This is a genomic window from Ruegeria sp. AO1 (assembly GCF_056535985.1).
This window is the reverse complement of sequence record NZ_JBQFJC010000001.1, coordinates 794328-849272: the sequence shown is the minus strand read 5'-3', so window position 1 is coordinate 849272 and position 54945 is coordinate 794328. Positions and strand designations below refer to the sequence as shown.

Annotated in this window: 58 protein-coding genes (1 of these 58 cut by a window edge); 26 read left to right on the top strand and 32 right to left on the bottom strand. The window is 58.8% G+C overall.

Annotation, left to right across the window (positions count from 1 at the left end):
- Positions 1-188: 188 nt before the first annotated feature.
- From ACR3FB_RS04100 to ACR3FB_RS04085, 4 genes are read left to right on the top strand one after another with little or no spacing between them, the layout of a single operon-like run.
- Positions 189-848, top strand: a complete 660-nt coding sequence (locus ACR3FB_RS04100) for an ATP-binding cassette domain-containing protein (protein ID WP_170460627.1) — start codon at positions 189-191, stop codon at positions 846-848.
- The gene (locus tag ACR3FB_RS04095) at positions 826-2394 is read left to right on the top strand and encodes a KpsE/RkpR family capsule polysaccharide export protein (RefSeq protein WP_480564362.1); all 1569 of its coding nucleotides are present in this window, start codon (positions 826-828) and stop codon (positions 2392-2394) included. The genes ACR3FB_RS04100 and ACR3FB_RS04095 overlap by 23 nt, the downstream gene beginning before the upstream one ends.
- Before the next feature lie 5 nt (positions 2395-2399).
- On the top strand, positions 2400-3233 hold the full coding sequence (gene kdsA / locus ACR3FB_RS04090; protein ID WP_480564359.1) for a 3-deoxy-8-phosphooctulonate synthase: 834 nt from the start codon (positions 2400-2402) through the stop codon (positions 3231-3233).
- A gap of 15 nt (positions 3234-3248) precedes the next feature.
- A complete protein-coding gene (locus ACR3FB_RS04085) occupies positions 3249-4745 on the top strand; it encodes a phosphomannomutase/phosphoglucomutase (protein WP_480564356.1) in 1497 nt (498 codons plus the stop codon).
- A 28-nt stretch (positions 4746-4773) separates the two neighbouring features.
- Here ACR3FB_RS04085 and ACR3FB_RS04080 read toward each other — a convergent pair whose 3' ends face one another.
- A complete protein-coding gene (locus tag ACR3FB_RS04080) occupies positions 4774-6720 on the bottom strand; it encodes an AsmA family protein (RefSeq protein ID WP_480564353.1) in 1947 nt (648 codons plus the stop codon).
- A gap of 97 nt (positions 6721-6817) precedes the next feature.
- On the opposite strand from ACR3FB_RS04080, the gene rimO reads away from it, so the two are divergent.
- Together rimO and ACR3FB_RS04070 are read left to right on the top strand one after the other, a co-directional pair.
- Complete coding sequence (gene rimO / locus ACR3FB_RS04075) at positions 6818-8206, top strand: 30S ribosomal protein S12 methylthiotransferase RimO (RefSeq protein ID WP_480564350.1); 1389 nt, start codon at positions 6818-6820, stop codon at positions 8204-8206.
- A 48-nt stretch (positions 8207-8254) separates the two neighbouring features.
- Positions 8255-8647, top strand: a complete 393-nt coding sequence (locus ACR3FB_RS04070; RefSeq protein ID WP_480564349.1) for a hypothetical protein — start codon at positions 8255-8257, stop codon at positions 8645-8647.
- Positions 8648-8683: 36 nt separating this feature from the next.
- Here ACR3FB_RS04070 and ACR3FB_RS04065 read toward each other — a convergent pair whose 3' ends face one another.
- Positions 8684-9040, bottom strand: coding sequence for a diacylglycerol kinase (locus tag ACR3FB_RS04065; RefSeq protein ID WP_480564346.1), 357 nt, complete (start codon positions 9038-9040; stop codon positions 8684-8686).
- A 139-nt stretch (positions 9041-9179) separates the two neighbouring features.
- Entirely contained in the window at positions 9180-9365 is a 186-nt protein-coding gene (locus ACR3FB_RS04060) for a hypothetical protein (protein WP_425085163.1), read from the bottom strand.
- Positions 9366-9594: 229 nt separating this feature from the next.
- Here ACR3FB_RS04060 and ACR3FB_RS04055 point away from each other — a divergent pair, with 229 nt between their 5' ends.
- Positions 9595-9837: a CDGSH iron-sulfur domain-containing protein gene (locus ACR3FB_RS04055; RefSeq protein ID WP_480564343.1), complete on the top strand. Its 243-nt coding sequence runs from the start codon at positions 9595-9597 to the stop codon at positions 9835-9837.
- 23 nt (positions 9838-9860) lie between these two features.
- Here the strand turns inward: ACR3FB_RS04055 and ACR3FB_RS04050 are convergent, their stop codons facing one another.
- The 4 genes from ACR3FB_RS04050 to ACR3FB_RS04035 all read right to left on the bottom strand — a co-directional run bounded on the left by ACR3FB_RS04050 (position 9861) and on the right by ACR3FB_RS04035 (position 11531).
- Positions 9861-10130, bottom strand: coding sequence for a DUF6455 family protein (locus ACR3FB_RS04050; RefSeq protein ID WP_170468240.1), 270 nt, complete (start codon positions 10128-10130; stop codon positions 9861-9863).
- 14 nt (positions 10131-10144) lie between these two features.
- Positions 10145-10396 carry a DUF6455 family protein gene (locus ACR3FB_RS04045; RefSeq protein WP_480564340.1) on the bottom strand — a complete coding sequence of 84 codons (252 nt, stop codon included), beginning with the start codon at positions 10394-10396 and terminating at the stop codon, positions 10145-10147.
- 68 nt (positions 10397-10464) lie between these two features.
- On the bottom strand, positions 10465-10833 hold the full coding sequence (locus ACR3FB_RS04040; protein WP_170480391.1) for a YigZ family protein: 369 nt from the start codon (positions 10831-10833) through the stop codon (positions 10465-10467).
- Entirely contained in the window at positions 10830-11531 is a 702-nt protein-coding gene (locus ACR3FB_RS04035) for a M48 family metallopeptidase (RefSeq protein WP_480564339.1), read from the bottom strand. The genes ACR3FB_RS04040 and ACR3FB_RS04035 overlap by 4 nt, the downstream gene beginning before the upstream one ends.
- Before the next feature lie 120 nt (positions 11532-11651).
- Between ACR3FB_RS04035 and ACR3FB_RS04030 the strand changes: the two genes are divergently transcribed.
- From ACR3FB_RS04030 to ACR3FB_RS04020, 3 genes are all read left to right on the top strand, one after another.
- Positions 11652-11891: a hypothetical protein gene (locus tag ACR3FB_RS04030; protein ID WP_170460576.1), complete on the top strand. Its 240-nt coding sequence runs from the start codon at positions 11652-11654 to the stop codon at positions 11889-11891.
- Positions 11892-12078: 187 nt separating this feature from the next.
- Positions 12079-12657, top strand: a complete 579-nt coding sequence (locus ACR3FB_RS04025) for a nitroreductase family protein (protein WP_480564336.1) — start codon at positions 12079-12081, stop codon at positions 12655-12657.
- Positions 12654-13346 carry an EI24 domain-containing protein gene (locus tag ACR3FB_RS04020; protein WP_480564333.1) on the top strand — a complete coding sequence of 231 codons (693 nt, stop codon included), beginning with the start codon at positions 12654-12656 and terminating at the stop codon, positions 13344-13346. Before ACR3FB_RS04025 ends, ACR3FB_RS04020 begins: the two co-directional genes overlap by 4 nt.
- A gap of 2 nt (positions 13347-13348) precedes the next feature.
- Here ACR3FB_RS04020 and ACR3FB_RS04015 read toward each other — a convergent pair whose 3' ends face one another.
- Positions 13349-13621, bottom strand: a complete 273-nt coding sequence (locus ACR3FB_RS04015) for a DUF1467 family protein (protein ID WP_170374730.1) — start codon at positions 13619-13621, stop codon at positions 13349-13351.
- A gap of 21 nt (positions 13622-13642) precedes the next feature.
- Positions 13643-14047 carry a methylmalonyl-CoA epimerase gene (gene mce, locus ACR3FB_RS04010; protein WP_170555832.1) on the bottom strand — a complete coding sequence of 135 codons (405 nt, stop codon included), beginning with the start codon at positions 14045-14047 and terminating at the stop codon, positions 13643-13645.
- Between the two features lie 135 nt (positions 14048-14182).
- On the opposite strand from mce, the gene ACR3FB_RS04005 reads away from it, so the two are divergent.
- A complete protein-coding gene (locus tag ACR3FB_RS04005) occupies positions 14183-14899 on the top strand; it encodes a response regulator (RefSeq protein WP_480564330.1) in 717 nt (238 codons plus the stop codon).
- 426 nt (positions 14900-15325) lie between these two features.
- Here the strand turns inward: ACR3FB_RS04005 and aspS are convergent, their stop codons facing one another.
- The 4 genes from aspS to ACR3FB_RS03985 form a co-directional block, all read right to left on the bottom strand.
- Entirely contained in the window at positions 15326-17101 is a 1776-nt protein-coding gene (gene aspS / locus ACR3FB_RS04000) for an aspartate--tRNA ligase (protein WP_480564327.1), read from the bottom strand.
- Between the two features lie 77 nt (positions 17102-17178).
- The gene (locus ACR3FB_RS03995) at positions 17179-17850 is read right to left on the bottom strand and encodes a CPBP family intramembrane glutamic endopeptidase (RefSeq protein ID WP_480564323.1); all 672 of its coding nucleotides are present in this window, start codon (positions 17848-17850) and stop codon (positions 17179-17181) included.
- Positions 17847-18491: an aminotransferase class IV family protein gene (locus ACR3FB_RS03990; RefSeq protein WP_425085155.1), complete on the bottom strand. Its 645-nt coding sequence runs from the start codon at positions 18489-18491 to the stop codon at positions 17847-17849. Before ACR3FB_RS03990 ends, ACR3FB_RS03995 begins: the two co-directional genes overlap by 4 nt.
- The gene (locus ACR3FB_RS03985; protein ID WP_425085154.1) at positions 18446-19573 is read right to left on the bottom strand and encodes an aminodeoxychorismate synthase component I; all 1128 of its coding nucleotides are present in this window, start codon (positions 19571-19573) and stop codon (positions 18446-18448) included. The genes ACR3FB_RS03990 and ACR3FB_RS03985 overlap by 46 nt, the downstream gene beginning before the upstream one ends.
- Positions 19574-19750: 177 nt before the next feature.
- Here ACR3FB_RS03985 and carB point away from each other — a divergent pair, with 177 nt between their 5' ends.
- Positions 19751-23095, top strand: coding sequence for a carbamoyl-phosphate synthase large subunit (carB, locus tag ACR3FB_RS03980; protein WP_480564320.1), 3345 nt, complete (start codon positions 19751-19753; stop codon positions 23093-23095).
- A 55-nt stretch (positions 23096-23150) separates the two neighbouring features.
- Here carB and ACR3FB_RS03975 read toward each other — a convergent pair whose 3' ends face one another.
- The 3 genes from ACR3FB_RS03975 to ACR3FB_RS03965 are packed head-to-tail and all read right to left on the bottom strand — an operon-like array spanning position 23151 to position 27705.
- The gene (locus ACR3FB_RS03975; RefSeq protein WP_480564317.1) at positions 23151-26192 is read right to left on the bottom strand and encodes an efflux RND transporter permease subunit; all 3042 of its coding nucleotides are present in this window, start codon (positions 26190-26192) and stop codon (positions 23151-23153) included.
- Positions 26193-26203: 11 nt separating this feature from the next.
- Positions 26204-27241, bottom strand: coding sequence for an efflux RND transporter periplasmic adaptor subunit (locus ACR3FB_RS03970; protein WP_480564314.1), 1038 nt, complete (start codon positions 27239-27241; stop codon positions 26204-26206).
- Complete coding sequence (locus tag ACR3FB_RS03965) at positions 27238-27705, bottom strand: MarR family winged helix-turn-helix transcriptional regulator (protein ID WP_480564311.1); 468 nt, start codon at positions 27703-27705, stop codon at positions 27238-27240. Before ACR3FB_RS03965 ends, ACR3FB_RS03970 begins: the two co-directional genes overlap by 4 nt.
- A gap of 168 nt (positions 27706-27873) precedes the next feature.
- Between ACR3FB_RS03965 and ACR3FB_RS03960 the strand changes: the two genes are divergently transcribed.
- The gene (locus ACR3FB_RS03960) at positions 27874-28998 is read left to right on the top strand and encodes a beta-ketoacyl-ACP synthase III (protein ID WP_425085149.1); all 1125 of its coding nucleotides are present in this window, start codon (positions 27874-27876) and stop codon (positions 28996-28998) included.
- Positions 28999-29013: 15 nt separating this feature from the next.
- On the opposite strand, the gene ACR3FB_RS03955 is transcribed toward ACR3FB_RS03960, so the two are convergent.
- The gene (locus ACR3FB_RS03955; protein ID WP_480564308.1) at positions 29014-30798 is read right to left on the bottom strand and encodes a hypothetical protein; all 1785 of its coding nucleotides are present in this window, start codon (positions 30796-30798) and stop codon (positions 29014-29016) included.
- 72 nt (positions 30799-30870) lie between these two features.
- Entirely contained in the window at positions 30871-31332 is a 462-nt protein-coding gene (locus tag ACR3FB_RS03950) for a hypothetical protein (protein ID WP_170374695.1), read from the bottom strand.
- 358 nt (positions 31333-31690) lie between these two features.
- Here ACR3FB_RS03950 and ACR3FB_RS03945 point away from each other — a divergent pair, with 358 nt between their 5' ends.
- Entirely contained in the window at positions 31691-32269 is a 579-nt protein-coding gene (locus tag ACR3FB_RS03945) for a thymidine kinase (protein ID WP_425085147.1), read from the top strand.
- Here ACR3FB_RS03945 and ACR3FB_RS03940 read toward each other — a convergent pair.
- From ACR3FB_RS03940 to ACR3FB_RS03920, 5 genes are all read right to left on the bottom strand, one after another.
- Positions 32266-33216: a 2-hydroxyacid dehydrogenase gene (locus ACR3FB_RS03940; protein ID WP_425085146.1), complete on the bottom strand. Its 951-nt coding sequence runs from the start codon at positions 33214-33216 to the stop codon at positions 32266-32268. The genes ACR3FB_RS03945 and ACR3FB_RS03940 overlap by 4 nt on opposite strands.
- Positions 33216-33554 (bottom strand): tRNA-binding protein, encoded by a 339-nt coding sequence (locus tag ACR3FB_RS03935; RefSeq protein ID WP_170492266.1) that lies wholly within the window; start codon positions 33552-33554, stop codon positions 33216-33218. Before ACR3FB_RS03935 ends, ACR3FB_RS03940 begins: the two co-directional genes overlap by 1 nt.
- Positions 33547-34362, bottom strand: a complete 816-nt coding sequence (gene proC, locus ACR3FB_RS03930) for a pyrroline-5-carboxylate reductase (protein WP_480564305.1) — start codon at positions 34360-34362, stop codon at positions 33547-33549. Before proC ends, ACR3FB_RS03935 begins: the two co-directional genes overlap by 8 nt.
- A gap of 38 nt (positions 34363-34400) precedes the next feature.
- Positions 34401-34901, bottom strand: a complete 501-nt coding sequence (locus ACR3FB_RS03925; RefSeq protein ID WP_170468281.1) for a type III secretion system chaperone family protein — start codon at positions 34899-34901, stop codon at positions 34401-34403.
- A 310-nt stretch (positions 34902-35211) separates the two neighbouring features.
- Positions 35212-35460 carry an accessory factor UbiK family protein gene (locus ACR3FB_RS03920; protein ID WP_050604795.1) on the bottom strand — a complete coding sequence of 83 codons (249 nt, stop codon included), beginning with the start codon at positions 35458-35460 and terminating at the stop codon, positions 35212-35214.
- 97 nt (positions 35461-35557) lie between these two features.
- Between ACR3FB_RS03920 and lgt the strand changes: the two genes are divergently transcribed.
- The 5 genes from lgt (at position 35558) to ACR3FB_RS03895 (ending at position 39774) form a co-directional block, all read left to right on the top strand.
- A complete protein-coding gene (lgt, locus tag ACR3FB_RS03915; protein ID WP_480564302.1) occupies positions 35558-36445 on the top strand; it encodes a prolipoprotein diacylglyceryl transferase in 888 nt (295 codons plus the stop codon).
- Positions 36442-37509 (top strand): class I SAM-dependent methyltransferase, encoded by a 1068-nt coding sequence (locus ACR3FB_RS03910; RefSeq protein ID WP_480564298.1) that lies wholly within the window; start codon positions 36442-36444, stop codon positions 37507-37509. The genes lgt and ACR3FB_RS03910 overlap by 4 nt, the downstream gene beginning before the upstream one ends.
- The gene (gene pgeF / locus ACR3FB_RS03905; protein ID WP_480564295.1) at positions 37506-38264 is read left to right on the top strand and encodes a peptidoglycan editing factor PgeF; all 759 of its coding nucleotides are present in this window, start codon (positions 37506-37508) and stop codon (positions 38262-38264) included. Before ACR3FB_RS03910 ends, pgeF begins: the two co-directional genes overlap by 4 nt.
- A 273-nt stretch (positions 38265-38537) precedes the next feature.
- Positions 38538-38666, top strand: coding sequence for a hypothetical protein (locus tag ACR3FB_RS03900; protein WP_480564292.1), 129 nt, complete (start codon positions 38538-38540; stop codon positions 38664-38666).
- 325 nt (positions 38667-38991) lie between these two features.
- On the top strand, positions 38992-39774 hold the full coding sequence (locus tag ACR3FB_RS03895) for a Hint domain-containing protein (protein ID WP_480564289.1): 783 nt from the start codon (positions 38992-38994) through the stop codon (positions 39772-39774).
- Between the two features lie 117 nt (positions 39775-39891).
- Here ACR3FB_RS03895 and ACR3FB_RS03890 read toward each other — a convergent pair whose 3' ends face one another.
- Complete coding sequence (locus ACR3FB_RS03890; RefSeq protein WP_480564286.1) at positions 39892-40392, bottom strand: Lrp/AsnC family transcriptional regulator; 501 nt, start codon at positions 40390-40392, stop codon at positions 39892-39894.
- Between the two features lie 225 nt (positions 40393-40617).
- On the opposite strand from ACR3FB_RS03890, the gene trxB reads away from it, so the two are divergent.
- From trxB to ACR3FB_RS03870, 4 genes are all read left to right on the top strand, one after another.
- A complete protein-coding gene (trxB, locus tag ACR3FB_RS03885) occupies positions 40618-41559 on the top strand; it encodes a thioredoxin-disulfide reductase (protein WP_170460512.1) in 942 nt (313 codons plus the stop codon).
- A gap of 77 nt (positions 41560-41636) precedes the next feature.
- Positions 41637-43307: an adenylate/guanylate cyclase domain-containing protein gene (locus tag ACR3FB_RS03880; RefSeq protein WP_480564283.1), complete on the top strand. Its 1671-nt coding sequence runs from the start codon at positions 41637-41639 to the stop codon at positions 43305-43307.
- Positions 43308-43533: 226 nt separating this feature from the next.
- Positions 43534-45252, top strand: coding sequence for a bifunctional sulfate adenylyltransferase/adenylylsulfate kinase (locus ACR3FB_RS03875; RefSeq protein WP_480537737.1), 1719 nt, complete (start codon positions 43534-43536; stop codon positions 45250-45252).
- 183 nt (positions 45253-45435) lie between these two features.
- Complete coding sequence (locus tag ACR3FB_RS03870; protein WP_480564280.1) at positions 45436-46275, top strand: hypothetical protein; 840 nt, start codon at positions 45436-45438, stop codon at positions 46273-46275.
- Here ACR3FB_RS03870 and ACR3FB_RS03865 read toward each other — a convergent pair.
- The 4 genes from ACR3FB_RS03865 to ACR3FB_RS03850 form a co-directional block, all read right to left on the bottom strand.
- The gene (locus ACR3FB_RS03865; protein WP_480564277.1) at positions 46272-47144 is read right to left on the bottom strand and encodes a hypothetical protein; all 873 of its coding nucleotides are present in this window, start codon (positions 47142-47144) and stop codon (positions 46272-46274) included. The genes ACR3FB_RS03870 and ACR3FB_RS03865 overlap by 4 nt on opposite strands.
- Complete coding sequence (locus ACR3FB_RS03860; RefSeq protein WP_480564274.1) at positions 47141-48028, bottom strand: PhzF family phenazine biosynthesis protein; 888 nt, start codon at positions 48026-48028, stop codon at positions 47141-47143. The genes ACR3FB_RS03865 and ACR3FB_RS03860 overlap by 4 nt, the downstream gene beginning before the upstream one ends.
- Before the next feature lie 109 nt (positions 48029-48137).
- On the bottom strand, positions 48138-48362 hold the full coding sequence (locus ACR3FB_RS03855; RefSeq protein WP_170374662.1) for a DUF1150 family protein: 225 nt from the start codon (positions 48360-48362) through the stop codon (positions 48138-48140).
- A gap of 5 nt (positions 48363-48367) precedes the next feature.
- Positions 48368-48781, bottom strand: coding sequence for an Hsp20 family protein (locus ACR3FB_RS03850; RefSeq protein ID WP_170374660.1), 414 nt, complete (start codon positions 48779-48781; stop codon positions 48368-48370).
- A gap of 163 nt (positions 48782-48944) precedes the next feature.
- Between ACR3FB_RS03850 and ACR3FB_RS03845 the strand changes: the two genes are divergently transcribed.
- The 3 genes from ACR3FB_RS03845 (at position 48945) to ACR3FB_RS03835 (ending at position 50783) form a co-directional block, all read left to right on the top strand.
- On the top strand, positions 48945-49169 hold the full coding sequence (locus ACR3FB_RS03845; protein WP_037308505.1) for a YdcH family protein: 225 nt from the start codon (positions 48945-48947) through the stop codon (positions 49167-49169).
- Positions 49170-49234: 65 nt separating this feature from the next.
- Positions 49235-49723 carry a 5-(carboxyamino)imidazole ribonucleotide mutase gene (gene purE, locus ACR3FB_RS03840; RefSeq protein WP_170662228.1) on the top strand — a complete coding sequence of 163 codons (489 nt, stop codon included), beginning with the start codon at positions 49235-49237 and terminating at the stop codon, positions 49721-49723.
- On the top strand, positions 49716-50783 hold the full coding sequence (locus ACR3FB_RS03835; RefSeq protein ID WP_480564270.1) for a 5-(carboxyamino)imidazole ribonucleotide synthase: 1068 nt from the start codon (positions 49716-49718) through the stop codon (positions 50781-50783). Before purE ends, ACR3FB_RS03835 begins: the two co-directional genes overlap by 8 nt.
- A 66-nt stretch (positions 50784-50849) precedes the next feature.
- Here ACR3FB_RS03835 and ACR3FB_RS03830 read toward each other — a convergent pair whose 3' ends face one another.
- The 4 genes from ACR3FB_RS03830 to groL form a co-directional block, all read right to left on the bottom strand.
- Positions 50850-52001: an alpha-D-ribose 1-methylphosphonate 5-triphosphate diphosphatase gene (locus tag ACR3FB_RS03830; protein WP_480564267.1), complete on the bottom strand. Its 1152-nt coding sequence runs from the start codon at positions 51999-52001 to the stop codon at positions 50850-50852.
- Positions 51998-52771, bottom strand: coding sequence for an alpha/beta fold hydrolase (locus ACR3FB_RS03825; RefSeq protein WP_480564264.1), 774 nt, complete (start codon positions 52769-52771; stop codon positions 51998-52000). The genes ACR3FB_RS03830 and ACR3FB_RS03825 overlap by 4 nt, the downstream gene beginning before the upstream one ends.
- A 44-nt stretch (positions 52772-52815) precedes the next feature.
- Entirely contained in the window at positions 52816-53652 is an 837-nt protein-coding gene (locus tag ACR3FB_RS03820) for a DMT family transporter (RefSeq protein ID WP_480564262.1), read from the bottom strand.
- 178 nt (positions 53653-53830) lie between these two features.
- Positions 53831-54945: the 3' portion of a chaperonin GroEL gene (gene groL, locus ACR3FB_RS03815; protein ID WP_170374649.1), read on the bottom strand. The gene runs 529 nt beyond the window's last position; 1115 of the gene's 1644 nt are visible here — the last part of the coding sequence; the start codon falls outside the window, past its right edge; its stop codon occupies positions 53831-53833.

Sequence of the window (54945 nt, the reverse complement as noted above, 5' to 3'; positions counted from 1 at the left end):
CTCGAACCTGCCGCCAAAACACCTTTTCGTGTTGGTATTTGCCACGATGTGAGCTGCACTTTGTGAAGGTGCATTGAACATTTGTTTCATAATTCGACATAATGTAGCCAACATGAAACGTTAAGCTTCGCATCCAAACGCCCATTGAAAAGAGCGATCAAACCAAAGGATTGAGCAGCAGGCCAAGCATGCTTGAGTTCGAGAATGTCAGTAAATCCTTCTGGACGGGGACGCGCCGCAAGGTGATCCTCGACCGGGCTTCGTTCCGAGTCGAACTCGGGACGTCGCTGGGTGTGCTTGCGCCGAACGGGACGGGAAAAACCACTCTGATCAATATGATGGCGGGTTTGGAAAAGCCCGATGAAGGGGTCATCCGGCGTGAGTGCAAGGTGTCTTTCCCGATGGGGTTTACTGGCGGTGTGTCGTCGAAGATGTCCGCGTTGGAGAACGCGCGCTATATCGCCAAAATCTACGGTATGGACCCCGACTATGTCGAAGCCTACTGTAGCTGGCTGTGCGGTCTCGGCGAGTATTTCAACCAGCCTTTGGCCACCTATTCGTCGGGCATGAAGGCCAGATTCACCTTTGCGCTGATGCTGGCACTGGACTTCGACATGTATCTGATTGATGAGGGCATGCCCGCGTCCACGGATGTGGAATTCAACCATAAGGCCGGCGCGATCCTGCAGGAGAGGCTGCGCACGACAACGCTGGTCATCGTATCGCACAGCCCCGCAACGCTGGAAAAATTCGTGAAACAGGCGGCCGTTTTGGTCGACGGCCAGCTGCGCATGTTTGAAACCTTGGAAGAGGCAAAGCAGTTATATGACTACGAAACCCAAGGTTAGAAAATACAACTGGCGTCACAGGGCGCAATCAGGCACCTCGCCCAAGGCCCGCTCGGACGCCATGGCGCGCATCCGCAGCGCAACGCAGGCCTCGTCAGGCGAAACGCAGCCCGGGACCGAGCTGGACGATATCAAGCGCGAGGGCCTGACCGGTCGGCAATTGCGTATCGCCCGGCGTCTGGCCAGCAAACACGGACTGGCCGCGACCTCGGACTATGACGCGGTACGCATGCTACGCAAGAAGGGCATTGATCCATTCCGGCGCAGCAATCTGCTGGAGCTTGCCTCGGCCAACGCTTCGGCGAAAACGGATGGTGACGAAACCGCACCCGTCCAGTTGCCACAACCGGTGAGCGAGGCCCCTCAGACCCTGCCGGGACCTGAGATGAGCCCGGCCGAGCGGCGCGATCGCGAAATCGGTCAGATCCAGAAGGACATTGCCCGCCGCCGAAAGAAAAAGCTGGCGGCGTTGTTCGCGCGGCTTGCGGTGTTCGTGTTTCTGCCAACCTTTGTGGTGGGGTACTATTTCTACCGGGTTGCAACGCCGATGTACGCTAGCGATTCAGCCTTTTCGATCCTACAGGCTGATGGCGGCGGCGGAACGATTGGCGGCCTGTTGAGTGGAACCCAATATGCAACCGCGCAGGATTCGGTTTCCACCCAAGAGTTTCTCGAATCCAAGGACGCACTAGAGCGTCTGGAACGGGACATGGGCTTTTCCCAGATCTTCAAGCAGGAATGGATCGACCCGATCCAGAGGCTGCCCCTGGACGCCAGTCTGGAAGACACCCACAAGCTGTATAAACGTATGGTGACCATCGGGTATGACCCAAGCGACGGGATTGTCCGTATGGAAGTCGCTGCCCCCGAACCTGAAATCGCTGTCGAACTGTCTCAGCGCCTGATCTCTTACGCGGAAGAGCGGATCAACAGCCTGTCCGGTCTCAAGCGCGAAGATCAGATGCGCGATGCGCGGGAAGGCTTCGAGGCGGCGCAGTCAGAGCGGCGCAAGGCGCAGGAAGCATTGATCGAGTTGCAGCTGCAGGGTGCCTTGCTGGACCCTGAAAACGTCATCGCCGGTCTTCGCGGTCGGATCAATGAGATCGAGGTCGCCATTCAGGATAAAGAGCTGGAACTAGCAGCCCTGCAAGACAACCGTCGCCCAAACCAGGCCAAGGTCGATGGCGTCAGCGCGGATATCGCCCGACTGGAGGTTGTCTTGGCCGAGTTGAACGCCGAGATGCTGGACGCGTCCGCAGGCGAAAACTCGCTGGCGAGGTTGAGCGTCCGAATCCAGATGGCGCAGGCTGATCTGGCAGCGCGTGACATGATGCTACAAACAGCAATGCAACAAATGGAAACCACGCGTTCCGAGGCGAACCGCAAAGTGCGGTACCTGACGGTTTCGGTGAACCCGGTAGAGGCGCAGGATCCGACCTATCCCCGAAAGTTCGAAAATACGATTTTGGCTTTCCTGTTGTTTGCTGGTATCTACCTGATGATCTCGCTTACCGCGTCGGTCCTTCGTGAACAGGTATCCTCGTAAGACGTATGAAACATGTAAAAATCTCCGACCTTACGGTCGGCAACGACCTTCCTCTGACCATCATTGCCGGCCCCTGCCAGCTAGAGACGGCAGACCATGCCCAGATGATTGCAGGCGCCATGAAAGAAGCCTGCGACGCGGCTGGCGCGCAGTATGTATTCAAGGCGTCTTATGACAAGGCGAACCGAACCTCTTTGTCCGGCAAGCGCGGCATGGGCATTGATGCAGGGTTAAAGGTTCTGGGCGACATCCGCCGCACCATGGGCATTCCGGTGCTGACCGATGTCCACACCGAAGCCCAATGCGCTATCGCGGCCGAGGTCGTTGATATTCTGCAGATCCCAGCTTTTCTGTGCCGCCAGACCGATATGCTTTTGGCGGCGGGCGCAACTGGGAAGGCCGTGAACGTTAAAAAAGGCCAATTCCTCGCCCCTTGGGAAATGGGCAACATCGTCGACAAGATCGAAAGCACCGGGAACCAGAATATCCTGCTGACGGAACGTGGAACCTCGTTCGGGTACAATACTCTGGTGGCCGATATGCGAGGCCTTCCGCAAATGGCGAAGACGGGCTATCCGGTCGTGATGGACGCGACGCATTCGGTGCAACAGCCGGGCGGCAAGGGTGGCTCCTCGGGTGGGCAGCGCGAATTTGCGCCGGTGATGGCGCGCGCTGCCGTATCGCTGGGGATCGGAGCGGTGTTCATCGAAACCCATCAGGACCCCGACACAGCACCGTCTGATGGCCCCAACATGATCCCGCTGGATCAGATGCCCCATCTTGTTGACACATTGATGCGCTTTGATGCGCTGGCTAAAGCGAACCCGATTCAGATTTAACGATTGAGACCTGTAATGACCAAACCCATTCCCGAGGTGACCCCAAACACCTGGAGCTTTCTGCGCGACCCGATGATCAAACCCACCGGGTTCCGCGAATATGATGCACGCTGGAAGTACCCTGATGAGATCAACCTGCCGGGCATGACCGCCCTTGGTCTTGGGATCGGTACTCAGATGCACAAACGCGGCATCGCGCCGGTCATTGCGGTTGGCAATGACTACCGCGACTATTCTCTGGCCATCAAAAACGCGTTGATCCTCGGCCTGATGCAGGCGGGTATTCAGGTGAAGGACATCGGCCCTGCCCTCAGCCCAATGGCCTATTTCGCGCAATTCCATCTGGATGTTCCGGCGGTGGCGATGGTCACCGCCAGCCATAACCCAAACGGCTGGACCGGGGTCAAAATGGGTTTCGACCGACCGCTGACCCACGGCCCGGATGAGATGTCCGAACTGCGCGACATTGTGCTGAATGGCGAGACAGTGGCGCGTGAGGGCGGCTCGTATGAATTCGTCGATGGCGTTAAAGAGGCCTATATCGACGATCTGGTCGGTGATTTCAAAATGTCCCGCCCGCTCAAGGTGGTCTGCGCCACGGGCAACGGCACCGCCTCAGCCTTTGCACCCGAGATTTTTGAGCGGATCGGTGTTGAGGTTGTGCCCAGCCACAACGAACTCGACTACACGTTCCCGAACTACAACCCGAACCCCGAAGCCATGGAAATGTTGCACGACATGGCGGATGCGGTGAAATCCAGCGGTGCCGATCTGGCCTTGGGATTTGACGGCGACGGCGACCGCTGCGGTGTGGTCGATGATGAGGGCGAAGAGATCTTTGCCGACAAGGTCGGTGTCATCATGGCACGCGATCTGGCCAAGCTGCACCCCGGCGCGACATTCGTGGCCGACGTGAAATCCACTGGCCTGTTCGCCAGCGATCCAGAACTGCAGGCCCTCGGCGTTAAGGCGGACTATTGGAAAACCGGCCACAGCCATATGAAACGCCGGGTCAAAGAGATCGGAGCCCTCGCAGGGTTTGAGAAATCCGGCCACTACTTCCTCGCCGAGCCTGTTGGGCGCGGATATGACTGCGGGATGCGCGTTGCGGTGGAAATCTGCAAATTGATGGACCGCAACCCGGATCAGAGCATGTCCGATTTGCGCAAGGCCCTGCCCAAGACGTGGTCCACCCCGACCATGTCGCCCTACGCGGCGGATACCGAGAAATACGATATACTGCAGCGTCTTGTGGACAAGCTGGTTGCCAAGGCCGACGCCGGCGATAGCTTCGCGGGTCGCGCCATCAAAGAGGTCGTCACCGTCAACGGTGCGCGTGTCATTCTGGACAATGGCAGCTGGGGTCTGGTGCGGGCCTCGTCGAACACCCCCAATCTGGTGGTTGTCTGCGAAAGTAGCGAAAGCGAAGCCGAGATGCGGGCGATTTTTGCCGACATCGATGCTGTCATCCGGACCGAGCCCGGCGTCGGCGACTACGACCAAACGATCTAAAAGAAAGGGGCGCCGATACGCGCCCCGATCAATCCCCTCCGAACAGCTTGAGCAAGCCTTTCTTGGCTTCCTCTTCTAGCTTGTCCTTCAGCACGTCTTCGATTTGATCAGTGTCTGTGATGGTCGAGTCCAGCTCTGACCCGACCTTTTCCAGAACCTTGGTTTTGGCGTCGTTTTCCAGATCTTTCAGCTTTCCTTCCGCCGCTGCCTCAATGACCTTCGTCAGGTCCGGGCGGATCGAAGGGTCGATCCATGGGCCGACGATACGCACAGGCACGGCGATCCCTTCGCCTGAATTGGCGCGCAGGGCGACCGGCGTAAAAAGATAGTCGATATCGCGCGGACCGATCCCGACGCGCCCCGCGCCATCCGCCCTGAAATTATCCAGTGACATGAGCAGGTCGTTGTTCGTCAGATTGCCGCCATCCATCGTGAAACTGGCTGTCAGGCTGTTGAACACTGTGGTCCCTCCGGACCCTTCGCCGCGACCCATCAGCCGGTTCAGGTCGAAGCCGGAGATCACGCCTTTGCCAACCGCAATATCGCCCTTCCCGGACAGCGACCGCATGATCGCGTCCTCGGTCTGCCCCACGCCCAGAAACTCCAGCGAGGCCGAGGCCGTACCTGTCAGCCGTTCTATGCCTCCGAGCGTTGACAGAGCCTGCTGCACGTCGATCCCTTCAGCTTTGAAATTTCCACCGACGGACAGGCCGTTGCGATTATTGGCCACCACCTGTCCGTTCAATTGCCCGGCAAACAGAGTCGCGGGTTGCATTTTCAGAACCGCACGCGATCGGTCGAGGTTCAGCGTCAGGTCGCTTTGTCCAAGCGTCATATCCGGCACGGCGATGGAGGACGCGGTGAGTCGAATCGAACCGTTTGCCAAGCCCAGCGCCGATGCGTCGATGGGCGTCGTCGACCACCCGTCACCGGCAGACGCCCCAGCGCCCCCGGAGCCTGTTTCGACGGTGTCTGCGAAGGTTAAAAAATCCAGATCCCCGGCCCGCAACCGGGCTGTGATCTGTGGAGGGTCGGAAATCACGATATCGGCCTCGCCATCGAACCGGTTGTGATCCAACACGGCGGTCATGTTTCGCAAAGAGATGCGACCGTCTCGAGTGTAGGTCATCTGCCCCGACACATCTGCCACGCGCCCAAGACCATTGGGCACCGCCACGCCCGCCTGCCCGAACGCGGCCAGCATGGCGTCGGTATTGCTGGTCTTGACTTCGGTCTTGCCGTCCATCTCTCCTTCGATGGTGGCGCGCCCGTTGAACGCGATACGCCCGCCTGGTGCTGTCATCGAAAGCTCCAGCGGTGCCGCGGCGCCCGAGGCAAAGGCTGGAAGATCAGGTAGTTTTAGATTCACCTGAACAGTGCCACCGGGCACGGCCATATTGGCCTCCATGATCATCGGCGCCGAGACATCCGGCCATTGCGCCGAGAGGTTGACGTCCCGGAAATTCCACTTGGTCGCTCCGTTTTCGATAAAGATCAGGCGCGCGTTGCTGAGCTCCAGCCGGTCCAACGTGATCGGTTGTGTTGCCTGAGGCGCAGGTGCGGTTCCACCCCCAGTACTCGGTGTAGAGGCAGGTACCGCCAATTCCCAATTGCCCCGGCCGTTGGCGTATTCCAGTCGCAGAATCGGGCTGTCAGCAAAGACCCGTTTGATCCGGATCTCGCCCCCCCACAGCGCCGCCGCATCCACACCGAAAGACAGGCTTTCAGCGCTCAGCATCGGCTCAGACCCCGCCCAATCGGCATTGCCGAAAGTGACCGGCCCGGTTTCGAGTCCCAGAACCGGCCAGAAGGAGATCGAGACATCGCCCGAGAAGGTCAGGTCACGCCCCGTTTCCGCCTTGACTTGTTCGGCCAGAAGCGCCCCCAGCTTGTCGCCGGGCATCAACAAAAGCGCGCCCACAACAAGGCCCACAACGGCCACCAAGATGAACAGGATACGTATCAGCCATTTCATCGAACTGCTCTCCGCCTTTTTTGGCTTGTGTTTTAGGTATCATTCAAACCCACGGCCGCATTTGCAAGGGGAACCAATCCAAACTATATGCGGCCGCATGAGTAGCAATCCGCCAAATCTCCGCCCCGACCTTGCCCCGTCTGCCCGGATCACCGACACGCCGCGTTCAGGCCAGCCGACCATTGGTATGGTCTCATTGGGCTGCCCCAAAGCGTTGGTAGACAGCGAGCGCATCCTGACCCGGCTGCGCGCCGAAGGGTACGGCATTTCGCCTGATTATTCCGGGGCCGATGCCGTGATTGTGAACACTTGCGGGTTTCTGGACAGCGCCAAGGCCGAATCTCTGGACGCCATTGGCGAGGCTCTGGTCGAAAACGGCAAGGTCATCGTGACCGGCTGTCTGGGGGCCGAGCCGGACTATATCCGGGAACACCACCCGCGCATCATGGCGGTCACCGGCCCGCATCAATACGAGCAGGTTCTAGACGCAGTTCATGTGGCAGTGCCGCCTGATCCGGACCCATTCGTTGACCTGTTGCCTGCTAGCTCTGTGCAGCTGACTCCGCGGCACTACAGCTATCTCAAGATCTCTGAGGGCTGTAACCACAAGTGCAAGTTCTGCATCATCCCCGACATGCGCGGCAAGCTCGTCAGCCGTCCGGCCCATGCGGTGCTGCGCGAGGCCGAGAAGCTGGTCGACAACGGCGTGCGTGAGTTATTGGTGATCAGTCAGGATACCTCGGCCTATGGGTTGGACCGGAAATACGACGTGAACCCGTGGAAACATCGCGAGGTGCGCAGCCACATTACCGATCTGGCGCGCGAATTGGGACAGCTCGATGCCTGGGTCAGGCTGCACTATGTCTACCCCTACCCGCATGTGCGTGAGTTGATCCCGCTGATGGCAGATGCGGGCTGCAACGTGCTGCCCTATCTGGATATCCCATTTCAGCATGCGCACCCGGATGTCTTGAAGCGCATGGCGCGTCCGGCGGCGGCCGCCAAAACACTCGATGAGATCAAGGCCTGGCGCGAGATCTGCCCGGACATCACTCTGCGCTCGACCTTCATTGTTGGCTATCCGGGCGAGACCGAGGCGGAATTCCAGACCCTGCTGGACTGGATGGACGAGGCGCAATTGGATCGTGTTGGCTGTTTTCAGTACGAAAACGTCGATGGTGCGCGCTCGAACGATCTGCCCGATCATGTGTCCCCCGAGGTCAAGCAGGACCGATGGGACCGTTTCATGGAGAAAGCGCAGGCTATCTCTGAGGCCAAACTGGAAGCCAAGGTCGGTCAAACCCTTCAGGTCATCGTGGATGAGATCGATAACGAGGCCGCGACCTGCCGAACCAAGGCCGACGCGCCCGAGATTGACGGCAACCTGTTCATTGATGAGGGTTTCGAAACCCTCAAACCTGGAGACCTCGTGACGGTCGAGGTCGATGAAGCGGGTGAGTATGACTTGTGGGGCAAACGGGTTTGAACACCCTTAACCCTATGATCTGAAATCTACAAATCAGTTGAGGCAAGCGTGAGCCGGGTTTATTGGCGCTTGCCCGACAAAGCCGCGATGCTGAACTCGACACTGGTTGGAGGGTTTCATGTTTCGGTTTCCGACAATTTCATCGCATTAAAAATGATGGCGGTGGCAGCCATGATGCTGGCGCGTCCCGTGGCGGCGCAGCACGTGCATGGCGGCGCGGTCAAGATCTTGTCAGTCGGTGACAACAAGCTGGTGATACACACGCGCAGCAAACACTTTGTTCACCATCATCACTCGGCTCCGGTCCTCGAACACAAGGTCAAACCGGCCAAGCGTGTCCTGCATCCGCGTCGTAAACTGGTACTCAAGCATCACAGGGCGCGGCATCTGAAACACAGATCATTTGGTCTGCGCCACAGGATACATCGCAAGTTTCGCTGAGCGCTCCACGGCGTTTCAAGCGTAGCTTAAGGCGGTCTAGATCAGGCCGATCAGCGCTACGGCCCAGGCAATCCCAGCGGCAATCGCTGTCAATGCAACAGCTGCGCTCGCAGCATCTTTGGCCTGTCCCGCCAGCGGGTGATGGTCGGTCGACGTATAGTCAACCGCGCGTTCGATGGCCGTATTGAATAGCTCGGCCACAAGCACCAGAACACCCATAACAAGTATCAACCCACGCTCGGCCCCGCTGATCGGCAGCCACACAGCAAGCACCGCCGAGATCAGGTTGGCATAGCCCCAAACGCGAAAGGAGTACTCCTCCCGCCAGGTGGCGACCAATCCTTGCCAGCTCCATTTGGTGCGGTCCTTTAGGCGGGAAAAGAAATTGAGCATGGGTCCTCGGGCGATTGCTTTCGTGCCGTTCTGAAGGGTTGGCAAGCGCAGTGCAATGGGCAAGAAAAAACCGCCCCAAGGGCGGTATCCACTCCGTTGGATGTGCAGACGGCCCGCATCGGGGCCGCCTGCAAAACCTTTATTGTATCGGGTCACAGACAGTCTGGCCTGCTTCGGTTGTTGCCAGCTGATACCCGCCCGGGCAGCTTGGTGTGCCAGCTTTATCATAGCTCGGCTGAACGTATACTGGGGTCGGTTCTTCCTGCTGCGCACAAGCAGTCAGGATCAGAGCAAACGCACCAACGGCGGCAAACTTCAGTTTCATGTCCATCATTCCTTTATTACTTTGCTGATATTGCCCAATTTTCGGGGCCACGACCAGAATACGGGCTGACAAGCAATCTGGCAACAGAATCAATCACAAAACCGTGAAACGCAGCGATTCCATGCCAGCATGACCGGCAATTTGCGACTTACTCGCCAAGACAGGCTACCTTTTTCGAAACATAACCCTAGACTTTTTTCAGACATCAGCCAAAGGACGGAGTAGCCAAATGCCTCAATCGCCGACCATCGCCCAAGACTCCCCCATTCCTGTCGAGGTCGAAGAAGGGAAAAGCTATTTCTGGTGCTCCTGCGGCCAGTCTAAGCGGCAACCTTTCTGCGATGGCTCCCACAAAGGCAGCACGTTCGAGCCAGTCAAATACACCGCTGAGGCCAGCAAAAAGGTTTTCTTCTGTGGGTGTAAACATACGTCCAAGCAACCCCTGTGCGACGGGTCGCATTCCAAGCTCTGAAAGGCATTTCAGGTCCTGAGACTTCAGGCCTGTTCTGTTTGCGCGGCCTTGAGCGCGGCAAATTTCGCCCGATTCGGACAGGTCTGCGGTGCGTCTGTGCCCGCGGCCTGCCGATCCATCCATTCGGGGCAATCCTGCGCGGATGAGCACCCCCGGCAGAACTGGATCATCTCGGCCCATTCCTCTTGGCTGAGCTTGCCGGACCGATGCGCATGAACAAGGTCTGCGCCGGTTGTCTGCCCCATGCGCAGGACCAGACGGAAATGGGTCATGATGTTTCCCAGATGCGGCATCCTACCAACCCGCGCTAGGGCATCAGCTTATGCAGCAAGTCTTTGTTGCGGCAGTATTCAGGGGTCCGGCTTAGAGACGACGCTTGAGCCAGCAGCGTTTGGCAATTGTCGGGATTAGGGCAATCTGTGCAGCGCAGTACTGCGTCTGAAAGCTGGTCCATAGACACATCGCCCCGGATCGTGGCTTCCTCCAGATCGACATCCAGCATGTTTGCCATGTCGTCCACCAAACCGGCATGCAATCGCAGTGATTTCAGGCTGGGCATGTTGCGTCCTTTCCCTGTCGCGCTGTCAAACAGGGTAGCAAGCATGGGCCAAAGGACTTTGATTCAGGTCAAGTTGGGGCGCTGATCCGGTCCAGATAGGCGCGCGTGGCGTCCTGAACGCGACGAAAGCGGTCTCCGCCCAATTTCTTGCCGCCATACCAGCGGGTGACGATGATCACGTGATTGCGCAGTCCCTCACGCTCCAACATGCGTAAGATCACCATGCCAGCGCCGCTTTCGCCATCATCGGCCTTTAGCCCGCCAGTCGGCAAAACCGCCGCCCATGTATTGTGCGTGGCCTTGGCGTAGCTTTTGTCCGAACGCAGCGCGTCCAGCACCGCGTCAATCTCGGCCCGCGATTCGACATGAGCGCCCGAGACCGCGTATTTCGAGCCCCGGTCCGTCAGGACGACCCCCATCCGCAACACATCCGTCATTGGGTCAATCCAAGCTGCCGGGCCGTTTCCTGAACGATCTGCACACGCTGCGCGTTGGGCGGATGCGTGCTGAGGAACTTGTCAGCAGGATCCGGAATGCGGTCGAAGTACTTGGCACCGACCAAGGGGTTATATCCGGCATTATAGGTAATGATTGTACCCAGTTGATCGGCCTCAAGCTCAAAGGTCTGGACATAGGCCTGCACACCCACTTTAGCGCCCAGTTTCTGCGCCTCTTCAATCTCGGCGTCGCTGCCGCCGCGCAACCGCGCCAAGTCTCCGAATTTCGCGGCACTGGCGCTGGCGTTTTCGCTTTGACGGGCGATATGACTCAGAACGTGATGCGCCGCCTCATGGCCCATGACAAAGGCCAGCTCATCCGCGTTCTGGGCAGACTGAATCATCGAGCGGGTAAAAATGATCACCGGCTGCTTTTTATCGTCCAGTGTCTGAAACGCATTGGCCGGGGCCTTGGGATTCAAGTCCACCAGAATTCGGAAGTCGCAGTTCTGCCCCTTTGAGGTACGCAGACATTGCGCGCGTGCTTCGTCACCGATTGCCTGGCTCACCTCGCGGAAGGTCTCAACCGTCACGGGCGCGTCCGAGGCCTCCCACTCGGCGACAGACTGCTCACGCAGGGTTTCTGCGCTGCATGCCGCCAGAAACAGTGCAATCACCAGAAGAATGAGTCGACGCATCACGTTTCCTTCAAGCGGTCAGGCCTTAAGGGGAACATAGCGCGCGTATGACGGCACGACCATACCCGGATCGCGCCCAAACGACTTGCATTGCGAGGCGGTCGCGCGCACTCTTAGGTCATGTTTTCGATTGAGCATGAATTCGACTCGACGGTGATCACTCTGGTGGATGAGGGCGACAAGCCTTTGAACGAGGACGTTGTCATCAACAGCTTCGCGGAATGTGTAACGTTGGAGCAATTCGATCCCCGTACCGGAGAGGTCCAGAAAATAACACTGTCGCCTGAACAGGTACGTGATCTGGCAGCCGCGCTGGATCTGCCCGAAGGCGTCTATCAAATTCGCGAAACGCAGGATTAAGGCTCCTAGAGCACGCGCATGGACGGCGACACGCCGATGCCTTAGATATCCCAAATGTAGCCATTCAAACCCCTTTTCCGTTGGCCCCACCGTCCGGCCGGAAAAGACCCAGCGAACTTGTCCTGCCCCTTGAAACCCAAGCCGTGGCAACCAAAATACAAACCGCCGATGTAAAGGAAGTTAACATATGTCCCTGAAAAACCCCGCCGCGCTGGAATTTCTGCAGGTGCGCCGCTCTCGCCCTGCAAAATCGCTGATCGCGCCGGCTCCGACGCAGGATGAGCTGTTGCCGCTGCTGACCGCAGCCGCGCGCAGCCCTGATCATGGCAAGCTTGAGCCTTGGCGGTTCATTGTGCTGGAAAAAGGCGCCATGGCGCGTCTGGCCAGCCTGACCGAGGAATGCGGCACCGCTTTGGGCAAAAGCCCCGAAGACATCGCAAAAGCGCGCAGCCAGTTCGACTTGGGACATCTGGCCGTAGCCGTGATCGAGGTTCAGAAACCGTCCGAGAAAATCCCAGCCATCGAACAGACCTATTCGGCAGGCGCGGTCTGTCTGGCGCTGTTGAACGCGGCATTGGCCGCCGGATGGGGCGCCAACTGGCTGTCCGGCTGGCAGACCCACGACCGAGCCTTCTGCCAAAAGGCATTTAGGCTGGCTGACAATGAAAGCGTCGCAGGCCTGATTCACATCGCCACCGAGGGCAGCGCCCCGCCCGAGCGCCCCCGGCCCGATGTTGCCGCCCTGACGGAATGGGTCGCGGAATGATCATCCTCAACGCGTTTTTCGCAGCGCTGGGTCAGATCGGAGACCCAAAATTCCGCTCTGTCCTGTTTCGGGGCATCGGGCTGACAATCCTGTTGCTGATCCTCGCCTGCGCAGGCGCGATCTGGTTCATCAATTCGCTATCCGGCAGCGAGATTTCACTGCCATTTGTTGGCACGGTTTCCTGGTTGAACGACGTGCTGAATTACTCGGGCATTTTTCTGGTGCTGGTGTTGCCGGTGTTCCTGATGGTGCCGGTCGCCTCGGCCATCACCTCAATTTTTCTCGAGGACGTGGCGCAGGCCGTTGAGGACAAGCACTATCCAACCCTGCCCAAGGCTCCAAGGATACCGGTCTCCGAGGCCATCATGGATGGGTTGGGCTTTTTAGGCGTGCTGATCCTAGCCAATATTCTGGCACTGATCCTCTACGCGATCTTCCCACCCTTCGCGCCCTTCATTTTCTGGGCGATGAACGGATTTCTGCTGGGTCGAGAGTACTTTACGCTGGCCGCCATGCGCCGCTTGGGCCGTGACGGGGCACGCAAGCTACGCGCCAAACACGTCACCACAATCTGGGCTGCAGGAACGCTGATGGCGATCCCGCTTTCCGTTCCTTTGGTGAACCTGGTGATCCCGATCCTCGGGGCGGCCACGTTCACCCATATCTACCACAAGCTTTCGAACACCTGAGGTCAGCGCGGCTCCAGCTGGTTCAACCAGTCGAAGTCGCGCACCGAAATCGCGCCAGACAGGATGATCCCGGCTATGATCGCCCACAGAACGATCGAAATGCCGGTGGTGATCCACATCTTCTTTTTCATGTGATGCTCTTCCGGCGCACCCGCATGGGTGCCCGGAACGATATCCCCCAGATCGCCCTGCGTCTTGATACGGATAGGCAGAACGATCAGCAGCGTCATGAACCAGATGACGGCAAACAGAACCAAAGCGGCAGTGATAGTCATGTCAGGCCCTCCGGGCTGGCGTTACACCTGTTCCAACTCGACAAGGCAACCGTTGAAATCTTTGGGGTGAAGGAACAGCACCGGTTTGCCATGGGCACCGATCTTGGGCTCGCCGGAGCCTAGCACACGCGCGCCGGTTTCCTTCAGGTGGTCACGCGCGGCGATGATATCGTCGACCTCATAGCAGACATGATGGATACCTCCGGCGGGGTTCTTTTCCAGAAACCCGTTGATCGGGCTGTCCTCGCCCAAGGGGTACAAAAGTTCAATCTTCGTATTGGGCAGTTCGATGAAGACAACCGTCACACCATGATCGGGTTCATCCTGAGGCGCACCCACCTTGGCCCCCAGCGCATTGCGGTATTGATCCGATGCGGCCTCAAGGTCCGGAACGGCGATGGCAACGTGGTTCAGGCGTCCAATCATGATAGTCTCCTCTGTCCTGCGTTGCTTGGGTTATGGGGGCTGCCCAGCCAAAGAACAAGTGCGCCAAATTGCCCGTTAACCCTGTGTTAGCCAGAAGTTCCTAGCGTTAGGCATCTGCTGGATAGGAGAGCTGCCATGGACGATTCGGGACCATTGACCACCATTGCCACACCCACCGCGACCCGACCGTTGCGGGGACAGACCATTCTGGTTGTCGAAGACAGCCGATATTCCTGCGACGTGATCCGCCTGATGTGCCTGCATAGCGGCGCGCGGATCCGGCGTGCAGATTGCCTGAAATCGGCCCGACGCCACCTGCAGATCTATCGCCCCTCGATCATCGTCGTGGATATGGGGCTGCCAGATGGCTCGGGCGCTGATCTGATCGCCGAACTGGCGCAGGCGACCCCCCGGATCGGCGTGATCCTTGGCATGTCCGGCGATGACTGCACCCGCGAAGAGGCGATGCAGGCCGGTGCGGATGGATTTTTGGACAAACCAATCAAATCCATGGCCTTCTTTCAAAAAACCATTCTCGAACTCCTGCCCGAAGACCGCCGCCCCAGCGAGCTGCACGCTGTCCGGGATGAGCAGATCCATCCCGACCCGCTCGCCTATCAGGACGACATGGCCCATATCGCCGATGTGCTGGCCGGTCCGAATGATCACCGCACGCTTGACTATGCAGCCCAGTTTCTCGGCAGCGTCGCGCGTGAGGCCAATGATCTGGTACTAATCAAGGCGGCAAAGGACCTTGCCGCATCCCGATCCGAAGGCACGCCGATCACCGCCCGCGCTGCGCAAGTTGCCGGGATCGTTCAAGACAGATTGCAGCAGAAAGAGGCTATCTGAATTGATCACCGCCTATTTCATCACCGCATTTTTGTTGTGTTTGTGGATGTACCGACAGGCTCGCAGCTCGGCTCGGGCCATCCGGGCGAAACGGGTCGGGGTGGCCAATCGTCTGGACTAAAGCGTTTCGGGTTTCACCTGAATCATCAAGTGACACCAATGTCCCGAGAACGCTGAAAGCCTGGCAGGGTATTCGTGTCACAGGTTTAACCCGAAGCGATCTAGGTTAGGTTTGCTTGAAGCAATGAGCGGCACCACCGTCCCGAGAACGTCACAGGCATATCCAGGGATTGAGGTGGCGAGACAGAACGGAAATACACACGCATTCTCGCCTCCAGTGATCGACCCGATCAGGTGATACGCAGTAATTGCTTGGTTTCACCCCCTCAAAAGCAAACCGCCCGCTTGAAGCGGGCGGTAGTTTCTTTATTCCTGCGGGATGATACGAAGCCCCAGCTCCATCAATTGATCCGAGCTTGGATCGGACGGCGCATCCATCATCAAGTCTTCGGCGCGTTGGTTCATCGGGAACATCATGACCTCGCGAATGTTGGCTTCGTCCGCCAGCAGCATCACGATCCGGTCGATACCCGCAGCACAACCACCGTGTGGCGGCGCGCCGTAGTGGAACGCGTTGAACAGGGCGCCAAAGCGGGATTTCACCTCGTCCTCACCATAGCCTGCCAGTTCAAAGGCTTTCAGCATGATTTCCGGCTTGTGGTTCCGGATCGCGCCCGAGACCAGCTCATACCCGTTACAGGCCAGATCGTACTGATAGCCGCGCACGTCCAGAGGATTGCCGTTCAGCGCTTCCATACCGCCCTGCGGCATCGAGAACGGGTTGTGTTCAAAGTCGATCGCGCCGGTTTCTTCGTCTTGCTCGTAGATCGGGAAATCCACGATCCAGGCAAAGGCGAAACGATCTTTCTCGGTGAGACCAAGCTCATCGCCGATCACATCGCGCGCCTTGCCGGCGACCTTTTCAAAGGCTTTCGGCTTGCCGCCCAGGAAGAACGCTGCATCACCGACGCCCAGACCCAGCTGCTGACGGATCGCCTCGGTCCGCTCGGGACCGATGTTCTTGGCCAGCGGGCCAGCGGCCTCCATCCCTTCACCCTGATCGCGCCAGAAGATGTAACCCATCCCCGGCAGTCCCTCTTTCTGCGCAAAGGCGTTCATACGGTCACAGAACTTGCGGCTACCGCCAGTCGGCGCTGGGATGGCGCGAATTTCGGTGCCTTCTTGCTCCAATAGCTTTGCGAAAATCGCGAAGCCAGAACCGCGGAAGTGGTCGGAGACCACTTGCATTTTGATAGGGTTCCGCAGGTCGGGCTTGTCGGAGCCGTACCACAGGGCCGCATCCTTGTAGGAAATCTGAGGCCATTCCTGATCGACCTTGCGGCCGCCACCGAACTCTTCGAACACGCCGGTCAAAACGGGTTGGATCGTGTCGAACACATCCTGCTGTTCGACAAACGACATCTCAAGATCGAGCTGATAGAAATCGGTGGGCGAACGATCCGCGCGCGGGTCTTCGTCCCGAAAGCACGGTGCGATCTGGAAATACTTGTCGAAGCCCGACACCATGATCAGCTGTTTGAACTGCTGAGGCGCCTGCGGCAGCGCATAGAACTTCCCCGGATGCAGACGCGAGGGCACCAGAAAGTCACGCGCGCCCTCAGGCGACGAGGCGGTGATGATCGGTGTCTGATATTCACGGAAGCCTTGATCCCACATGCGGCGGCGCATCGAGGCCACAACGTCCGAGCGCAGGGTCATGTTCTGCTGCATCGCCTCGCGGCGCAGGTCCAGATAGCGATAGCGCAGGCGGGTTTCCTCGGGGTATTCCTGATCGCCGAACACCATCAAGGGCAGTTCTTCAGCGGCACCCAGAACCTCCAGCTCACGCACGTAGACTTCGATCTCGCCGGTAGGCAGTTTCGGGTTCACCAGATCGGCGTCACGCGCTTTGACAGAACCGTCGACGCGGATACACCATTCCGAGCGTACTTTCTCAAGCTCGGCAAAAGCCGCGCTGTCACCGTCGCACAGAACTTGTGTCACACCGAAATGGTCGCGCAGGTCGATGAACAGCACGCCGCCATGATCTCGGACCCGATGCACCCAACCGGACAGGCGGACGGTTTCACCGACATTGGCGGCGGTCAGAGCGGCGCAGGTGTGGCTGCGATAGGCGTGCATGGAATATCCCTTCGGGCGCAGAATTCGTCGCGCCGATACACCCTGTCAGGCTTGGAAAGTCAAGGCGGGTCGCGCCGTCAAAACGGCCTTTGAACGTTGCCGGAATAGAAATACACGCCCAGACCCACGGCAAAGATGATATTCCCCGCAATCGCGTGCAGCAGCACCGCGTAGAAGAAGGACCCTCGTTTGCGATAGGCCCAGCTAAACAGCAGGCCGCCAACAAATGTCATGACGGCGACGATCCAGCTCCAGTACATCAGATGGGCGAAGGAAAAGATGGTCGCGTTCAGGAGGTCGGCCTTGCGGCCTTCAGGCAGGATCCCATGGTAGCGGCGGTAAAACAGCGGGCGGAACAGCAGCTCTTGCGGTAGCGCAGACAGGAGCGGATAGCCAACCCAAATGAACACCAGCATTTCGGGCCGGTGTTTCAGCAGGAAAAAGGCGGCATCCGGGCGGGTCAGGTAGATAAGAGCAATGCAGAACAGTGCGGTAACTGTCGTGAACGCGACCAGTTCACGGACCGACCAGTTTGCCCAATTGTAGCGAAGTTCGGCCCATTGGAAGCCCGGTGTGGCATGCAACAGGACAATGCCCAGTCCAGTGAATGCAAACAAAGCCGGGAACATCCAGTTGGGCGGGAACAGGACTGCAATCAGCAGAGGGACCGCAACGAAGAACGCACCGAACTCAAGCCGCAGACGCCCCATCGCCACCGGTCGGTGATCCAACGCGCTGTCGTTGCTCATAGTGCCACCAGCTTTGCGGGGATTAGGCCGCGCAGAGAGTTGCCCATATAAATCGCCTTGGCGGAACTCAGATCATTCATGGTTAGAACGGCCTCGGCCCAACCCTCCTCCAAAAGCTGTTCGCGTAGAATGCCCGGCAAAAGACCGCAGGACACAGGAGGCGTAAGCCTGCGCCCGTCCGGCATTTCAATGAACAGATTGGTGATGGTTCCTTCGCACAGCTCTTCCCGCTCGTTGAAGAACAGCAGCTCGTCAATGCCATCCGGCAGGGAGGCTCGGGCAGTATCATAAACCACGCGGCGCGTGGTTTTGTGCTGCAACCATATGTCGTCCGAGTTCAGCCGGGTCTGAGAAATCCCCAACCGCCAGATCTCAGGATTGCCAGCTAACGCGGCCGTGGTCAGGTCAAAGCCTCCATGGACATCCATGGTCAACCGACACCGCAAGGGGGCATCGCTGGTAACGCCGGACAATATCACAAGCGCCGCATTGCGGTCGAAGGACAGCGCCAAGTCCTTTGCCGTGCGCGCCATGCGGTCAAGGTGCCGATCACGCCGCACGAAGCCCTGATCGGGTTGAAAGCCAAGGGTTTCGATCAGGCGGAAATCAGGCTCAACTGGTGGGCGAAGCGGGCTTTCCATAGGGCTTCCTCGTATTCAGATGGGGCTGTGCTGTCCCAAACCACGCCGCCGCCGACATTCAGGGTGGCGTTTCCATCGTCCATCATCAGTGTGCGGATGGCGACGTTGAATTCCGACCGGCCATCCGGCGCGGCCCAGCCGATGGTTCCGCAATAAATATCACGCGCCCAGGGCTCCAGCTCGGACAGGATCTCCATCGCACGGATCTTGGGCGCGCCGGTGATGGAACCACAGGGGAACAGTGCCGTCATGATGTCGGACAACCCGGCCCCGACCTGCAGCTGCGCCCGCACCAGCGATACCATCTGATGCACCGTGGCATAGGTTTCGACCTTGAAGAGCTCCGGCACGTGAACCGAACCGGGCAGCGCCACGCGGCTGATATCATTGCGCAGCAGGTCAACGATCATCAGGTTCTCGGCCCGGTTCTTCTCATCTGACGACAGGAAATTACGGCGGCGGGCGTCCTCGGCCATGTCCTCGCTGCGCGGCTGGGTGCCCTTCATGGGGCGCGTTTCGATCCGACCGGTTTCATCCGTGCGGAAGAAAAGCTCGGGCGAGCGACTAAGAAGGTCGGGCAGCCCGTCCTGTTGAACCAGCGCTCCGTGGCCGACCGGTTGGCCGGATGTAAGCGCCGCGTATAGCGCCGCGCTGTCTCCATCAACCGTCAGATCAATCGGGAAGGTCAGGTTCGCCTGATATATATCCCCAGCCCCGATAGCATAATGCACTGCCTGAAAGGCCTGACTGTACCGGCTCTCATCCCAACGCGGCTGAAACGCAGATACGCCGCCATGGGCTTTGGGCAATGTGCTTTGGTCCGGCTCGTCGTAAACCCCGAAACACAACAGCGGCAGCTTCCGGTCTTTCGGCAACAAACCATGCAGCCGAGGCTCCAGCACATAGCCCAGCTCATAACTCGCATACCCAGCCAGCCACCCGCCCGCCGCGCGCGCGTCATCGAGGGCCGCCAACGCGTGTGGCACCTCCTCCGCGGCATCCGCCCGGATGATGTGGGATGGCCGGTCGAACCGGGTTCCCGGACCGGCAGGTCCCTGATCAAAACGAATACGCAAGTGCATCCTCATAAGCCGTGATGCGCGATATAGAGAATACTCTGCCAAGGGAAAGGGGGGAAAGCGGCAATTTCACCTCTGTTCCCGATACCTCTTGCACCTTTTCGCGCGGTCCCTATAACGCAGGACAATTTGGGCGCTGGGGCGGTGCCCTGACTCGCTGACAATCGAAGGAACAAGGCCATGCCGAGAAGAACCGACATCCAGTCGATCATGATCATTGGGGCGGGTCCCATTGTTATCGGACAAGCCTGCGAGTTTGACTATTCCGGTGCTCAGGCATGTAAGGCGCTGCGCGAGGAAGGGTACCGGGTCATTCTGGTGAACTCGAACCCGGCGACGATCATGACCGATCCGGGTCTGGCCGACGCGACGTATATTGAGCCGATCACTCCCGAAGTGGTCGCCAAGATCATCGAGAAAGAGCGCCCCGATGCCCTGCTGCCGACCATGGGCGGTCAGACCGGCCTGAATACCTCGCTCGCGCTGGAAGAGATGGGTGTGCTGGACAAGTTCGGCGTCGAGATGATCGGCGCCAAGCGCGACGCCATCGAAATGGCCGAAGACCGCGCCCTGTTCCGCGAGGCGATGGACCGGCTGGGCCTTGAGAACCCCAAGGCGACCATCGTGACCGCCCCCAAGCGCGAAGACGGCTCCACCGATCTGGATGCTGGCGTGCAGATGGCATTGGATGAGCTGGAAGAGATCGGTTTGCCTGCCATTATCCGCCCTGCTTTTACCCTGGGCGGCACAGGCGGCGGTGTGGCCTATAACCGCGAGGACTACATCCATTTCTGCCGCTCGGGCATGGATGCCTCGCCGGTCAATCAGATTCTCGTCGACGAAAGCCTGTTGGGTTGGAAAGAATACGAGATGGAGGTGGTGCGCGACACTGCCGACAACGCGATCATTGTATGTTCCATCGAAAACGTCGATCCGATGGGCGTGCATACGGGTGACTCAATCACCGTGGCCCCGGCCCTGACGCTGACCGACAAAGAATATCAAATCATGCGCAATGGCTCGATCGCTGTTCTGCGCGAGATTGGCGTCGAGACAGGTGGTTCGAACGTGCAATGGGCGATCAACCCAGAAGATGGCCGCATGGTCGTAATCGAGATGAACCCGCGCGTATCGCGGTCCTCGGCGCTTGCGTCCAAGGCGACCGGTTTCCCGATTGCTAAGATCGCCGCGAAGCTGGCCGTCGGCTATACGCTGGACGAGTTGGACAATGACATCACCAAGGTCACACCCGCCTCGTTCGAGCCAACCATCGACTATGTCGTCACCAAGATCCCTAAATTCGCGTTTGAGAAGTTCCCGGGCTCCGAGCCCTACCTGACCACCGCGATGAAGTCGGTGGGCGAGGCGATGTCCATCGGCCGCACCATCCACGAATCGATGCAAAAGGCTCTGGCTTCGATGGAATCAGGCCTCACCGGGTTTGATGAAATCGAAATTCCCGGCCTGAATATTGGCGTATGGGACGAAGCCGAAGACAAGGCCGCCGTGATCAAGGCAATCAGCCAGCAAACCCCCGACCGTCTGCGCACCATCGCGCAAGCGATGCGCCACGGCTTGAGTGACGACGAAATTTTCGGTGTCACCAAATTCGACCCGTGGTTCCTGGCCCGAATCCGCGAGATTATCGAGGCCGAACGTCAGGTCCGCAAGGACGGCCTGCCGGTCACCGAGGACGGCATCCGAAAACTGAAAATGCTGGGCTTCACCGACGCACGTCTGGGCAACCTGACTGGCCGTGACGAAGACAACGTCCGCCGCGCCCGCCGCAATCTGGGCGTAAAGGCCGTGTTCAAACGCATTGACACCTGCGCCGCCGAATTCGAAGCGCAGACACCTTATATGTACTCGACCTACGAAGCTCCGATGATGGGTGAAGTCGAGTGTGAGGCGCGCCCGAGTGATCGCAAAAAGGTCGTCATCCTCGGCGGTGGCCCGAACCGCATCGGTCAGGGCATCGAGTTCGACTATTGCTGCTGTCACGCGTGCTTCGCGCTAACCGACGCGGGGTATGAGACCATCATGGTCAACTGCAACCCCGAGACGGTCTCGACGGACTATGACACCTCGGATCGTCTGTATTTTGAGCCGCTGACTTTTGAGCACGTCATGGAAATCCTGACGAAAGAGCAGGAAAACGGCAGGCTGCACGGCGTCATCGTCCAGTTCGGCGGCCAGACTCCATTGAAACTGGCCAACGCGCTTGAGTCCGAAGGCATTCCGATCCTCGGCACCACGCCCGACGCGATTGACTTGGCCGAAGACCGGGAACGCTTCCAGGCGCTGGTCAACGAGTTGGGCCTGAAACAGCCCAAGAACGGCATCGCTTCGACCGATGAACAAGCGTTTGAGATCGCCGAAGAGATCGGCTTCCCGCTGGTGATCCGCCCTTCTTACGTTCTGGGTGGCCGCGCGATGGAGATCGTGCGCGATATGGATCAGCTGCGGCGCTACATCAACGAGGCTGTTGTGGTCTCGGGCGACAGCCCGGTTCTGCTGGACAGCTATCTGGCGGGTGCGGTGGAGCTGGACGTGGACGCTTTGTGCGATGGCACCGACGTTCACGTTGCGGGTATCATGCAGCATATCGAAGAGGCGGGCGTTCACTCGGGCGACTCGGCCTGCTCACTGCCGCCCTACTCACTGTCAAAAGAGATCATCGAGCAGATCAAAGAACAGGCGTTCAAACTGGCCAAAGCGTTGAACGTGGTCGGCCTGATGAACGTTCAGTTCGCGATCAAGGATGGTGAGATCTACCTGATCGAAGTAAACCCCCGCGCCTCGCGGACCGTTCCCTTCGTCGCTAAAGCCACCGACAGCGCGATTGCGTCAATCGCCGCGCGGGTCATGGCGGGTGAGAAACTGGCGGACTTCCCGAAACGCCCGCCCTACAAAACAGTCGACGACAGCAAGATCGCCGACCAGATGACGCTGGCCGACCCGGACATGCCGTGGTTCTCGGTGAAAGAGGCCGTGCTGCCCTTCGCCCGCTTCCCCGGCGTCGACACCATTCTGGGCCCGGAAATGCGCTCTACTGGTGAGGTCATGGGCTGGGATCGCGACTTCCCGCGCGCCTTCCTGAAGGCACAGATAGGCGCTGGCATGGTGCTGCCGTTATCGGGCCGCGCATTCATCTCGATCAAGGATGCCGACAAAGGGCCGGATATGTTGGAGGCCGCGCGCGTTCTGGTCGATCAGGGCTTTGAACTGGTCGCCACACGCGGCACGCAAACCTGGTTGGACGCGCAGGGCGTACCTTGCGAAGTGGTCAACAAGGTCTATGAGGGACGCCCCGATGTGACTGACCTGATGAAAGACGGCGGTGTTCAGTTGGTGATGAACTCAACCGAAGGCGCACAGGCGGTGGAAGACAGCCGATCGATCCGTTCAATCGCTCTTTATGACAAGATCCCCTATTTCACCACCGCCGCCGCCAGCTACGCCGCAGCGTTGGCGATCAAGGCACAGGCCGAAGGTGATGTTGAAGTGAAGTCGCTGCAGGGCTGACTTGCAACACAAGGAAAAAAGCAAAACCCCCGGTCTTTGACCGGGGGTTTTTCATTTATATAGCAACCGCTTGCCGTTTCTCATCTCGCTGGAAGAACAGCATATAGAAGACCGGGGCCGCGACCATCGTCAGGACCGTAGCAAAAGCCAACCCGCCCATGATGGTGACCGCCATCGAGACAAAGAACGCATCCGTCAGCAGCGGAGCCATCCCAAGGATCGTTGTAATCGCAGCCAGCATCACAGGTCGCAAACGCGAGACGGATGCTTCGATGATCGACTCCTGCAGGGGTTTACCCGTTGCGCGGACCAGATCAATCTCTTCGACCAGAACGATGCCATTCTTGATCAGCATGCCCGACAAGCTGAGCAGACCCAGAAGCGCCGTAAAGGTGAACGGCAGTCCGGTGCCAAGCAAACCGATGACCACACCGTTCACCGACATGGGCACCAAAAGCCAAATGATGACCGGCTGGCGGATCGCATTGAACAACAACACCGAGATCAGCACCATGATCAACAGGCTCAGTGGCAATTGCCTGCCAAGGCTTTCCTGGGCATCGCCCGAGTCCTCGAACTCACCTCCCCATTCCATACGATAGCCGGGTGGCAGGTCCATCTCTTCAATCGTTGCGCGCACCTCGGAATGCACCTGCGCTGCGGTCACATCTGGTGGGATATCCGCGCCAACGGTGATTGTCAGAACCCGGTTGCGCCGGTGGACCTCGGTGTTGAGCAACTGGTATTCGAACCCGTCCACCATCTGTTCGATGGGCACGAATTGGCCTGACTGATCGGAATACACGACCTGATCGACGATCGAATAGTCACCCTCTGCAGGGCGGCGCAGAATGATCGGGATCAGGCGGTCACGCTCACGCAGGACGCCACCGGTGATGCCGTCGGTCGAGAATTGCAGCGTGGCCGCAATATCTTCACGCGAAACACCGGCTGTCTGCGCGCGTTCAGTTGCGTAGATCGGTTGCACCGCCAGCTCTTTTTCGCGCCAGTCATGATGGACGTTGAGCGCGTTCGGCGTGGCAGCCGCCATACGTTGAACCGCTTCGTCCGCCAACTGCCTCAGCACGGCCGGGTCGCTACCCGAGAAGCGAGCTTGAATCGGCGTGCCTCCCCCCGGACCGAAGACCAGACGTTTGGTGCGAAACTCGCTTTCAGGGAACTGAGCCACCCCAAAGGCTTCAAGCTCGGCCTGCAGCGCTGGGATATCCTCCAGCGTTTCCGTCCGAATGATCATGTGACCGTAGCTTGGGTTTGGGTCCTCAGCGCTATAGGTCAGCATGAAGCGGGTCGCGCCTTGCCCGACAAACGTGGTGACGGACACCACATCGTCACGTTCGGCCAGCCAATCCTCTACCACTGCCATATCCGCAGAGGTACGCGAGATTGGTGTGCCCTGAGGCAGCTTGTAGTGGACAAAGAACAGCGGCGTATTCGAGTCCGGGAAAAATTGCTGCTTCATCAGGCCGAAGCCCGCATAACAGGCCACCGTCACAGCGATCAGCCCGGCCACAACGAGCCAGCGGAACCGCAGCGCCCAGCGCAGGATCGCGCCGTAAACGCGGAACAGAAGGCTGCCATAGGCATCAACTTCACCCTCTATCCCCTGCTTGAAGAAATAATGGGCCAACATCGGGGTTACGGTGATTGCCAGAACCCAGCTGAGCAGCAATGAAATCCCGATAACCGCAAAGAGCGAGAACAGGAACTCTCCGGTCGCATCGGGGCTGAGACCGATGCCTGCAAAGGCCATGATGCCGATGACAGTCGCGCCCAGCAGTGGGATCTGCGTTTTCGACGCCACCTCATCCGCCGCATCGCGCGAGGATTTACCGCGCAACATCGCGATCTGCATGCCTTCGGCCACCACGATGGCATTATCCACCAGCATCCCCATCGCAATGATCAGGGCACCCAGCGAGATCCGTTCCATTTCAATCGAAAACAGCGCCATAAAAAGCAGTGTCCCGACCACGGTCAACAACAGCGTTGTCCCGACCACAATGGCAGCGCGCCATCCCATAAAGAGGCCCAGAACCGCGACCACAATGATCACCGACATGGCGAGGTTCACAAGAAAATCGTTCGAGGCTTGCTCGACCACCACGTGTTGCTGGTAGATGGGCAAAATTTCCACGCCAAACGGGATTTGCGTATCCAGTTCCGCGAATTTTGCATCTGCGCGCTTGCCGACTTCGACAATGTTTTCGGCGGCCAACCCGGCAATGCCCAGCGTAAAGGCCTCGGTCCCATCGAAACGGATCATGATATCCGGGTCGGTCTGACGGGCGCGGTAAACGTTGGACATGTCAAACAGGTTGATGACCTGCCCTTGCGAGCCGACCGACAACCCGGCGATGGCCGACACACTATCCGACCCTTCGGCTGTCAGAATGGTGGTGCGGTCGTTCTCGGACCGAACAGAGCCGGAGGAGTTGACCGAATCCGCGTTGGCAATTGCCTCGTTAATGGCCTGAAACGGGACGTTCTGGTTAACCGAAATCGCCAAGTCCGGCTCGATGAAAATAGCCTCTTGCGGCAGGCCCTGAACTTCGACATCGGCAACACCGTCGACGGTCAGCAGCTCTCGCCGCAGAAACGTCGCCAGTTCGTGCTTTTCGGCGTCCGAAAACCCCTCGGCCGTGACGGCGTAGAACAGGCCAAACACGTCGCCGAAACCATCATTGACGAAGGGCTGGTTTACGCCAGATGGCAGGCCCCGCGCCGCGTCGCGCACCTTGGCGCGCAGGCGGGTCCAGATGGCGGGCAATTCGCTGCCGTCATAGGTGGATTTGATCTCAACCTCGATCAGGGACTGCCCCGGCTGGTTCAACGAGGTGATCGTATCCACCTCGCCCATTTGCTGGATCGCCGATTCCAGAGGCTCAGAGACTTCCAGCGCCACCTGCTCGGCCGTGGCGCCGGGGTATTGCGTGACGATGACCGCGTTTTTGATTGTAAAAGCCGGGTCCTCCAGGCGCCCCAGGGAAAGGAAGCCCCAAATACCGCCAAACAAGGCGATCAGGATGATCAGCCACGTGTATAGCGGTCGGTCGATCGATGCGCGTGCAATTCTCATCAGCCCGCCCCTTAGTTCGAGAAGCCGGTGAAACGGCGCACGCTCTGGCCATCCGTCAACGCGGAACCGCCCGCGACAACAACCTCATCGCCGTCTGACAAGCCAGTCAGAACACGGACTTCGCCAGTCTGGGTTGGTTCGATGGCTACGGGTGCAAGGCGTACCGTGCCCTCGTCCGCGCCAGCCGGAGAAAAGACCATCACGCCCAGCGCGCCATCCGCGCCAGCGACGATGGCTGACGCCGGCAGAACGATCCCCGTGCGGCCATCCCTGACATGCACGTTCACCGACACGGACGAGCCGGGCAGAATCTGCAGCCCCTCAGGCGGGGTCAGACCGAACTGAATGCGGAATGTCTGTCCAACGCTCGAGGTCTCGGCGTCGAACTCACGGATTTCCAGCGGGAAGACCTCGTCACTTACGGGGAATTTGGCCGTGATCGTGATGTCATCCTGCTGACCCGAGCGTTGGAACAGGATCTCGGGAACGTCCACCTCGATCCGAAGTTCCGACATGTCGTGGATGCGCACGATCGGAGTTCCCGCCGACACGGTGGTAAAGGCTTCAACCGCGCGGCTTGACACAAGCGCGTCGAACGGGGCCGTCAGCGTTGCGTGTTCCAGTTCATATTCCGCGTCGCGCAGGGCAATCGCGGCCAGTTGCGCTTCGGTTTCGGAATCATCGACTGCCACTTGGCTGGCGGTCGTGCCGCGCAGCCGCGACAGGCGCGCGACAGTTCGGTCGGCCTGTTCTTTCTGCAAGCGGGCGCGATCCAGCCTGAGTTCAAATGGCTCCTGATCCAGACGGGCAATCAGACCGTCCTTTGGGATGACGAACCCTTCGGTGACGGGCATCTCGACAATCTGCCCCGGAACCTGAAAGGCCAGATCAACGGTCTGACGCGCAGCAACGCGGCCGAAAAACTGCCGTGTGAAACCCGGTGCCGTTTCCTGCACCTGCATCAACTTGACCGGTTTCGCGGTCTCTTGCGCGACAAGCGGGGTCGCCAAAACGGCCAACAGAAGGCCCAGAGAAGTCAGCTGTTTCATTTCTTCAATCCCTCGGGAATTCCCGTTTTCAGTACGTTGTCACGAATCTTGCACGCCAGCCGGGCGAATTCGGCTGTTTCTTCTGCATTCAGGCCAGAGGCCTTGTGAAACAGATCTCCGGCTGCTGACACCAGCATATCACGCGCGCGCTCGCCTTGTTCGGTCAGCACAAGCAACCAGGCACGGCGATCGTTGGGATCGCGCTGGCGCGCCAGATAGCCAGCTTGTTCCAGAGCATCCGCAGTGGCCGTGATGGTGGAGGGCACGCTCAGCATATCGGCCGCCAGAACACCCATCCGTTTGGGTTCATCCAGCTTGATCAACATATGGCATTCCGGGTGGCTCAGGTCAGTTTCGATGGTGTCGAAGGTCTCTTCGAGTTTCCAATAGAGCGCATAGACGCCCATGATGGCCTGAATTTCAGGGCTCAGGCGGCCAAGCCTGTCGCTGATACTGTCTGACATTGAAGAGACTCCGAGACGTCGTTGCGGGTCATATACTTCAAATTATGAACTATTCAATAACTGAAGCGGAAATTCACCCCAAAGCCCAAGTTCCCTTAGGTCACCAAGACTTGATCAAATGCCCCTGTGACTGCATTTTGAGCAAATCCAAAACGTTCAGGACTTGCCATGTATATCCCTGCTATCACCGGTACAGGCGTTTTCACGCCCGAAAACGTCATCACCAATGCCGAGCTTGTGCAAGCCTTCAACGCCTATGCCGACAAGGTGAATGCAGAGAACGCCCAGGCCATCCAAGCCGGACAGATGGAGCCGATGCAGCACTCCTCCGAGGAGTTCATCGTCAAGGCGTCCGGCATCGAAAACCGCTATGTGATGGATAAATCCGGCGTGTTGGACCCCGACACCATGCACCCCGCTTTGCGCCAGCGCAGCGATGACGAGCCGGGGATCATGGCCGAAATGGCGGTGGATGCCTGCCACAAAGCACTGGCGCAGGCTGGTCGGACGGCGGCAGATGTCGATCTGGTGATCTGCGCGGCCTCGAACCACGAAAGGGCCTACCCAGCCATCGCCATCGAGATACAGCAGGCTCTGGGCATCAATGGCTTTGGTTTTGACATGAATGTTGCGTGTTCCTCGGCAACGTTTGGCATTCAGGCGGCGGCGGATATGGTGCGGTCGGGTTCGGTTCGGTCGGCATTGGTGGTGAACCCCGAGATCTGCTCGGGCCATCTGGAATGGCGCGATCGGGATTGTCATTTCATCTTCGGCGATGTGGCCACGGCCACCTTGCTCGAACGCATCGAAGACGCGCAAGGCCCGCATTTTGAGGTCCTGTCGACCCGCTGCGCCACCAGTTTCTCGAACAATATCCGCAACAATAACGGCTTTCTGCGCCGCTCGCGCCCTGATGGGATGATCGACCGGCGCGACATGCAGTTCATGCAGAACGGGCGCAAGGTCTTCAAGGAAGTACTGCCCATGGTCAGCCAACACATCAGCGACCACATGGAGGCCGAAGGCATTGGCAGCGACGACTTAACACGCCTGTGGCTGCATCAGGCCAACAAGACCATGAACGATTTCATCGGCAAGAAGGTCCTCGGACGTGTGCCCGAGGCGGGTGAGCAACCCAACATCCTGCAGGACTATGCCAACACATCCTCAGCCGGGTCGATTATCGCCTTCTCCAAATACTCGGATGATCTTGAGGACGGGGATATCGGGCTAATCTGCTCGTTCGGGGCGGGGTATTCGGTGGGGTCCGTAATTGTGAAACGGAAATCCTGATCCAAGCGGACTAAGCTATCGCTTTACCTGGAACACGCGGAAGGCATCGTGTTCCGGCCGCTGAAGTTCGTGAACATTGTTCGGCAAACGCCCAGCTAGAAATGCCGAAGGCAACCCCTCGCCTTCCGAAACGGAATTCCAGTAGGCCGCGCGAGACGCGTGCTTGCAGATCAACACGTAGTCCACCCTCAGGTCGGCAAGGCGCTGGCCCATCTCAGCCGGGTCCGACCGGAAAAGATCAATCTGCGACAGATTTCCCGCCTCATTGCGGTGATAATTACCGCCAAGCACCGAATGATGCGTGAACCGCAGGATGTTTGCGGCAAAGTCAAAGCCAGACACAATCAAACCCGGAGACAGATCATTTAAGCTGTCATAGACCACTTGGGTATTGCAGTATTTCAGGAACACTTGCGGCCCGGCCGCGCTGTTCTCGGTCGTGGGTTGCCTAAGAGAAACGTAGAACCGTTCGATGGTCGTTCCGGTCTTCGGCAGCATGAAGATGAAAAACACCATCATCAGGACCCCCCAGAACCGACTTCTCTGCGCCTTATACTTTAGGAACATGGCGCCAAGCACCTGCGCGTGAACCACTATGAGTGAAATGGCTAGAAACGCGCTCATCCGGGATTGGTACAAAAAGAGCGTAAGACTGGCACTCATAAGGAAAACCAACAGAAGATAATCAATCCGCGTGTCACGGGCGCGCGACAAATAAAGCCCAGCAAGAATCGTAAAAACGGATACCCCAAACAAAGCGATCTTTTGCCCCGTATGGCGCGAAAAGGTCGCAAAAGGCGCTTGCGCCTCGGTGATCTGGCTCAGCCAGAATTCTTGCATGGGTTGCGACATCTGACTGATGGGATTTTGCAGGCAGTACGGTGCAAACACATATGCGAAACCCAGAGCCAGAACTCCAAGGGACAGCAATAAGAACGCGCGCGCCCATATCGACCATGCCGACGCAACGGCCCCGAGTCCCAACAGCCCAAATCCTGCAAGCCCAGCAGGCAAAGCGACGCTCAGCGTCAGAGCATCACATCCGGGAAAGAAGAAGCTGTCAGCCGAGGTGGTTGCAACGCTCACCACCAAAAGCGTGACTGCAAGCGCAGCTCCAAAGGACATCAGGCGCGTACGAGCCTGTTCGCCTAACAATACCCAGTCAATGGCGAAGAAAGCCCCAATCAGTCCCAGATGCATCAGCGATTCAGTGCCTATGGACATCGACAGCGCGAGAAAGACGCCAAGCCAGATGCTTGCTCTTATTCGGGTTTTCCGCCGCACAAAGAACATCACCGAAAAGACATACAGCATAATCTGCAAGCCGTGATGATCAAACGAGAAGTAGGTGTATTTCTTTGTGCCTTCCAAAGCCAAAGCGGCAAAGATCAGCGCCGAGATTGCCCCTGGGCGCCCACCCAACGCTCCCGCTGTCACGACAAGGGCACATAGGGTCGCCATCACAAGCATAGACGGCCAGACAATAGCTGTGACGTGAAGCGCAACAGGCTCGGATAATACCAGGCTGAACAACAAGTAGAGCGCTGCGATCGGCGCATCAACCAGCCGCGACCAGTGCATAAGCGTACCGTCGTTGGGACCCAGCCTATGCTGATACAGGTCGAGCCACCCCTGCCCGTTCAGCAGGTCGCTCACCACCACCCAGCGCAGCACGTCATCTGATCGGCCCTCATAGTGGCTTAGCGCCGTCAACACTGACAGAATGACACAGACCGCGACAAGAAGGCGCCAGACAATCCCGTCGTCCTGAACCCTATAGGGTCGTGGGAAACCGTTCATGAAAGACTGCTCTGCGCTGTTTCGCCAAAAAATCCAGCTTCGCTTCTGTCACAGGCTTGCGGCAAAAACGTGTCAGCTAACGCTTTCTTCTTCGAGATGTAGTTTCATCTCAATCAGAACCTGCTGCAAAAGGCTGGTTTCCTTCAGCAGGCGCTTGGCTTCGTTGACGGTGATGATCCCGTCTTCGATGGCCGCCTGATACTCGGTCATCAGCATGGCAAACCGCTGGCTCAGGGCGATGACATCCGCGTTCACGCCACCTGTACGCGGAGAATCCGTGTTGCGGTCCCCATAGGACAGGGTGATGTTCTTCAGGTCCGCCAAAGCCGAAGTGACATGCGGATAGTTGGCCGCGTTCTCTAAACGCGCCACTGCGTCGACGGGCATGAACCGATCCGCGTGCTCCGAATTATCCGAATAGTAGCGGCCCAGCGTTGCCTTGGATTTGCCCGTGATCTCGCACGCGGCTTCGATCCCGACATCTTTCACCAAGGCTTCGGTGTGTTTCTTAAGATAGGCCCCGATATCTGCCATAGTTCTACCTTTGCTACCTGCACGCGCCGCCCCTTCTATCCGTTTTGGGGGAAAGCATAGGGAAATTTCCCATAACCGAGTCATAATTGAAATGCCATAAATTGACTATCCCTCAGATATGCGAGGGTTTTGTGAGTGAGTGGCGGCCGTTCAGTGCCGGTAATGAGTAATCGTGAGGCAATATTGTTCAGCCTCACTCCGTTTTGGTCACATGTTGACCGATGGCGTCGCTGTTGCATGCGCAAGGTTCCATCCCCAAAGAGCATCTGCTCGGCCTCTGCAATGGTAACGGCGACGTCGCTTCCCCCTCAAAGATTGATGGGTTGTTCGATTGGCGTCGGCGCTTTAGACCCGCCGCATGGCAAAACTGTATTTCAACTACTCGACGATGAATGCGGGCAAATCGACCGTATTGCTGCAGGCCTCGCACAACTACCGTGAGCGCGGCATGAAGACTTACCTGATGACCGCCGCTGTGGACGGGCGCGCCGGTGTGGGGCGGATCGCCTCTCGCATCGGGATTTCCGAAGAGGCCGATACCTTCCGCCCGGACGATGACGTTTTTGCCATGATCGAAACGCGCCAGAAGGCCGATCAAATCGCCTGTGTCTTCGTGGACGAGGCCCAGTTCCTGTCCGAGGATCAGGTCTGGCAACTGGCTCACGCCGTGGATGACCTGAAGCTCCCAGTACTGGCTTATGGCTTAAGGGTAGATTTCCAGGGCAAACTCTTCCCCGGTTCAGCCGCCTTGCTGGCGTTGGCCGATGAGATGCGAGAGGTCCGCACCATCTGCGAATGCGGACGCAAGGCCACAATGGTGATTCGGCAGGACGAGAATGGCCGCGCCATCACAGAGGGTGCTCAGGTGCAGATCGGCGGGAACGAGACCTATGTCTCGCTCTGCCGCAAACACTGGCGCGAAGCGGTCGGCGACTAGACCGGATTCGGCAAGTCGCGCCCTGCGACGAAGGCGGTCACATTGTCCAGAGCCATATGCCCCATTCCGGTCCGAACCTCTTCGGTGGCGGTGCCCAGATGCGGCAGCAGGGTGACGTTCTGCATCTCGCGCAGTGCCTTTGGCACGGCCGGCTCGAACTCGTAGACATCCAGCCCGGCCCCGGCGATCTGCCCTGCTTGCAGCGCGCTGATCAGAGCGGTCTCATCTACCACCTCACCCCGCGCGATGTTTACCAGAATGGCCGAGGAGTTCATGGCCTCAAGCACTGCTGCATTGATCAGATGGCGTGTCTCAGCCCCGCCCGGAACCGCCAGAACCAGGAAATCGACCGAGGCCGCAAGTGCCAAGAGATCGGGGATGTACTCGGCCTCAAAATCAAGCTGCTTGGCACTACGGGATTGATAAGCGACATGCATGCCGAACCCGAAGTGACAGCGCCGCGCGATGGCCTGCCCGATGCGACCCATGCCGACGATGCCCACGCGCTTGCCCGTCACATGATGCCCCAGCATTTGCGTGGGATGCCAACCCTGCCAGTTGTCAGCCCGCACCAAACGCTCCCCCTCACCCGCGCGGCGCGCGGTCGAGAGTAGCAAGGTCATGGCGATATCGGCGGTCGCATCTGTGACCGCTCCGGGCGTGTTGGTGACGGCGATGCCTAAGGCGCGCGCGGCCTCGACATCGATGTGATTGTAGCCGACGCCGAAATTGGCCAACAGCTTGCAGCGCGGCTCGGGCACTTTGGCGAAGACATCGGCCGAGAACAGGTCGCCCAGAGTGGGTACAACCACGTCATACTCCTGCAACGCCCGCACCATCTCATCCTCGGAAAGCGGAGTGGTTGTGGGGCGAATCTCAACATCGAACTCGGCGGCTGCCCGTGCTTCGACCGCCAATGTCATTGGTCTCGTGATCCAGAGTTTCATCAGTGCATCCTTCCGCCAACGGGGACTTTGCCATCCGGGCCGATCAACACGATCTCACCGTTTTCATCCGGTAGGCCAAGGACCAGAACCTCGGACATGAACTTTCCGATCTGGCGCGGCGGGAAGTTGACCACGGCCATCACCTGTTTGCCGATCAGCGTCGACGGATCGTAATGCGCGGTGATTTGGGCCGAGGTCTTGCGCTCACCAATTTCGTCGCCGAAATCGATCCACATCTTGATCGCGGGCTTGCGGGCTTCGGGATAGGGCTCGGCGCGGATGACCTCACCGACGCGGATGTCGACTTTCAGGAAGTCATCGAAGGAAATCTCACTCACGGCCCAACTCCTTGGAACGGTCGGTCGCAGCCTTGACGGCCCGGTGCAGTAGATTCGGGAAACCCTCTGCTTCGTGCATCAGAACCTCTAACGCGGCCTGTGTTGTGCCATTGGGCGAGGTCACGTTGACCCGCAATTGCGAGGGGTCTTCCTCGGCGGCCATGGCCAAGGCACCGGCGCCTGCAACCGTGGATTTCGCCAGCTTCATGGCCAGCTCATGCGGCAGACCCTGCGCCTGCCCTGCGGTGGCCAGCGTTTCGATCAGGTGGAACACATAGGCGGGGCCAGAACCGCTGACGCCCGTGACCGCATCTATCTGAGCCTCATCCGACAGACGCACGGTTTCACCAATCGCAGACAGCAGGTTTTCCGCGAGGTCCAAATCGTCATCTGACACATGTGCGTTGCCGATCATCGCCGTGATACCCTGACGGATCGCCGCCGGAGTGTTCGGCATGGCCCGTACAATCGGTGTGCCTTCGCCCAGCACGTCCTCAAATGTCGCAATCGAGGTGCCAGCCGCAACAGAAACAAAAAGACTGCCACCGCCGCCAAGGGCCTGGATCGCAGGCAGCGCCTCACCCATCATTTGCGGTTTGACCGCCACCAGCACGACTGCGGGGGATTCGGGCAGTGGTGTGTTGATGTTGACGCCTTGCGCTTTCAGCCAGTCCGAGGGGTAAGGATCAATCACCCAAACGGACGCGGCGGGCAGGCCGTGATCCAGCCAACCCGCCAACATCGCGGATCCCATCTTTCCGCAACCCAATAACACAAGGCCCTGCTCGGCCACGCGCGACATGTCCATCTGTGCCCCTCCCCTATTCAACGGTTCAGGGCAAAGGTTTACGCTCGGCCGTAGGCCTCTGCAATGGCGACTTGCATCGCCTCTTCCGGATCGCGATTGCCCCAGGTCACCAACTGAATTGCCGGGTAGTAGCGCTCGGCGCTCAACACCGCAGCGTTGATCATCGTGTCGATCTGATCAGGGCTTGCGGTCTGACCACCGGCCAGAACCAGGCCGTAGCGATAGACCATCAGCTTCTGGTTCGCCCAATAGGTAAACGCGCCCGCCCAACACTGATCATTCATCTTGTTGAGCAGCTCATACAGCTCACTCTCACGCTCGGCCGGAGGCTCCATCTCGAATGAGCAAACCATGCGCAGCGTTTCGTCATAGTTGGACCATGCCAGCGTGATCGAATACGTCCGCCACTGCCCTTCGACAGCCATGGCAATCTGATCGTCGCCGATGCGGTCAAAATCCCAGTCGTGATGTTCGGCCAGATGTTCAACAATATCGATTGGATGAAGGTCTTCTTCGAGAAACTGCTCGGAAAGGGCCATAATGCCACCTCACTACTCTCTAGCGTTTCGGGGCTGGCAGCGCCCCAGCGCTAGTTGCCTGCTCTACAAGCCGGGCTTCCCCCGTAGGCCTGTACCAAATATGGTGCGCCGCAAGAGGGTGTCTGACAACCCCATTTCTTGGGGATAACAGCAATAAGTTGTGGACAGTCGGCAACGACGATCAAAATATTGGCGTCTTGTGCAGCTTTGTCTTGATTAATTTCTGCAAGGCGGCATGATACACAACACCGCACAACCCGACCTTGGATTGCGCGGCGCTAAACTTGTCTTCAAAATTTGGAAATGGGCGTTATTTGTCCAGTTTCGCCTCAAGCGCGGCGATACGCGCCTCAAGCGCGGCGTTCTCTTCACGGGCCTTTTGGGCCATGGCGCGAACAGCGTCGAATTCTTCACGCGTTACGAAATCGCGGTCGGCCAGCCAACGGTCGATCATCGACTTCATCGCATTCTCGGCCTCTTCGCGTGCGCCCTGCGCCACTCCCATGGCGTTGGTCATCAGCTGTGAAACGTCGTCGAGGATCTTGTTGCGGGTTTGCATGGCTTTTCTCCGAAATCGCGGTTGTATCCTATATGGGGAAGGAATGGCGCAGGCTCAAGGTTGACTTGCCCTGCAAACCCCGGGCAATGAGACGCACATGCAGGCTGTTCTGAATTTCCCCGATCTGTCGCCCGAGCTGTTCTCGATCCCATTGTTCGGGATAGAATTCGCGCTCAGGTGGTACGCGCTGGCTTATATTGTCGGCATTTTGATTGCCTGGCGTCTGGCCGTGATGGCCCTGCGGCGTCCGGCCCTTTGGCGCAATGAGACGCCACCCATGAAGCCAGAGCAGCTAGATGACCTGCTGACCTGGATCATTATCGGTGTGATTTTGGGCGGCCGGCTGGGTTTTGTGCTGTTTTATCAACCGGCCTACTACCTGTCGCATCCGGCGGATATCCTGAAGGTCTGGCAAGGCGGCATGGCCTTTCACGGCGGGCTGCTGGGGGTGATCGTCGCCTCATACCTCTATGGTCGCCGTCACAACATTCCGACCCTGTCGCTAGGCGATTTGGTGGCCTACACCGTCCCGCCCGGCCTGTTGCTGGGGCGGCTTGCCAATTTCATCAACGCCGAGCTTTGGGGCCGACCAAGCGAGCTGCCATGGGCCATGATTTTTCCCGGCTTCGCAGCGCAGGACTGCCCAGGCGTCGTGGCCGGTATGTGTGCCCGTCACCCCTCGCAGCTATACGAAGCCGCGCTAGAGGGTGTCCTATTGGGCGCAGTCCTTCTTTGGTTGGCCTATCGGCGCGGCGCGTTCCGGAAACCCGGCCTGATAATGGGCGTTTTCCTGGCAGGCTACGGGGCATCCCGCTTCGTGGTCGAGTTCGTCCGTCAGCCCGATGCGCAGTTCATCTCGCCCGGCAACCCGCTTGGGCTGGCGTGGCATATCGGCGGCTACGGCCTGACAATGGGGCAAATCCTGTCTCTACCAATGATTGCCTTAGGTCTGTGGTTCGCCCTGCGCGCCCGGCGAACGGCATGAGCCTGCACGAACTCCTGATCGCCCGAATCCGGCAAGACGGCCCGATGACGCTGGCCAATTACATGACCGAATGCCTGCTACACCCAACTTTGGGCTATTACTCAACGCGCGATCCGTTCGGCGCGCAGGGGGACTTCACGACTGCACCGGAAATCAGTCAGATGTTCGGCGAGTTAATCGGGCTATCACTGGCGCAAAGCTGGAAGGACCAGGGGCAGCCATCAACGTTTGCGCTGGCCGAACTCGGACCGGGTCGCGGTACGCTGATGGCGGATATCCTACGGGCAACCCGCTCGCTTCCCGGTTTTCATACGGCGGCCAAGGTTGTTCTACTGGAAGCCTCCGAGACGCTCCGAGACGTGCAAAAGGCAACCCTGAAAGATCAAAATCCGCAGTGGATCAGCGATGTGGCGGAGCTGCCGGACTTGCCGATGTTTCTGGTGGCGAATGAGTTCTTTGACGCGCTCCCCATCCGCCAATTCCTGCGCGACGGCCCTGCTTGGCGCGAACGATTGATCGGAGAGGCCGATGGCGCGCTGAGTTTTGGCCTTGGCCCCGCTGCGCCGCATACTGCGCTGCAGGACAGGCTGTCCGATACGCGAGACGGGGATCTCGTCGAACTCTGCGCACCTGCCATTCCGATTCTGACCATCCTCGCCAGCCGAATCGCGCAGAACGGAGGGGCAGCTCTGATCGTGGACTATGGTGACTGGCGCTCGTTTGGCGATACGCTTCAGGCCCTAAAGGCGCATGAGCGTGTGGACCCTCTGCAAACCCCCGGTCAGGCAGACCTGACCGCGCATGTGGATTTTGAGCCCCTTGCGCTCGCGGCAAAGGCCGCAGGCTGTGCTCATACCCGCCTGACACCACAGGGCATTTTTCTGGAACGTCTGGGAATCACCGCCCGTGCACAGGCTCTGGCCAAGGGTATAGGCGGCTCCAAGCTTGATGAACTGGTGGCCGCACATCGCCGGTTGACGCATCCCGATGAAATGGGAAATCTGTTCAAAGTGCTGGGCCTCTACCCGCCCCAAGCTGCGCCTCCACCGGGACTGGAACCATGACTTTGGAAATTCTCACGTCGGATATGCTGGCCCCTGTAAAACACGGCTTTTTCAGCCGTAGAGGCGGCGCATCCTCGGGTGTCTTCGCTGGATTGAACTGCGGTTATGGATCATCCGATCAGACCGAGATCGTCGCCCTGAATCGCCGACGAGTTGCTGACGCGATGGATGTCACCCCCGAGGCGCTGGTTGGTATTCATCAGGTGCATTCACCCGACGTGCTGACCGTCGATGCGCCCCTTACGGGTGACAAACCTAAGGCGGATGCGCTTGTGACCGCCACGCCCGGGTTGGCGCTGACCATTCTGACCGCGGACTGCCAGCCTGTGCTATTCTGCGACCCTGACGCGAACGTGATCGGCGCCGCCCATGCTGGCTGGCGCGGAGCTTTGGACGGTGTCTTAGAGGCCACATTGGACGCGATGGAGGCATTGGGCGCCACGCGAGAAAACACACGTGCCGTGATCGGGCCATCCATTTCGCAGGCTGCCTATGAGGTCGGCCCCGAGTTTCTGGATGCGTTCATGGCAGAGTCTCCAGAAAACAGCCGATTCTTCGCCAATGGAACCGAGGACCGGATGCAATTTGATTTGCCAGCCTTTGGCCTGCATAAACTGCGCCAAGCGGGTGTCGGGCAGGCAGAATGGACCCGGCACTGCACTTATTCCGATCCAGATCGCTTTTATTCATACCGCCGGACAACACACGCCAAAGAGGCGGATTACGGGCGTTTGATTTCGGCGATCAGATTGTAGATTAGGCCCCAATTAAGGCAAGACCGCCACCTTTCCGCCACATTTATTGTGTTTATCTGACTCAGAATCGTAGTGAATTTTGTGCCAGTACTCAGAAGGTTATCTGTCTTTGCCGACAAATGAATGCTGGCACCTCAAACAGAGGAACCGCCAACCTTTATTTTTTGTCCGTTTTTGATCCCGGTTAAGCCTTATCCCTGCCGCAAACACGCGGCACGTTAAGTCTACACACACGGAATGAGGCTCAGACCTCCGATCGAGCAGGACCAGAAAATGAAACAGAAATCTCGCTTTCTCAGCGCGGTCATTCAGGCCGCACAGGACCCGAAACTGGACATGCCGTGGAAGCGAATTTCAAGCCATTCTGTCAGGGTTGCCCGCCGTCTGGCGACGCGACGCTGAAACAGAAAGCCAACGGAACCAAGCTGCCGGTTCCATTGGTCAACGCGCACCGGGTAGTGCTCCGGTCCGGTGTGCGGGGGATGCAACAAAAAACTGCATCCTGAGTTCGGAGCGTGTTTGTGGGCATTTTCGCCCGCGCTGTACGAGTTTGTCTGGGGGGTCAATGGATTGACCAATGGAATGCGAAATTACTTCGCTGTGCGCTGCGGCCATCGCCGGTGCCCAGAGGTTACCCATTTATTTCAAGACAAAGAACCGAACCGACAGATGGGCCTGCATGGGGGTATGCCCCGTCTGATCCGGTTCTAAAAGGAACGGAATATTAATGACTATTCCAAAATCACTGGCCATTGCTGCCAGAAATGCTGTCGAAACCTCGGTATTGCTCCGCGACACTCCGCGTCCGACTACAAAACAAAAAGCCCAATTGCGCCGTTACGAAGTGAGCGCCCTGCTCAAAAACGGTGACATCGCGCAAACACGGCATATCGCACCTGCTCTGCCGATGTTCGAGGACGCCTTTTGCGCCTTCTCACGGGGGTCGCTTGTGGAAACCGAACAAGGGCCGATGGCGATCGAGGATCTGTTGCCCGGCGACACGGTACTAACGCAGGATGGGACCTCCGAGACCGTTTTGTGGAAGGGCTCGGTGACGCTGATACCGGGTCGCGAGGATTCTCGCGGGCGCACTCGTCCGTTGACCCGCATCATGGCCGATACATTTGGCATGCAGAAGCCAATGTCCGGTGTGATTGCCGGACCTGCCGCGCGCCTGCTTGGCACGCCAGCCCATTTGCGGCACCTACATGGAGGGTCACCGATTCTGGCGCCTGTGGCCGAATTTCAGGACGGAATGGGTGTTGTGGAAACAATGCCGCCAACTCCGGTGGAATTGTTTCACATTTGCCTGAAAAAACACTCCGTCATCCGTGTAGACGGCCTGCCCTTTGAAACCTATCATCCAGGTGCTAATGCGGTTCGCATGATCAGCCATTCGTTACGGTCGATCTATCTGAACCTGTTCGCGCATATCGAATCGTTGAACGATTTTGGCCCGTTGCTTATGCCGCGCGCCGGAGACGGAGAGATCGACGCGATATCGGCGTGAAGTGTTAAAGAGTACTGCAGAGTGGGGGCTTTATGCAGATTTTGATAGGATGGGCTTTGACCCTGGCGGTGGTGGCTATGCTGCCACCCTGCCCGACAGAAACACGACGGATGTGGTTTACGCCGAGCGGTTCATTCGGTCTTCCAATACATCGAACGGGACGCCTGGCTCGTCTTTTGCGCCGCGGATAACAAGCGATGTCTTGACGCTGGCCACGTTTGGCGTGGTCAGTAATTCTCCGGTCAGGAACTGCTGAAAACTGCTGAGGTCGGGCGCGACGCATTTCAGGATGAAGTCGACCTCGCCGTTCAGCATGTGACACTCACGGACCAGCGGCCATCGTCCGCACTGCGCCTCGAACGCGCTGAGTTCCGATTCCGCCTGGCTGTCCAATCCAACCATCGCAAAGACTTGAACCTCAAACCCAAGCTCGCGGGCGTTCACTTCGGCGTGGTAGCCGGTGATATAGCCCGATTCCTCCAAAGTGCGCACGCGGCGCAGGCACGGAGGGGCCGAGATACCGACCCTTTTGGCCAATTCCACATTGGTCATGCGACCGTCTGCCTGCAATTCCGCCAGAATCTTGCGATCAATTTCATCCAGCCGGGTCGTGACCATAAAACGCTCCTGATTTTTCGGTTCTTATATCAGCACCCAGCCCACGCGCAATAATGTTTCGCAACTGCGCAATTTTCTTTGTTTTCAAATCGCTCATTTGCGTAGGGCCATTCCGACAAGGCATATCAGCTTCCCTTCATGAAGGGGCTTTAAGCCCTGCCCGCCCATCGCTATATCCTTGCGACGGGCAAAAGGCCCAATTCAGGCAGTTCGAGCGGGGGTACCATGGCCGACACACGACACACCAAGGTTCTGATCATCGGGTCGGGGCCGGCAGGCTATACAGCCGGGGTTTATGCAAGCCGCGCGATGCTGGAACCCATTCTGGTGCAAGGGATTGAGCCCGGCGGCCAGCTGACAACCACCACCGAGGTCGAAAACTGGCCCGGCGATACCGAGGTACAAGGCCCCGATCTTATGGTCCGCATGCAGGACCACGCCAAGGCGATGGGCTGTGAGGTCATCGGCGATATCATCAGCGATCTGGATGTCTCGAAACGTCCGTTCACCGCAAAAGGGGACAGCGGCACGGTTTACACTGCTGATGCGGTCATTCTGGCAACCGGCGCACGCGCCAAATGGCTTGGCCTGCCGTCGGAAGAGAAATTCAAAGGCTTCGGCGTCTCGGCCTGCGCGACCTGCGACGGGTTCTTCTATCGTGGGCAAGAGATCGTTGTGATCGGTGGCGGCAACACCGCCGTGGAAGAGGCGCTGTTTCTCACCAATTTCGCTAGCAAGGTGACCCTGATCCACCGCCGCGACGAGTTGCGGGCGGAAAAGATCCTACAAGATCGCCTGATGAAGAATGAAAAGATCGAACCGCTCTGGTTCCACGAACTGGACGAAGTCATCGGGACCGACGCACCTTTGGGCGTCGAAGGCGTGCGTGTTAAAAACGTGAAAACGGGCGAGATCTCTGAGATCCCGTGCAAAGGCGTTTTTGTCGCCATCGGCCATGCCCCGGCCAATGAGCTGGTCAAAGACACGCTGGAAACCCATATGGGCGGCTATGTCGTAACCAAGCCGGGATCAACCGAGACCTCGGTTCCGGGTGTTTTCGCAGCCGGTGACCTGACAGATCACATCTACCGTCAGGCTGTCACCAGCGCAGGGATGGGCTGCATGGCCGCCCTGGACGCCGAACGCTTTCTGGCCGAACAGGACTAAGGGCACAGGGTCAAGCCAGACCGGCTTGACCCTATCCCCGCGCGGCCTCACACTGGTGCAAAACATGAGGGTCGCGCGTGGTCACAACGGACAACGCTCTTTGGCGTGGCGGGTGGTCAACCCGGCTTAGAATCGGCAGCGGGCTGGTCCTTTTTGTCTTTGCCTTCTTCCACTTTCTGAACATCGGCCTGGGCCTGTTTCACACCGACTATCTGCATGGCATGCAAGATGGTCGAAAGGCCGTAACCCGCCACGACGCCATGAGCGCTCTTCTCTACCTTGCGCTGATCATACATTCGGGCCTGGCGCTAACGTCGATCATACAGCGACGGACCTTGCGCATGCCGTTCAGCTCAGCCCTCCAAATCGTGCTGGGGCTGCTGATCCCGATCCAGCTGATCGTCCACATCATTCACACGCGCTACGCGCATGAGATCTACGATGTGAATGACGAAATGGGCTATATCATCATCCTGATGTGGCCAAGCTCTGCGATTTGGATGCAAAGCCTGCTGTTGCTGATCGTGTGGGTACATGGCTGCATCGGGTTGCACATGTGGCTGCGGTTGACACGGTGGTGGGGCAAGACCCTGCCCTACCTGATCGGTATTGCGGTCTTTGTCCCCTGTTTCGCCCTGGCCGGTGTGCTGACCGAAGGGCGCCGGATCTGGGCCGATTTTGCCGATGACTTCCTGCGCGAACAGTATATCGAACACTATAACTGGCCCTCGGCCGAGGCCTTTGAGGCCATGTTCCGCGTCGAAGACAACGCTATGACGGGTTTTTGGGCCGCGCTTGGTGCCACGGCGGCCTTCTATCTTGGCCGCAAGCTGTGGCGTCGTCGGCACTCTGTTCAGGTGACCTATGCCCGAGGGCCCGAGGTTTTTGCCGAGAAGGGCATGACGCTGCTTGAGATGTCTCAGGCCAACGGCATCCCGCATGCTGCCCTGTGTGGCGGCAAGGGCCGCTGCACCACCTGCCGCGTGATCGTTGAGGATGGCGGAGATCACCTGCCCCCGCCCAGCGAGATCGAGGCCCGCAGTCTGGCTGCCGTTGGGGCCTCGGCCCAGACGCGACTGGCCTGTCAGATGCGCCCGACCGAGCCGGTAAAGGTCTTTCGGGTTTTCCGCCCCGACGGCAAGCACGACCGGGCTCATGCAAGTCAGGGTCAGGAACGTCAGTTGGCCGTGCTGTTTCTGGACATGCGCGGCTTTACCGCCCGTACCGCTGGGCAATTGCCCTATGACATCGTCTTCCTGTTGAACCGGTTCTTTGACGCGATTGTGCCTTCGATCACGTCTCAAGGCGGGGTCGTCGACAAATATATGGGGGATGGGCTGCTGGCGGTTTTTGACAAACCCGACCCCCGGCAATCCGCCCGCGCCGGTCTGAAAGCCGCGATTGAGATCAGCCATGCGCTAGAACAGTTCAACCGGCAACTCTCATCTGAAGACAGCCCGCATATCCGCATCGGCATGGGACTGCATCTGGGCGATCTGGTGCTTGGGGAAATTGGCGCGGCGGGCCATGCCGCGCAAACCATCATCGGGGACGCCGTAAATGTCGCCAGCCGCCTTGAGGCCGAAACAAAGCCGCTGGGGGTTGAGCTTCTTGTGTCTGCCGAGCTGCTACAGGCCGCCGAGATGGACATCTCGGACGATCGTATTCAGCCCTTCAATCTGCGCGGCGTGTCCGAGCCCGTTCCAGCCCTGCCGGTGCTTCTTGCCTCGGAACTGGAACAGACCTAAGATAACAGGAACACGCATACTTACTGTGGCACGTTTGCGCTAGATTGCCGGAACTTTGATCGCCCGTTTTCCGCCGAATTGGAAAATTCTTCCAATCACAAGAAAAACCGCTCATATCCTCCTTAGTTTTATCTGACCCTGTGGACTCTGACTCAGTGGCGGGGCACATGCCGTTTCAAATGCCAAGGTCACACTGGCGCATCATCACATCGACAAGAGAATTCCGATGACAATGTTAAGCAATCTCGCCCCCATTCCCGAACTCTACGTCTCTTATGACTCGGCCCAGAAGCTAAAGGTTGAGGCTGCGGATCTGACCAGCCATGACCTGTCTCCGCGCCAGATCTGCGATCTGGAACTGCTGATGAATGGCGGCTTCAATCCGCTGAAAGGGTTCCTGTCCGAGGCCGACTACGACAACGTGGTCGAGAACATGCGTCTGGCCGACGGCACGCTGTGGCCAATGCCGATCACATTGGATGTCAGCGAAGAATTCGCCGAAAGCATCGAGCTGGGCCAGGACATTGCCCTGCGCGACCAAGAGGGCGTGATCCTCGGCACCATGACCGTGACCGACCGCTGGACCCCCGACAAATCGCGCGAGGCCGAGAAGGTCTTTGGCGCGGATGACGACGCGCACCCGGCCGTAAACTACCTGCACAACGTGGCAGGCAAGGTCTATTTGGGCGGTCCCGTTGTCGGCATTCAGCAGCCCGTTCACTATGATTTCCGTGGCCGCAGGGATACTCCGAACGAGCTGCGCGCCTATTTCCGCAAACTGGGCTGGCGCCGCATCGTTGCGTTCCAGACCCGCAACCCGCTGCATCGCGCGCATCAGGAACTGACCTTCCGCGCCGCAAAAGAGGCGCAGGCCAACCTGCTGATCCACCCGGTTGTCGGCATGACCAAACCGGGCGACGTGGACCACTTCACCCGCGTGCGCTGCTATGAGGCGGTGCTGGACAAATACCCGGCCTCGACCACCTCGATGTCGCTGATAAACCTGGCGATGCGCATGGCTGGCCCACGCGAGGCAGTCTGGCACGGCCTGATCCGCGCCAACCACGGCTGCACCCATTTCATCGTTGGCCGCGACCATGCTGGCCCCGGCAAAAACAGCCAAGGTGAAGATTTCTACGGCCCCTATGACGCGCAGGATCTGTTCCGCAAATACCAAGATGAAATCGGCGTTGAGATGGTCGACTTCAAGCACATGGTCTATGTGCAGGAACGCGCCCAGTACGAGCCGAATGACGAGATCCTCGACAAGGACAACGTAACGATCCTAAACATCTCGGGCACCGAACTGCGCCGCCGTTTGGCCGAAGGTCTGGAAATCCCCGAATGGTTCAGCTTCCCCGAGGTTGTGGCCGAGCTGCGCAAAACCAAACCGCCGCGCAGCCAACAGGGCTTTACCGTGTTCTTCACCGGCTTTTCAGGCTCGGGCAAATCCACCATTGCCAACGCGCTTATGGTCAAGCTGATGGAAATGGGCGGCCGTCCTGTGACGCTGCTGGATGGTGACATCGTGCGTAAGAACCTGTCGTCCGAGCTTGGCTTCTCGAAGGAACACCGCGATTTGAACATCCGCCGCATTGGCTATGTCGCCTCCGAGATCACCAAGAACGGCGGAATCGCCATCTGTGCGCCGATTGCTCCTTATGCGACCACTCGTCGGGCCGTGCGCGAAGAGATCGAACAGTTTGGTGCCTTCTGCGAGGTTCACGTGGCCACCAGCATCGAGGAATGCGAACGCCGCGACCGCAAGGGCCTCTATAAGCTGGCCCGTGAAGGCAAGATCAAAGAGTTCACCGGCATCTCGGACCCTTACGACGTGCCCCAGAATCCTGAACTGAGCGTCGAAACCGAGAATGTCGAGGTCGACAACTGCGCGCATCAGGTTCTGCTGAAGCTCGAGAGCATGGGCCTGATCGCTGCGAACTAGGCGGTTGAGCTAAACCAGATTGGAAACGGCCTCCGGTCACCGGCGGCCGTTTTTCGTGCAACTAAAGCGTGGCAGGGTATTCGTGTCGCAGGTTTAACCCGGAACGCTATAACGACTGAGATTGACAAAAATGCGTGGCCTTGATGCAGTCGGCCCAGTCAAGTTCTGTACGGCCAATCCAAGATGCGCTCTCTTCCTCAAATCGCCAGCTTCTGGTTTGGCTCCGATCTCAGCTGGCTTGAGGCGCTGTGCATTCAGTCCTATCTGGACCATGGCCATTCCTTCACCCTCTATGCGACTCATGACATCGCGAATATCCCAAATGGCGTCGATCTGCGGCACACGTCCGAAATACTGTGGCCCGCCCCTTTCGCGTTGCGGCCCGAAGATCGGCTGGGTGTTGCGGTCTTTTCCGACATTTTCAGGCTGAGATTGCTAGAACGTACAGATTTCATCTGGGTGGATCTGGATGCACTCTGTCTGAAGCCTTTCGATTTTGCGTCCCCTTTTGTTTTTGCCCCCTCTCAATCCGGCAAGTTTCCCAATGGGGTGCTTCGCTTGCCGCAAGAGTCTCAGACGCTTGCGCAGATGCTGGCCTTTGTCTCCTCAGCCAACCCGACCCAACCCTGGCGCGGGGCTAAGCTGCGCAGGCGCAACGAGCAGCGTATCGCGGAAGGCGAGACCTGGGGTATCGAGGCGCTGCCATGGGGATGCTCCGGCCCCAAGGCGCTGGGGCATTTTCTGTGCGAGACCGGAGAGGACATCCACGCCCTGCCTGCTGATACGTTCTACCCGCTGGCGAATGAGGCGCTTTGGAAGCTGCACGACCCGCGGATTCCGCTAAATGCAATAGAACGGGACAGGGTGCATTCCGTGCATGTCTTTGGGCATCAGAAGAAATTCATGGCGCAACAGACTGCGGGCCTGCCTGTGCGGGGCTCGTTGCTCAGCACGCTGTGTGACCGGCACGGGATTGACTCACAGGACAACCCGATCGCACCGATGGCTTGGATGGGGCTTTAGCCAGACGCGCCCGATAGCTCATGCCGCAGCGCGCGCACGGCGCGTTCTTCAAACTGACCGTAGTCTGCGGCTACGTCCTGAATCGCCTTCAGGTGCGGCAGGCGCTGGGCATAGTCTTCCTCGGATGCAGACTGTATCGCTTGCTGTATATCTGCCTGTGTCTCACACAGGATCATCCCCGAAGTGTCCATGAAATCCCCGATGTTTGGGCAGCCCCAGTAAACCGGAACGGTCGCGCACAGGATCGAGTCGATCAGTTTCTCTGAAAAGTAGTTCCGCTCTCGCACATTCTCGATCACGACCGAATAGCGATAAGGAGCTAGCCCGTCCGATTTCTGATCGAAGGGCGTGTATCCGCGCCCCATGATATCCACATCGGCTCCGGCTTCACGGATCCAATCTATCACGTCATGGCGTAGCTGATGGCCCACTAGGTCTCGCTTGGCCGAGGAGATCAGCGAACAGGATTTGACCTTCTCAGCCCGTAGCTCCTGCCAGTCCGGCACCATGGTCACGCCATAGGGCAGAAACACGGCGTTGGGCAGGTTTTCCAGCAGAACATCGTGAAAAGTGAACACCCGAAAGAACCGCCGCCATGTCAGGCGCAGCTGTCGGTCATGTTTGGCATGGATGGCCGAAGGCTCACCCATCATAAGCGAAATCCGTGCCTTCGTGCCACGCCGCAACCGCCAGTGAACCGTCGAATTGGGATACATGATTAGATGATCCGTCGGCGCGAGGTCGCCAACTGTTTTGCCCAGCAAACGATCCGGGCAGCCCTCGTGCCAGATCAGCTCGGACAGAGGCACCTCGGCTAGTTTCGAGCCCAGACGGTGCCCGTAAGGCAAAACAGCAATCGCTTGGGTCATTGGTCCGCCTCAGGCAAGTCGACCTGTCCGCGCATCAGAACGTAGCCCTGCCCTGCCACCCTGATCCCGGTCATGGCATCGCTCGGACCGACGCGCGTCACCGTTGCCTGCCCCGGTCGACCCATGTCGTGGCCCTGTTCAGCGATGAATTGGTCTTTCTCCATAAGCCCGTATTTCCAAAGATAGGCCGCCATCGCGCCCGTCGCAGAACCTGTGAAAGGGTCCTCGGGTGGGCTGGGCGGTGCCAGCAGCAGGCGTGAGAACGTATCCCCTTTTGTCGTCGCTCCCTGCAAGGTGACCAAAAACGGCTCGGCCATATCGGAACCAGAAAATCCCGCTGCTGCTGCCACCTCACGCAAAGGACCTTCGGCCAATCGCGCCGCGCGCAAAGCGTCGTGATCCTGCAACACCGTGATACAGAATGGCAACCCGGTAGAGACAAATCGCGGAGGAGAAATAATCGCGTCCTCGGGCAACGAGATCGCATTGGCGACCAGATCAGCAGGCACATAGGCTCCAAATTCCGGCGCAACCTGCGTCATCTCGATCTCATCACCGTTCAGACGAATGGCGACAAGGCCCGCCCCGGTTTCCAACGTCAGAGAGTCACCCTCAACAAGACCGCGCGACCTAAGTGCCGCGACCGTGGCGATGGTCGGATGACCGGCAAAGGGAATTTCACGGCTGGCCAGAAAATACCGCACCCGGATATCGGCAACATCCGACGGGCCGGTAAAAGTACACTCGACCAGAGAAGTTTCGCGCACATAGGCCATGCAGACCTCATCCGACAGATGGGCCGCGCTATGGACGACGGCGCAGCCATTGCCACCAAAGGCTTTGTCGGTAAAGGCATCCACCCAGTCAAAATCGAACCAGCTCATCCGGCGTTTCCTTACATGCAGATGTCATCCCGGATACAATCCGGAGTTTGTGCATGTTTCGCTGGTGTCGGGTGGAATGTCACGCGCAAACGCGTGTGGCCGGGGCCGTTCAGTGAACGGCCACCGGCGAGAGATCATGCTCGCGGGCCAATACAAAGGCCAGCTTGCGGTCGGCGACAAGCGCCAGTTGCTGCCCGTCTGAGTCATGAACGGCGTACAGCTGATCCAGATCACCCGCCTGATCGCGCAGATCGCTGGGCAGATCGGCAACCTCAACCGTTTTGACATACACGATACGGTCGCCTTCGGTGTTGATTTCAATCGGTGTGTTCATTTCTCTTACCCCTTCCGTATGTTGATTGTCTGCACCACGGTTTCCGGCACGGCGCGGGTCAGATCCACATGCAGCAGACCGTTCTCCATTATCGCCTCGCCCACCTCGACACCGTCGGCCAGCACGAACATGCGCTGGAATTGACGCGCCGCGATGCCGCGATGCAGGAAGATGCGCCCCTCGCTATCGTCGCGTTGACGGCCTCGGATCACCAGCTGGCGATCCTCGATGGTGATCGACAGATCCTCTTCCGCGAACCCGGCCACCGCCAGAGTGATGCGGTAGGAATAGTCCGACGTCTGTTCGATGTTGTAGGGCGGATATCCTTCATTGCCAGCCTTTGCAGACCGTTCCAGAAGGCGTTCCAATTGCTCGAACCCCAACAGATGCGGGTATGAGCCCAAGGTAAGTTTTGACACGTGTTCTCGTCCTTTTATGTCAAAGCGACGTTTTGGGCGGCCCCTTTCTGGCAACCGCACAAGATAGAATATGGGAAGAAACCGGGAAGTCCACAAGGTCTGGCGCGATAACGTCTTGCACACTATCTTGTTGGCGACGCACCACAACAAGCCCGAGTCGCCAATGAACGCGCCCACTGACCTTTCCATGAAAACCGACGAAGTTCTGCGTGTTGAGCTGGAGGTTTTTCGCCGTCAGCACCGTGATCTTGATGAGGCGATCGAGGCGTTACAGGCCACGGGTACATCTGACCAATTGACGATCAAACGATTGAAAAAGCAGAAACTGCGGCTGAAAGACATCATCCGCCTGATCGAGGATCGCCTGACCCCCGACATCATCGCCTGACGCATTGCCACGCATGCGGATTTGGCTATAGTGCGCGCTCTTTCGAACGGCAGGGACGCAAGCGGATGAGCGATGTGAAAGTGGGGATCATCATGGGCAGCCAATCGGATTGGCCCACGATGAAAGAAGCCGCCAATATCTTGGATGAATTGGGCATCGCGTATGAAAAACGCATCGTTTCGGCCCACCGCACCCCTGACCGCCTATGGGATTACGGCAAGACCGCTGCGTCGCGCGGTTTGCATGTGATCATCGCGGGCGCTGGCGGGGCTGCACATTTGCCCGGCATGATGGCGTCGAAAACCCGCGTGCCCGTGATCGGCGTTCCGGTTCAGACGCGGGCGTTGTCGGGCGTCGACTCACTGTATTCGATTGTCCAGATGCCGAAAGGGTTTCCTGTGGCGACCATGGCAATCGGCTCGGCCGGTGGGGCCAATGCGGGCTTGATGGCGGCTGGTATTTTGGCCTTGCAGGACAGCGCTCTGGCTGAACGGTTGGATACGTGGCGTGAGGCTCTGTCCGCCTCGATCCCGGAGGAGCCCGTTGATGAGTGACGCTCTGCAAACTGGTTCCCGGATTGGAATCCTGGGCGGAGGCCAATTGGGCCGGATGCTGTCGGTCGCTGCTTCCCGCTTGGGGTTTGTGACGCATATCTTTGAGCCGGGCGCCAACCCTCCCGCCGCTCAAGTCGCCGACCGCGTGACAACCGCGCCCTATGACGACGCCGACGCGCTGCTCGCTTTCGCCGACTCGGTCGATGTCATCACTTACGAGTTCGAGAACATCCCGACCGAGGCGTTGGACCTGCTGGAAGCGCACCGCCCAATCCGTCCGGGACGCGAGGCGCTGCGGGTCAGTCAGGACCGGCTGACCGAGAAGAATTTCCTGCAAGGTCTGGGCCTCAACACCGCGCCTTTTGCGGACGTCACCGATCTGGCAAGCCTGAATACGGCCATTGAGGAAATCGGGACACCCGCGATTCTGAAAACCCGTCGCTTTGGCTATGACGGCAAAGGCCAGGCCCGCCTGCGTGCGCCTGAAGATGCCGAGACTGCTCTGGCCGATATGGCGGGCGCGCCTGCGATCCTTGAGGGATTTGTAGACTTCTCGCACGAGGTCTCGATCATCGCGGCGCGCGGGCTGGATGGTCAGGTCGCCTGCTTTGACCCCGGTGAGAACGTCCACCGCGACGGCATCCTACACACCACAACGGTCCCCGCCCGCTTGCGCCCAGCGCAGCGCACGGATGCAGTTCTGCTCGCGGCCAACATCCTGAATGCTCTGGACTATGTGGGCGTGATGGGGGTTGAGCTGTTCGTCACACCCTCGGGCCTGATCGTGAACGAAATTGCACCTCGGGTGCATAACTCGGGCCACTGGACGCAGAATGGCTGCGCCGTCGACCAGTTCGAGCAGCACATTCGCGCCGTGGTCGGATGGCCTTTGGGAGACGGGCAGCGGCATTCGGACGTGGTGATGGAGAATCTGATTGGCGACGATATGGACCGCGTGCCGGAACTGGCGCAGGAGCGGGACGTTGCCCTACACCTGTATGGCAAGGCCGAGGTCAAGCCGGGCCGGAAGATGGGTCACTTCAACCGCATCGCGCGCTGAGGGAGATCGCGCAGTCTGCGCGATGCCTCCGGCGGAGGTATTTTTGAACAGAAGAAGATGGGGCGGTCAGGCGAAAAATCTGGCCGCGATATCGCCGGACATATGGCTGACACGCCCGCCCGCAAAGGTGGCGGCGACGCGGTGGTTTTTTGCGTCCAGGATGACGATATCGGCGCGTTGACCCGGCAGCAGCGTGCCGCGATCTTTCAGGTCGAGAACCCGCGCGGGGCCGGACGAGACCAGCGCCCAGGCCGCCGCAAAATCCAGCAACCCGCTTTTTGCCAACATCAACGCGGCGCGGCGCGGGCTGGGGTAATGGTAGTCCGAGGCCAGAGCATCACACAACCCCATCGCGATCAGGTCCAGCGCGCTGGCGTTGCCCTTATGGGAGCCTCCGCGCACCACGTTCGGTGAGCCAAGGATGATGTGATCTCCGGCCGCGTGAGCGGCTTCTGCTGCGGCGAGGGTTTCGGGGAATTCAGCGATCGAAACACCGCGTTTAAGCCATCCTGCACGGGTCTCAGGCGTGGCATCATCATGGCTGCCCAAGCGCACGCCGCTTTGGGTCAACTGAGCGCAAAGCAAGTCAAGTGCGTCAGGGACTTCATCGCTGCGGGCATGCATGGATAGCAGCATCTCAAAATGCGCATCGGGGTTACGCCCCGCTTTCAGGGCCTGCCCCGTCAGACGCGGAGGTTTACGCCCTTCGGCCAGGCGGTCATGCGGCAAGTGGTCATTGAAGACGACATAAGGCACTTGCCAATCCGCGATCTTTTCGGCCAGCCCGTCATAATCGTCCAGCATATGCGTCTCGAACCGCAATTGCGGGATCAGATCCGTGACGGTGCTGTCCTTGACCTCGGTAATCGCCTTGAACACCTGCGAGGCGAAGTCTGGCCCGCGGACCCCGCCCTCCCAGCTGTAAAACTGGGCCAGAACGCCGGTGGTGATCCCGTTGGCTGCAAGCTCGGCCTCGACCGACAGGATGCCTTCGTTCATCTGCTTCATGGCACCGCGGCGTGGGGCGATGTGACGTTCAAACCCGTCCCCATGCAGGTCGATGATGCCGGGTAGAACCAAATAGCCAGACAGATCAACCTGCCGGCCCGTCCGGTCGCCCTGCACCTCCCCTTCGGCAATTGACAAATCGGCACGCGACAACCCGGCCTCCGGCAGCAGAACCTCTGCTCCGGTCAACGTCAGTTCCAATGCGGTCATTCCGTGCGCTCCGAGTCCGGCTCCGAGCAATCCTGCCCGATACAGATCTCGTCAATTGCGTCCATCACCCCGTCAAGCCAAGTGATTTGCGGGTCGAACTTTCCGAATTCGATAAAGTGCAGTGCCTGGGCCATCACGCGGGGATTGTTCATCATGAAAGTATGCGTCACAGGCAGAACGATGTGATCCGCCATACCTTCGACCCGGGTCGTCAGGATCGACACTTTGCCATCGTCTGGCCCATCAATCATCGACGAAAAGACCGGGTTCAGAGAGTTTTCACCCGCGATCACCCCAAGCTCGAACTCTACCGGAGGCAATTGGCGCGGGATCCCCTCGGGGCCTGTGCCCAACTGCAATCCTGCCGGACCGTTGAGGTAGCCGAACACCTCCCATGCACCCAATTCATCTACCAACTGGCTGCCCTGATTAGGCGGCCCAAGCATGACAACGCGACCCAAATTCTCTGGTTCGTGATCCTGCAGCCAGTAGCGCAACAGGATGCCCCCCATGGAATGCGCCACGACATTTGCGGTGTCGTCCCCGCATTCGGCGAACGCATCGGGCAGAGTTTGCTCGGCCAGTTCCGGAATGCCCAAATCGGTCGACGGATAACCTGGGCGAATGACCGTGTAGCCATGCACCTCGAACAATTGCTCCATCACCGAAAAGGACGCCTCGGTCCGAGCCAGCCCATGCAGCAGGATCACGCATTTCGCCTGAGCCGCAGCCGGGAGCAGGAGAAAAAATATGGCAAGCAGAACTCTCATACCCGCCAGATAAGGCCTATTTCGGCTCGGGGAAAGATGTGACCTCAGGTTCTGCGCTGCACTGCCAGCGCGATCCCGCCCAAAACCAGCGCCGCGCCGATGATCAAGCGCATGCTTGCCACCTCACCCAACAGCAAAATTCCGGCAAGGATTGCGATGACAGGGACGCTCAGCTGTACGACTGCCGCGACCGAGGGAGCAAGCTGCGGCAACACGCTATACCAAAGCGCGTAGCCGAGACCCGAGGTCACGCCTCCGGAGAGAGCCGCCAGAAAATAGCCAAACCCTGTCATCTGCCATGTGCCGCCCGCCACCAGCAAGGCCATAGCCGTGACGGGCAAGGCAACAACGAAATTGGCCGCCGTGCCCTCCAACGCGTTTGGTTCGGACCGTCCGGCCAAGGAATAAGCAGCCCAACCAACCCCCGCCGCAACCATCAGTGCAGCCCCTAAGGCGTCCACCTGAACGGTCCCCGATGGCCAAAGCACGAAGGCCAACCCACCCAGCGCGACCGCTGCGCCTGCCAACTGGCGCATCGTCGGGGTCGCTCCGGTCATAGCTCCGACTGCGAACATGGTGATCTGAACGACACCAAACAGAATCAAAGCACCTAACCCAGCGTCTAGCGTCAGGTAGGCCACAGAAAAGCCAATCATATAGAGAGACAGTGACCCCGCCCCGATGATCCGACGTGGCGACCGAAGCGGCAGAACCCCGCCCTTCAAAAGAACCAATACAGTCAGAACCACCGCCCCCGCGAGAACACGGACGACGGCGAACACCGCAGGATCACTCGCCCCGCTCTCAATCGCCAGCCGGTTCAGAATCGAATTGGCCGCAAAGGCGCACATGGTCAGGGAGGTCAGAAGAAAAAGTCTCATGAAACCCGCATAGCGCGTTGCCCCCGCTTTGCACACTCAATTTCCAGCTAAGTGCAACGGCAGCCTTCTTCAGTTCAACAAAACCTCCGCCTGAGGCATGACCGCGCAGCGGGCATTCCAAACGCAAACGGGGCCGCCCCAAGGCGACCCCGCTCGTAAGCACTATGGCCTAAGCAGCTTACATCATGCCGCCCATGCCGCCCATGTCGGGCATGCCGCCGGCAGGCGCAGCGCCTTCTTTGGCGGGCTTGTCAGCAACCATTGCTTCGGTGGTGACCAGCAGACCAGCAACCGAGGCCGCATCTTCCAGAGCGGTACGGACAACTTTGGCCGGGTCGATCACGCCGAACGAGAACATGTCGCCATATTCTTCGGTCTGCGCGTTGAAGCCGAACGATACATCGCCGGATTCACGGACTTTGCCCGCAACGACCGCACCGTCTACACCTGCGTTCTCGGCGATCTGGCGCAGAGGCGCTTCGATTGCTTTGCGAACGATGTTGATACCAGCGTTCTGGTCAGCGTTTGCACCTTCCAGAGTTTCCAGTGCTTTACCGGCCTGAACCAGAGCAACACCACCGCCGACAACAACGCCTTCCTGAACGGCAGCGCGTGTTGCGTTCAGAGCATCGTCCACACGGTCCTTACGCTCTTTCACTTCAACTTCTGTCATGCCGCCAACGCGGATAACAGCAACACCGCCTGCCAGTTTGGCAACGCGCTCTTGCAGCTTCTCACGGTCGTAGTCCGACGAGGTCTCTTCGATCTGAGTGCGGATCTGAGCAACGCGCGCTTCGATCTCGGCTTTCTCGCCAGCACCGTCGACGATGGTGGTTTCGTCTTTGGTGATTTCGATCTTCTTGGCGGTGCCCAGCATGTCCATGGTCACGGACTCGAGCTTCATGCCCAGATCTTCGCTGATGACCTGACCGCCGGTCAGGATTGCGATGTCCTGCAACATGGCTTTACGGCGATCGCCGAAGCCCGGTGCTTTGACAGCAGCAATTTTCAGGCCGCCGCGCAGTTTGTTGACAACCAGAGTCGCCAGCGCTTCACCTTCAACATCCTCAGCGATGATCAGCAGAGGCTTCTGCGACTGGATCACCTGCTCGAGCAGCGGAACCATCGGCTGCAGCGAGGACAGTTTCTTTTCGTGCAGCAGGATCATGCAGTCGTCGAGTTCTGCGATCATCTTGTCTGCGTTGGTCACGAAGTAAGGCGACAGGTAGCCACGGTCGAACTGCATACCTTCGACAACATCGGTCTCGGTTTCCAGACCTTTGTTTTCTTCGA

Bases quoted from the DNA above. Each gene is read 5' to 3' on its own strand.
- ACR3FB_RS04100 (WP_170460627.1), top strand. From the start codon at position 189: ATGCTTGAGTTCGAGAATGTCAGTAAATCCTTCTGGACGGGGACGCGC.
- ACR3FB_RS04095 (WP_480564362.1), top strand. From the start codon at position 826: ATGACTACGAAACCCAAGGTTAGAAAATACAACTGGCGTCACAGGGCG.
- kdsA (WP_480564359.1), top strand. From the start codon at position 2,400: ATGAAACATGTAAAAATCTCCGACCTTACGGTCGGCAACGACCTTCCT.
- ACR3FB_RS04085 (WP_480564356.1), top strand. From the start codon at position 3,249: ATGACCAAACCCATTCCCGAGGTGACCCCAAACACCTGGAGCTTTCTG.
- ACR3FB_RS04080 (WP_480564353.1), bottom strand. From the start codon at position 6,720: ATGAAATGGCTGATACGTATCCTGTTCATCTTGGTGGCCGTTGTGGGC.
- rimO (WP_480564350.1), top strand. From the start codon at position 6,818: ATGAGTAGCAATCCGCCAAATCTCCGCCCCGACCTTGCCCCGTCTGCC.
- ACR3FB_RS04065 (WP_480564346.1), bottom strand. From the start codon at position 9,040: ATGCTCAATTTCTTTTCCCGCCTAAAGGACCGCACCAAATGGAGCTGG.
- ACR3FB_RS04060 (WP_425085163.1), bottom strand. From the start codon at position 9,365: ATGAAACTGAAGTTTGCCGCCGTTGGTGCGTTTGCTCTGATCCTGACT.
- ACR3FB_RS04055 (WP_480564343.1), top strand. From the start codon at position 9,595: ATGCCTCAATCGCCGACCATCGCCCAAGACTCCCCCATTCCTGTCGAG.
- ACR3FB_RS04050 (WP_170468240.1), bottom strand. From the start codon at position 10,130: ATGCCGCATCTGGGAAACATCATGACCCATTTCCGTCTGGTCCTGCGC.
- ACR3FB_RS04045 (WP_480564340.1), bottom strand. From the start codon at position 10,396: ATGCCCAGCCTGAAATCACTGCGATTGCATGCCGGTTTGGTGGACGAC.
- ACR3FB_RS04040 (WP_170480391.1), bottom strand. From the start codon at position 10,833: ATGACGGATGTGTTGCGGATGGGGGTCGTCCTGACGGACCGGGGCTCG.
- ACR3FB_RS04035 (WP_480564339.1), bottom strand. From the start codon at position 11,531: ATGCGTCGACTCATTCTTCTGGTGATTGCACTGTTTCTGGCGGCATGC.
- ACR3FB_RS04030 (WP_170460576.1), top strand. From the start codon at position 11,652: ATGTTTTCGATTGAGCATGAATTCGACTCGACGGTGATCACTCTGGTG.
- ACR3FB_RS04025 (WP_480564336.1), top strand. From the start codon at position 12,079: ATGTCCCTGAAAAACCCCGCCGCGCTGGAATTTCTGCAGGTGCGCCGC.
- ACR3FB_RS04020 (WP_480564333.1), top strand. From the start codon at position 12,654: ATGATCATCCTCAACGCGTTTTTCGCAGCGCTGGGTCAGATCGGAGAC.
- ACR3FB_RS04015 (WP_170374730.1), bottom strand. From the start codon at position 13,621: ATGACTATCACTGCCGCTTTGGTTCTGTTTGCCGTCATCTGGTTCATG.
- mce (WP_170555832.1), bottom strand. From the start codon at position 14,047: ATGATTGGACGCCTGAACCACGTTGCCATCGCCGTTCCGGACCTTGAG.
- ACR3FB_RS04005 (WP_480564330.1), top strand. From the start codon at position 14,183: ATGGACGATTCGGGACCATTGACCACCATTGCCACACCCACCGCGACC.
- aspS (WP_480564327.1), bottom strand. From the start codon at position 17,101: ATGCACGCCTATCGCAGCCACACCTGCGCCGCTCTGACCGCCGCCAAT.
- ACR3FB_RS03995 (WP_480564323.1), bottom strand. From the start codon at position 17,850: ATGAGCAACGACAGCGCGTTGGATCACCGACCGGTGGCGATGGGGCGT.
- ACR3FB_RS03990 (WP_425085155.1), bottom strand. From the start codon at position 18,491: ATGGAAAGCCCGCTTCGCCCACCAGTTGAGCCTGATTTCCGCCTGATC.
- ACR3FB_RS03985 (WP_425085154.1), bottom strand. From the start codon at position 19,573: ATGCACTTGCGTATTCGTTTTGATCAGGGACCTGCCGGTCCGGGAACC.
- carB (WP_480564320.1), top strand. From the start codon at position 19,751: ATGCCGAGAAGAACCGACATCCAGTCGATCATGATCATTGGGGCGGGT.
- ACR3FB_RS03975 (WP_480564317.1), bottom strand. From the start codon at position 26,192: ATGAGAATTGCACGCGCATCGATCGACCGACCGCTATACACGTGGCTG.
- ACR3FB_RS03970 (WP_480564314.1), bottom strand. From the start codon at position 27,241: ATGAAACAGCTGACTTCTCTGGGCCTTCTGTTGGCCGTTTTGGCGACC.
- ACR3FB_RS03965 (WP_480564311.1), bottom strand. From the start codon at position 27,705: ATGTCAGACAGTATCAGCGACAGGCTTGGCCGCCTGAGCCCTGAAATT.
- ACR3FB_RS03960 (WP_425085149.1), top strand. From the start codon at position 27,874: ATGTATATCCCTGCTATCACCGGTACAGGCGTTTTCACGCCCGAAAAC.
- ACR3FB_RS03955 (WP_480564308.1), bottom strand. From the start codon at position 30,798: ATGAACGGTTTCCCACGACCCTATAGGGTTCAGGACGACGGGATTGTC.
- ACR3FB_RS03950 (WP_170374695.1), bottom strand. From the start codon at position 31,332: ATGGCAGATATCGGGGCCTATCTTAAGAAACACACCGAAGCCTTGGTG.
- ACR3FB_RS03945 (WP_425085147.1), top strand. From the start codon at position 31,691: ATGGCAAAACTGTATTTCAACTACTCGACGATGAATGCGGGCAAATCG.
- ACR3FB_RS03940 (WP_425085146.1), bottom strand. From the start codon at position 33,216: ATGAAACTCTGGATCACGAGACCAATGACATTGGCGGTCGAAGCACGG.
- proC (WP_480564305.1), bottom strand. From the start codon at position 34,362: ATGGACATGTCGCGCGTGGCCGAGCAGGGCCTTGTGTTATTGGGTTGC.
- ACR3FB_RS03925 (WP_170468281.1), bottom strand. From the start codon at position 34,901: ATGGCCCTTTCCGAGCAGTTTCTCGAAGAAGACCTTCATCCAATCGAT.
- ACR3FB_RS03920 (WP_050604795.1), bottom strand. From the start codon at position 35,460: ATGCAAACCCGCAACAAGATCCTCGACGACGTTTCACAGCTGATGACC.
- lgt (WP_480564302.1), top strand. From the start codon at position 35,558: ATGCAGGCTGTTCTGAATTTCCCCGATCTGTCGCCCGAGCTGTTCTCG.
- ACR3FB_RS03910 (WP_480564298.1), top strand. From the start codon at position 36,442: ATGAGCCTGCACGAACTCCTGATCGCCCGAATCCGGCAAGACGGCCCG.
- pgeF (WP_480564295.1), top strand. From the start codon at position 37,506: ATGACTTTGGAAATTCTCACGTCGGATATGCTGGCCCCTGTAAAACAC.
- ACR3FB_RS03900 (WP_480564292.1), top strand. From the start codon at position 38,538: ATGAAACAGAAATCTCGCTTTCTCAGCGCGGTCATTCAGGCCGCACAG.
- ACR3FB_RS03895 (WP_480564289.1), top strand. From the start codon at position 38,992: ATGACTATTCCAAAATCACTGGCCATTGCTGCCAGAAATGCTGTCGAA.
- ACR3FB_RS03890 (WP_480564286.1), bottom strand. From the start codon at position 40,392: ATGGTCACGACCCGGCTGGATGAAATTGATCGCAAGATTCTGGCGGAA.
- trxB (WP_170460512.1), top strand. From the start codon at position 40,618: ATGGCCGACACACGACACACCAAGGTTCTGATCATCGGGTCGGGGCCG.
- ACR3FB_RS03875 (WP_480537737.1), top strand. From the start codon at position 43,534: ATGACAATGTTAAGCAATCTCGCCCCCATTCCCGAACTCTACGTCTCT.
- ACR3FB_RS03870 (WP_480564280.1), top strand. From the start codon at position 45,436: ATGCGCTCTCTTCCTCAAATCGCCAGCTTCTGGTTTGGCTCCGATCTC.
- ACR3FB_RS03865 (WP_480564277.1), bottom strand. From the start codon at position 47,144: ATGACCCAAGCGATTGCTGTTTTGCCTTACGGGCACCGTCTGGGCTCG.
- ACR3FB_RS03860 (WP_480564274.1), bottom strand. From the start codon at position 48,028: ATGAGCTGGTTCGATTTTGACTGGGTGGATGCCTTTACCGACAAAGCC.
- ACR3FB_RS03855 (WP_170374662.1), bottom strand. From the start codon at position 48,362: ATGAACACACCGATTGAAATCAACACCGAAGGCGACCGTATCGTGTAT.
- ACR3FB_RS03845 (WP_037308505.1), top strand. From the start codon at position 48,945: ATGAACGCGCCCACTGACCTTTCCATGAAAACCGACGAAGTTCTGCGT.
- purE (WP_170662228.1), top strand. From the start codon at position 49,235: ATGAGCGATGTGAAAGTGGGGATCATCATGGGCAGCCAATCGGATTGG.
- ACR3FB_RS03835 (WP_480564270.1), top strand. From the start codon at position 49,716: ATGAGTGACGCTCTGCAAACTGGTTCCCGGATTGGAATCCTGGGCGGA.
- ACR3FB_RS03830 (WP_480564267.1), bottom strand. From the start codon at position 52,001: ATGACCGCATTGGAACTGACGTTGACCGGAGCAGAGGTTCTGCTGCCG.
- ACR3FB_RS03825 (WP_480564264.1), bottom strand. From the start codon at position 52,771: ATGAGAGTTCTGCTTGCCATATTTTTTCTCCTGCTCCCGGCTGCGGCT.
- ACR3FB_RS03820 (WP_480564262.1), bottom strand. From the start codon at position 53,652: ATGAGACTTTTTCTTCTGACCTCCCTGACCATGTGCGCCTTTGCGGCC.